The organism is Arthrobacter sp. APC 3897 (assembly GCF_030407495.1).
Taxonomy (GTDB): domain Bacteria; phylum Actinomycetota; class Actinomycetes; order Actinomycetales; family Micrococcaceae; genus Arthrobacter_B.
On the sequence record NZ_JASDDG010000012.1, the window covers coordinates 25,939 to 81,572 of the forward strand.

Below are 55,634 nucleotides of genomic sequence, written 5' to 3' on the forward strand. Positions count from 1 at the left end.
TGCGGGCTGGGCCTGAACGGCTACGGCCTGCTGCGCCTCAACGGCGGCGGCCTGCTCAGCCTTGGCGGCCTGGGCGGCCTGGGCAGCCTGCTCCTCAGCTACTGCAGCAGCAGCGGCTGCTGCTTCCTCTGCAGCAACCTGGGCGCGGTATTCAGCACCGGACACAGCGGAAACCGGCTCAATCGTTGCCAGTTCGAAAGGCGCCTGAGCGGAAACCGAAACGGCACCGGTGGTGGTTACGGCGCTGAGCGGAGTGGCTTCCAGTGCCTGACGCTCGGTGCTGCCGGCGGCCTGGGCGGGAAGACCGGCGGCCAGGACGAGGCCTGAAGCAGCGACGACAACGGCTGCCTGGCGGCCGATGGTTCCTACATTTGAGGTGACGGCCCGGGACAGAGCTGAAATTGGGCTCGACTGGACGGTGGCAGCGCGACGGCGGCCATGAGCTACTGATGACACAAGTTTGCCTCTCCCAATGCCTGCGAGGTGAGCTGTCGGATTCGGATGGGAGTCACCCGGTTGCCGGCTGTAAAGCCTGGCAACTTAACCCCTAGGGCTTCTTGCGAAGCCCGAATGTGGTTCCCCCGCCTCTGCCATGCGATTTTGCGAACGGACCTCGGACAGTGGCAGAGCTCGGCGATCTGTTAGAGGGTGCCCAATCTTTAGGTCGATCAGGCACGAGGACGACCTTACAACAACATTCCTGGAATGTCACATTCAGGTCACGGAATGGTTATCCTGCGGTCACAGCCAACCCAGCGGGTCAACGACTTCACCGTTCACCATGACCTCAAAGTGCAGGTGGCAGCCCGTGGAAGCGCCGGTGGTGCCGCTGGCCCCCACCAGGTCTCCGCGATCCACAACCGCCCCGACAGCCACAGCCAGGTTGGACATGTGGTTATAGGTCGTTTCGACACCGTTGCCGTGGTCTACGACCACACGGTTGCCGCCGCCGTAGGCATGCCAGCCGGAGAAGGTGACGGTTCCGGATGCCGCTGCTGTGACGTCCGTGCCGCACGCGGCTGCGAAGTCCTGGCCGCGGTGCATCTCGCCCGCAGTACCCGTGATCGGGCTGACGCGGTAGCCGAAGCCCGACGTCTCAACAAGGTCTGCAGCCAGGGGCCGCGCCAGCGTCCCCTTGGCTGCGCCGGCGGAAATCTCCGAACCTGCGGCAACAACCACGTGGCGGAGTTTGGCTTCGGGATCAAATGTGCTGCTGAGCGCCGAACGCTCAAAATTGACAGCGGCGTCGGGATCAGCCGATACCACCGGGGTTTCAACGGCAACAGCCTGCATTTCCTGCACCGGCTCGCTCACAGCGGCGGTCGTGGGAACGGCAATGGTAAGGATCAGACCGGAGGTTGCCGCTGTGATGGCCACCTTTTGTGCGGTGTCACCCAGGGTGTGGTTCTTGGTTTCTGCACATCGGCGGCCGGATGTCCGGCCGTTCCGGGGGCGCAGCGCCGGGGCCGGGGAAGACGCGCGGCGCCTGCCCGGGGCAGCATGCTTCGACAAGGTATACCTCTCTCATATGCCTGCGAAGTTAGCTGTCGGATTCGAGTAGAGAAACTCGGCCCCGCACTCACCACTGGCTGCACCTGTGGTGCGGCTGCTGTGCTGATGCTGGAGGCTTCACCCCGAGGCAGCCTTGGCTGCCGGTTGATGGGTCCTCCGCCCCTGCCGGAAGTCTGAAATTCCGGTGCCAGTGGCAGGGTTCGGCGTAAGGCCCGGATAACGGTGTTATTTCAACGTCAGTAAGCCACTATAGGCCAAGGGGGACAAAAGAGACCATTCCGTTATCCAGCGGTGGAGACAAACACGTGGTTCGCTACCTCTGGAGGAAGCTCGAGGGCGCCCTCAATCCCCGGCACACGCACGGAGATGTAGCCTCCCACAGTTTCCGCGGTAAGTTCCGCACCCGGCCGCAGTCCGGCCTCATCAAGCTGGACGAGCAGCTCGGGCTCCACCTGTACCGGCTCGGCAAGCCGAACCAGCTGCAGCTTGGTTCCAGGCTCCGCCGCAGCAACCGCCGCAACCAAGTTGATGACTCCGTGGTGGAACAGTTCGGCAGCTACCCCGCCAATCCCTTCCAGGCCCGGGATGGGGTTTCCGTACGGTGATTCCGTGGGCCGTCCCAGCAGCTCGTACAAGCGCCGCTCCACCCGCTCGCTCATGACGTGTTCCCAGCGGCAGGCTTCATCGTGTACATAGGCCCAGTCCAGGCCGATCACATCTGAGAGCAGCCGTTCAGCCAGGCGGTGCTTGCGCATCACTTCCGTGGCCCGGCGCCGGCCCAGTTCGGTCAGTTCGAGGTGCCTGTTGCCCGAGACCACCACCAGACCGTCCCGCTCCATCCGGCCGATTGTCTGGGAAACCGTGGGCCCGGAGTGGCGCAGGCGTTCTGCGATCCGCGCCCGGAGCGCAACAATGTTCTCCTCTTCAAGCTCCAGGATGGTCCGCAGATACATCTCAGTGGTATCGATGAGGTCCGTCATGGCAGAGCCGCTCCTATGTATTCGAGGGAAAGTCAGGAGAACAACGGCGGACGCCGCCGCCACAGGTGATTACTGCCAATACGTTAGCCCATTGGGCCACGGGGCAGATAATTCCACCGGCCTGCGGCACCCTGCAGGGCGTGTTCACAAATGGCCCGGACGCGGCCCCGTGGGGCAGAATAAAAGGGCACATCAGAGCACCCTGCCTACCGCTTGGAGCGATACCCCATGGGCGAAACCGCCGCGCTTAAGATTCCCGCCGAACTACTCCCCCGGGACGGGCGGTTCGGCGCCGGCCCCTCCAAAGTTCGCCCGGAGCAGCTGGAAGCGCTGTCCCGTGCCGGCACCAACCTGCTGGGCACCTCGCACCGCCAGGCACCCGTCCGCAATCTTGTCGGCAGCGTCCGTGAGGGACTCTCCAGCCTGTTTCGCGCGCCGGACGGCTATGAGGTGGTCCTTGGCGTAGGCGGGTCCACCGCATTCTGGGATGTGGCGTCCTTCGGCCTGGTCCGGGAAAAAGCACAGCACTTGTCCTTCGGCGAGTTTGGTTCCAAGTTCGCCGCGGCCACCAACAAAGCACCGTTCCTCGCAGAGTCCTCCATCATCAAGGCTGAGCCAGGAACGCGTCCCGAGGCTGTTGCCGAGGCCGGCGTGGATGTTTACGCCTGGCCCCAGAATGAAACATCCACGGGTGTTGCTGCGCCGGTCCGCCGGGTTCAGGGCGCCGACGCCGGTTCCCTGGTCCTCATTGATGCGACATCTGCCGCCGGCGGCCTGGATGTGGATCTGGCGGAGTCTGACGTGTACTACTTTGCTCCGCAGAAGAACTTCGCCTCCGACGGCGGGTTGTGGCTGGGCATGTTTTCCCCCGCTGCCCTGGAACGGGCCGCACAGATCAACGCAACGGACCGCTGGATCCCCGATTTCCTGAACCTGCAGACGGCCATCGACAACTCCAAGCTCAACCAGACGTACAACACGCCGTCGCTGTCCACCCTGGTCACACTGAACGCCCAAATTGAATGGTTGAACTCAAACGGCGGCCTCGACTTCGCCGCCGCGCGGACCGCGGACTCCGCCGCCCGGATCTACTCCTGGGCCGAGGCCTCACCCGTGGCCGCTCCCTTTGTGGCCCGCCCCGAGGACCGGTCCAACGTCATCACCACCATCGACTTTGACGACAGCATTGATGCCTCAGCCGTCGCAAAGACGCTGCGGACCAACGGCGTCGTGGACGTGGAACCGTACCGGAAGCTCGGCCGCAACCAGCTGCGGATCGCAACGTTCGTGGCCATTGAGCCGGAGGACGTCAGTGCGCTGCTGCAGTGCATCGACTACGTCATCGAACACACCCGGTAATTCCCCCGGACAACAGGACAGCCCGACGGCAGGACCCGGCCACTGGATCAGGCCGGGTCCTGTTCTGTTTCCCTGGTGGTCATGTGGAGCCGCCGGGGAAGAGTCCGGTCGTAATGAATCCGCAGGTGGTGCGCCCGCCATGCCCAGACAAAGCCAACCACGGCGGTGATAAGCCCTGACGCAGCCGCTACGCCCAGGCTCCAGCGGGGTCCAAAACTGTTGGATACCCAACCCACCAAGGGAGCGCCGACGGGGGTTCCGCCCATGAAGATGGCGAAGTACAGCGCCATCACCCGTCCGCGCATCACCGGTGTGGTGGTTGTTTGGACATAGGCATTGGCGCTGGTCATCAGGGTGAGTGCAAAGAGTCCCACCGGAATGAGGGATACGGCAAACCACAGCAGGGTGGGAGCTGAGGCTGCCACCAGGCAGGCTGCGCCGAAAGCACCGGCCGCGCCGAAGACAAACCGCAGCCGCGGCTTGTCCCGCCGTGCCGAGAGCAGCGCCCCGCACACCGATCCAATGGCCATGACCGAGTTCAGCAACCCAAAGATCCCGGCGTCCCGGCCGAACTCGGTGCGGGCCATCGCCGCAATGAAGACGGCGAAGTTAAGCCCGAAGGTCCCCACGATGAACACGGCCAGAAGCACCATCATCAGGTCGGGGCGAAGCCGGACGTACCTCAAACCTGCCCTGATTCGCCCCTTTCCCGGAGCAGCTTTGGGCAGCACCCTCAGTTCGCTGCTGCGCATCTTCAGCAGGGCGATGACCATTGCAGCGAAAGTGAGGGTGTTTATAAGGAAGACCCAGCCCGGGCCTACCGCAACCGTCAGCAGTCCTGCAGCGGCGGGGCCCACCATTCGGGCACCGTTGAAGGAGGCACTGTTCAGGGCAACGGCGTTGGGCAGATCGGATTCACCCACGACTTCCGAGACGAAGCTTTGGCGGGCCGGCGCATCCACGGCGGAGACCACACCCAGCGCAAGCGCAAAAGCGTAGACGTGCCACAGCTGGGCGGCACCCGAGAGGACCAGCGCCCCCAGCCCCAGCCCCAGTGCGGCCATGGCCACTTGGGTGAAGACCAGCACCTTGCGCCGGTTGTATGTGTCGGCAATCAGGCCGGCCCAGGGAGCCAGCACCAGCTGAGGCCCGAGCTGAAGGGCCATGACAATGCCCATCGCGGCAGCATCCTGGTCCGTGAGGATGTCGTATACCAGCCAGTCCTGCGCGGTCCGCTGCATCCAGGTGCCGATATTGGACACCAGCGCACCCAGGAACCAGATGCGGTAATTAAAGAACCTCAGCGATCGGAACACAGCTCACCGCCGGCCAAACAAGACTTGATCATTTCCCCCGGACCCACTGGCCTAACGATCCTCCTGCGCTGCCCCGTCCTGGCCGGTGCTTTCCCCGGCGCTGTCGGCGGAGCTGTCCTCGCCGGCGGACTCCTCTCGTTCCTGCGCCGCACGGGCGGCTTCCTCAGCGGCAACATCCTCCGGACGCAGCCGCTCCGACCAGGGCAGCCATTCCGGAGCCAGGACGGCATTCTCCGAGGGCAGCAGCCCCACCTCGCACACCGTGGCCGTTTTGCCACGCGGAACCCGCGCCACTGTGGCATACCAGTGCCAGCCGTTGTAGCCGGGGCGCAGGGACTCGAAACGGTGCGTTACGAGCCGCTCAGCGTCCGGAAATGCACCAATGTAGGACCCGATCTGCTCAGCCGGGACAACTTCCAGCAGCCCTGCCCGGGCAGCGTCGACGGCAGCTGCCAAAACCGCGTCCGGCTTTGATGGCCGGCGCACGCGGCGGGGAGCCTTGGCCGGTGGCGTGCCTGCGCCTTCAGCAGCAGCTGCGGAAACCGTTTCGGAAGATTCTGTTGCGCTTGTGCTCATGCAGCGACTCCGCCTTATACGTCCAGGTCATCGGCAACGGCACGAAGAACGGCCGCCACCTTGGTGGCATGCTTCTTGTCCGGATACCGGCCCTTGCGCAGGCCGTTCGAGACTGCATCCAACAGTTTAATGAGGTCTTCGGTAATGACTGCCATGTCATCCGCGCTCTTGCGCGTGGCCCGGGCCACCGACGGCGGGGCGTCCAGGATGCGGGCCGAGAGTGCCTGGGGACCGCGCCGCCCGTCAGCAACACCAAACTCCATGCGCGTACCGGGCTTTACCTCGGTGACGCCGGCCGGAAGTGCCGAGGCGTGGAGGAACACTTCCTGGCCCTCGTCTGTGGCCAGAAACCCAAAACCTTTACCAGTGTCGAACCACTTGACCTTGCCGATGGGCACTTCGGTTACCTCGTTCTTAGCTGTTGAGTGCAGCAGATTCCTGCTGCATTGTCCGCATCCGTAATTTCCGTCCGCGTGCAGCACTGTTGGGCTGCAGCCTGGGGTTGGTGCTCCCTGCTGCGCCTGCCAGATACTACGGGAGAGATACTACGGGGAAGTCTGTTCCCTTTAGAATATCCCGCCCGGGTAATCCGTCACCGTGCCCAACCTTTGGAGGGCACCGTTTCCGCTGTTAGCGTTAAAGCCCATGGACACCCGCACACCAACACCCGGCGAGACACCGCAGCGCACCGCCCTCCAGAGGTCCTTCCTGCGCCGCCTGCTTTCAGGCACGGCTGCGATGCTGGCTGTCCTCGGTCTGCTCTGTCTGGGAGCGGTTCTCCTTTCGGCTCTTCGCGGCGAGAGCGTCTGGCCGGGCTTCGCCGCGGGTGCCATCTACTTGCTCCCGGCAGCATTTCTCCTGATGGCAGGCCTAATAATTGACGGAATCCGTCGCAGGCGACGCGGCTAAGCCGTTTGTTTTGATGCCTGTTCGGGTAACGTGGAGACGATGTCCGCGATCCGAGCTTTAGCCGAAGATCTAGCTGCACGCAGTGACGACCAACTGCGTGAATTGCTTGCGGCCCGACCAGATCTGGTCCTGCCGCCGGTCCCTGATTTCCAGGCCCTTGCGGCCCGTGCGTCAACACGGATCAGCGTCCAGCGGGTACTGGAAAAGCTCACTTCGCCCGAGTTGCAGGTCCTGGAAGCCGTGGACCTGACCACCAATGAAAACTCACACCTCAGCACCACAGCGTCGTGGCTGAAAAGCGCCATCGCCGGCTCCACCATCAAGGCCCTGGACGGCATCCTTAACCACCTGCATGCACTCGCCCTGCTCCGCCGCGCCACCCCCCATCCCGGGGCGCCAAAGGCCGACGCCGGACGCCGCTTCTATTTGCCGGTTTCCGTCCTGGGGGAAGCACTGGGCGCCTACCCCGCCGGATTGGGACGGCCCTACTCCACGCTCGCCGTCCAGCAACCGGAATTCGGCCAGCGGCTCGTGGGCATTGTGGAAGGGCTGCGCCAAAGCGGCATCCCGATGGAAAGGGCAGACACCCCTGTCACCGCGGCCCACTCACTGCACCACCTGGTTTCCGACCCTGCCGGCTGGAGCCTGCTCATGGCCGACGCACCGCAGCAAACGCTCGATCTCCTACGCCGTTTCAAGTACTCCCCGGTGGGCACCATTCCCAAAAAAGCTGCCCTGGGCCGTGCCGTGCTTGATAACCCCTCGCCCACACCCGTGGAGTGGCTGGTGGCCCGCGGGCTTCTGGTTCCGCTCGATGCGCTGCATGTGGAGCTCCCCCGCCCCGTGGGGCAGGCGTCCCGCGGCCACGTCATTGTTTCCGATTTCAAGCTTTCACCTCCGGTTCCGGCAACCCGGCGAGTCTCCAACAACGTCCGGGACAATGCCGCTTTCGGCGCCGTGGCTGAGACGCTGCGGCTGGTTACCGAGCTGCTGACCCTTGCCGCGTCAACGCCGGTCAGCACACTGCGCTCGGGCGGAGTGGGGGTGCGGGAGGTGCGCCGTGTATCGGAAGCACTGCGCATTGATGTGCCTTCCACGGCCTGGCTGCTGGAGCTGGCCGCGCTGGCCGGCCTGCTGTCCCTGGACGTCACTACTTCCCGCTGGTGTGTCGCCGAGGAGACCTGGCTGACCCTGGACCGTCACGAACAGTGGAAGCAGCTCGTGACGGCGTGGCTGGAGGCAGACCGTGCCCCCTCCCTGGTGGGCAGCCCGCTGCCCGGGGGCGGATCCGTCAACGCCCTGGCAGCCGAGGCGTCCCGGCCCGATGCACCGCTGGTGCGCAAACGGTCGCTGGAGATGCTGGCAGCCATGCTGGAGGAGGATGCCGTGGAAGAAGGCTCCGTCGGAGCCCTGGACGCGGAAGCCCTCGTCAGCGCCCTGACCTGGCACCAGCCGCGGCTTCAGCGCCGCTTTGCGCGGCTGGTTCCGGGCATCCTCAAAGAGGCTGCACAGCTGGGGCTGCTCGGCTCGGGGGCCCTCACCGGCCTGGGTTCCGCTGTTGCGGCAGGCGACTGGGACACCGCTTTGGAACGCCTGCGCAATGCGCTTCCGGAACCCCTGAACTCCTTCCTGCTCCAGGCGGACCTGACGGCTGTTGCTCCCGGATACCTGGAGCCGGGCGTGGCCCGCAGGCTTGCCTCCATTGCTGTGGCCGAGGGGCAGGGCCCCGCCACCATCTACCGCTTCGGAGCTGACTCCATCCGCCGCGCCTTGGATGACGGGCAGAGCGCCGCGGACATCCTGGACTTCCTGCGCCGGCATTCCGCCACGGAAGTTCCCCAGCCGCTCAGGTACCTGGTGGAGGACACCGCGGCCCGCTACGGGCGGCTCCGGGTCGGTGCCATGGCCTCCTATCTGCGGAGCGACGACGAAGACGGGCTCTCGGGCCTGATGGCCGACCCGGGAACAGCAGCCCTGGGACTGGTTCGCCTGTCGCCCACTGTGATTGGCTCTGTAGCCAGCCCGCAGGAGCTCTCCCATACTCTGCGCGAACTCGGTTACACGCCCGCTCTGGAGGGCCGCGCCCGGCCGGTGGCCGGATCCCACGCGCATCCGCCCGTCACGGCCCCGGCGTCCTCACGCACCCGGATCAATCCCTGGGAACTGACGGACGAGGATATTTCCGACCAGCTGGCAGCCCTCCGCGGCTCGGGACCGCCCGTCGCCGGACACGGCGAAAGCCAGCCGCTGGTCGGGTTGGAAATCCTCCGCGAAGCCATCCGCACGCGCAGCTCGGTCCGAATGGGCGTCGTCGATGCCCAGGGGAATCAGCGGCAGGAAATATTCGTTCCTCTATCAGTCACCGATGGACGGGTGCGGGTCTTTGATCCGCGCAAGGACGTGGAGAGAGTGGTGTCGGTGCACCGAATCATGGATGTCGAAATAGTGGAGGATACCCCGGCGCATGGCTGACGGACCGTTGATTGTCCAGAGTGATAAGACCATTCTGCTGGAGGTGGATCATGCCCAGTCGACTGAGGCCCGGCACGCCATCGCCGCCTTTGCAGAGCTGGAAAGGGCCCCCGAGCACATCCACAGTTACCGGCTAACCCCGCTGGGCCTGTGGAATGCCCGGGCCGCAGGGCTCGACGCCGAGCAGGTCCTCAACACGCTGCTGACCTATTCCCGTTTCCCGGTGCCGCACTCGCTGCTGGTGGACATTGAGGAAACCATGTCCCGGTATGGGCGGCTGCGGCTGGAGAAGGACCCGCAGCACGGCCTGGTGCTGCGCACCAACGATTACCCGGTGCTGGAAGAAGTGATGCACGCCAAGAAGATCCAGCCGCTGCTGGGCCCCCGGATCGACGGCGAGACCGTGGTGGTGCAGTCCTCCATGCGCGGACAGCTTAAGCAGCTGCTGCTGAAGCTTGGCTGGCCCGCCGAGGACCTTGCCGGCTACGTGGACGGCACACCGCACCCCATCATGCTCAATGAGGACGGCTGGTCGCTGCGTCCGTACCAGAAGCTCGCCACGGAAAATTTCTGGGCCGGCGGTTCCGGCGTCGTCGTCCTGCCCTGCGGTGCGGGTAAGACGCTGGTGGGTGCCGCGGCCATGGCAACCAGCTCAACCACCACTCTGATCCTGGTCACCAATACGGTTTCTGCCCGGCAGTGGAAGGACGAGCTGCTCAAGCGGACGTCGCTGACCGAAGACGAAATTGGCGAGTATTCCGGTGCGGTAAAGGAAGTCCGGCCGGTCACCATCGCCACCTATCAGGTGCTCACGCTGAAACGCGGCGGGCTGTATCCGCATCTGGAGCTGCTGGATGCCAATGACTGGGGCCTGATTGTCTATGACGAAGTACATTTGCTGCCGGCGCCGATTTTCCGGATGACGGCGGACCTGCAGGCCCGCCGCCGCCTTGGACTGACTGCCACATTGGTGCGTGAGGACGGACGCGAAGGCGAGGTTTTCTCCCTGATTGGGCCCAAACGCTATGACGCGCCGTGGAAGGACATCGAGGCCCAGGGCTACATTGCCCCGGCCGAGTGCGTCGAGGTCCGGGTGGACCTGCCCAGGGACGAACGGGTGGCCTATGCCATGGCCGAGGAAGGCGACAAGTACCGCCTGTGCTCGACGTCGGAAACCAAGACCGGCGTCGTCGAACAGCTGGTCCGCCGGCATGCCGGCGAGCAGACCCTGGTGATCGGCCAGTACCTGGACCAGCTGGATGAGCTGGCGGAGCGTCTGGACGCCCCGGTCATCAAGGGTGACACTCCGGTGAAGGAACGCCAGCGGCTGTTCAACGAGTTTCGGGAGGGCACCCTGACCACACTGGTGGTTTCCAAAGTTGCCAACTTCTCCATTGATCTGCCGGAGGCATCGGTTGCCGTGCAGGTTTCCGGGTCCTTCGGTTCCCGCCAGGAAGAGGCCCAGCGGCTGGGCCGGCTGCTGCGGCCCAAGGCAGACGGCAAGGCCGCGCACTTCTACACGGTGGTGGCCCGGGACACCCTGGACCAGGACTTCGCGGCGAAACGTCAGCGTTTCCTCGCCGAACAGGGCTACGCGTACTCCATCCTCGACGCTGCCGACATCGAAAAGCCGGTGTAGCCGCCGGACACCAGCTCCTGTTCAGAAACTGTCAGGCTTACCTACAGACAATGCACAGCTAAATGTAAGAAACTGATCCAGTGAATAAATCATCCGGACCTGAAGCCCGTCTCCTGGTCGTTGACGACGAGCCCAACATTCGCGAACTCCTTTCCACCTCTCTCCGCTTTGCCGGCTTCGACGTCGTCGCCGCCGGAAACGGGCGGGAAGCCCTCGCCGCTGTGGAGGAGCATGCCCCGGACCTTGCGGTCCTGGATGTCATGCTGCCGGACATGGACGGTTTCACCCTTACCCGGCGCCTGCGGGCGGCCGGGCGGCATTTCCCCGTGGTCTTCCTGACCGCCCGGGACGATACCGAGGACAAGGTCACCGGACTGACCGTAGGCGGGGATGACTACGTCACCAAGCCCTTCAGCCTGGACGAAGTGGTGGCCCGCATCCGCGCCGTGCTGCGGCGCACCCAGCCGCTTGACGACGATGACGCCGTCCTGCGCGTCGATGACCTTGAGCTTGACGATGATGCGCATGAAGTCCGCCGCGGCGGGGTCACGATTGACCTGTCCCCCACCGAGTTCAAGCTGCTGCGGTACCTGATGCTCAATCCCAACCGGGTGTTGTCCAAAGCCCAGATCCTGGACCACGTGTGGGAGTACGACTTCAACGGCGACGCCTCCATTGTGGAGTCCTACATTTCGTATCTGCGCCGCAAGATTGACCGCAGCCCCGATGCACCCGCGCTGATCCAGACCAAGCGCGGTGTGGGTTATCTGCTGCGTACGTCGGAGAAGCGCTAAGCCTTGCTCCGCCGCTGGAAATCTGCCTCGCTGCGCACCCAGCTCGTAGCCATCATGGCGGTCCTGATGGTCATTACCGTGACCATCACCGGGTTGGCCACCATCTACGTACTGCGCCAAATCCTGGTGATGCGCCTGGATGACGAAATCGCTGAGAACGCCTCCGCCGTATCCCGCTATCTCGTGTCGGAGGGGCAAACGGGCGATGCGTCGCTGTTCCGGTTCTACGGCCTGTACCTGGCCGATGACGGCACCCACGGCCCTGAAACCGAATCCAACCCGCGCAAAGACACTCCTGTTGTGCCGCAGTACACCGCGCAGGATGTGCAGGACCTCGACCAGACCGGCCAGACCGTCCCGGGAACCGCGCCCGGCAGCAAGGGATGGCGCCTGCGGGTGTTCCCCCTGCAGAACGCTCCCGGATCCATTGTGGTGGCGCTGTCCCTGGATTCCGTCGCAACAACGGTGGATGAGGCCGCGTCGCTGGTGTTCTCGGTGGGACTGCTGGGCACCCTTGGTGCCACGGGCATTGCGTATTGGGCGGTCTCGCGTCAGTTCCGTCCGCTGAGCCAGGTCGAAAAAACGGCGGCGGCCATTGCCGCCGGCGATCTGTCCCGGCGTGTGGACGTCGGTAATCCGTCCACTGAGGTCGGCCGCCTGTCCCGGTCCCTGAACGCCATGCTGGCCCACATTGAAACGGCGTTTGCGGCGCGCACCAAGTCGGAGCAGAAGATGCGCCGCTTCGTCCAGGATGCGTCCCATGAACTGCGCACCCCGCTGGTAACGATTCGCGGATTCTCCGAGCTGTACCGCCACGGAGCCCTGCAGAAGCCCGAGGAGATTGGCGCCGCCATGGGCCGCATCGAGAGTGAGGCCAAGAGGATGGGCCAGCTGGTCGAAGACCTCCTCACCCTGGCCCGGATCGATGAGCAGCGCCCGCTGGAATACGCGCCGGTGGACCTGATGCTTCTTGGCAATGACGCAGCCATGGACGCGCGGGCCAGCGCGCCGGGACGCGACATCCGGGTGGTGGGCCTGGACGGTCAGCAGCCGCGGCCTGCCCCCACCATCGGCGACGAGGCCCGTCTGCGTCAGGTGGTGGCAAACCTGATGACCAATGCGCTGCGCTACACCCCTGACGGTTCCCCCATCGAAATTGCCGTGGGTGTGGCTCCGGTGATCCACAACCGTTCCGACGCCGTGCTTGAGGTCCGCGATCACGGGCCGGGCATCTCGGAAGAAGACGCGGCACGGGTCTTTGAACGGTTCTACCGGGCTGATTCCTCCCGGTACCGCGAAACCGGAGGTACCGGCCTTGGTTTGGCAATTGTGGCGGCGCTGGTGGCCCAGCATGACGGCACTGTCCGGCTGTCCGAAACCGAGGGCGGGGGTGCCACAATGTCCATCCGCCTGCCTTACCGTGCTCCGGAGGACCTTGAGGACGACCATGCAGACGAGCCGGACGTCGATCAGTAAGGCTTGTTCCCTGCCCTCCACAGGCACGGCCGGCGCACTGCCGGACCTCTAGCTGCCCACAGTCTCCGGCAGGTGACTGCCCGCATTCCCCGGCCGGCCTAGTGTCAAAGGCCCAATGACCGACGGAACAGCTTTTTGAACGGAGACAACCATGGCACTGGTATCAGTGGACAGCGAGATCCTGGACGCCAAGAGCGCCGAGGTGCGCGGAACCATCGACCGCCTCCAATCGGACATCAATCGGATGCAGTCCGGCCTGCAGGCCCTGAGCGAGTCGTGGCAGGGACAGGCCTCGGCGAACTTTCAGTCTCTGGTGGCCGATTGGCGGAGCACACAGGCAAAGGTCGAGGAGTCTCTGGCCGGCATCAACCTGGCGCTGGGGCATGCCTCGGCCCAGTATGCGGAAACTGAAGCGGCCAACGTTGCCCTGTTTCGGCACTGAGCGGACACCCTGAAAGACACCGGGCAAAGCCGAAATACACAGAAAAGGTGCGGCGCCCTCCCGGGTGCCGCACCTTTTCCAGACGCGCCGTGGTGATCCGGCAACGGACCACCGGGGGTGGGGCTAGAAGCCGCCCATACCGCCCATGCCGCCCATGTCATCGCCGCCGGCCATTGCCGGAGCAGCCTTCTCGGGCTTGTCGGCAACAACAGCTTCGGTGGTGAGGAACAGGCCGGCGATGGAAGCCGCGTTCTGCAGGGCAGAGCGGGTTACCTTCACCGGGTCATTGACGCCGGCAGCCAGCAGGTCTTCGTACTCGCCCGTGGCGGCGTTAAGGCCGAAGCCTTCCGGCAGGCTGCGGACCTTATCCACGACAACGCCCGGCTCCATGCCGGCGTTGAAGGCAATCTGCTTCAGCGGGGCGTCGATGGCAACGCGGACAATGTTGGCGCCTGTTGCTTCGTCACCTTCGAGGTGCAGGTTGGCGAAGGCCTTGAGGCCGGCCTGGATGAGGGCCACGCCGCCGCCGGCGACGATGCCTTCTTCAACAGCAGCCTTTGCGTTGCGGACAGCGTCCTCAATGCGGTGCTTGCGTTCCTTCAGCTCAACCTCGGTTGCGGCACCGGCCTTGATGACTGCAACGCCGCCGGCCAGCTTGGCCAGGCGTTCCTGCAGCTTCTCACGGTCGTAGTCGGAATCGGAGTTCTCGATTTCCGCACGGATCTGGTTGACGCGGCCCGCGATTTCCTCGGGGTCACCGGCGCCTTCCACGATGGTGGTCTCGTCCTTGGTGACTACTACCTTGCGGGCCTTGCCCAGCAGGTCCAGCGTGGCGTTTTCCAACTTCAGGCCGACTTCCTCGGCGATGACCTGGCCACCGGTGAGGATGGCGATGTCTGCCAGCTGGGCCTTGCGGCGGTCGCCGAAGCCCGGAGCCTTGACGGCAACGGACTTGAAGGTGCCGCGGATCTTGTTGACAACCAGGGTTGCCAGGGCTTCGCCCTCGACGTCTTCAGCGATGATCAGCAGCGGCTTGCCGGACTGCATGACCTTTTCGAGAACCGCAACGAGGTCCTTCACGTTGGAGATCTTGGAGTTCACGATCAGGATGTACGGGTCCTCAAGGACCGTTTCCTGGCGCTCGGCGTCGGTGACGAAGTAGCCGGAGATGTAACCCTTGTCGAAGCGCATGCCTTCGGTGAGCTCAAGCTCCAGGCCGAAGGTGTTGGACTCCTCAACAGTGATAACGCCTTCCTTGCCGACCTTATCCAGAGCTTCGGCGATCAGATCACCGATCTGCTGGTCACCGGCGGAGATGGAAGCCGTGGCAGCAATCTGCTCCTTGGTCTCGATCTCCTTGGCGGAGGACAGCAGCTCAGCAGTGACGGCTTCAACAGCCTTCTCGATGCCGCGCTTCAGGCTCAGCGGGTCGGCGCCGGCAGCAACGTTGCGCAGGCCTTCCTTGACCAGTGCCTGGGCGAGGACGGTTGCCGTGGTGGTGCCGTCGCCGGCAACATCGTCAGTCTTCTTGGCAACTTCCTTGACCAGCTCGGCGCCGATCTTTTCATACGGATCGTCGAGCTCGATCTCCTTGGCGATGGAAACGCCGTCGTTGGTGATCGTGGGAGCGCCCCACTTCTTTTCGAGGACAACGTTGCGGCCACGCGGGCCGAGGGTTACCTTCACGGCGTCGGCGAGGATGTTCAGTCCGCGCTCGAGGCCGCGGCGTGCCTCTTCGTCAAATGCAATGATCTTGGCCATAACGGCTTTCGTCCTTCCGGAACAGTCATGCTGGGTGCTTAGATGTTGCATTCCAGACTGCGGTGCCCGCGACGGACGGACCAACAGAAGCGATCTCTTTACGCTCCCGCAGGCCCTCACCTCAGTGGCTTGCTCTTTCACTCAACGCCAACCGCTTTTAGCAGTCATACGGCAAGAGTGCTAACTCAATAATTAGCACTCCCACACACTGAGTGCAAGCGATCACGGCTCGGTGCCTGGCCCATCACAGGCAACGGCATCCACGGTTCCGTGTCCGTGTCCCCGGGGCAGCCGGAGGTTTGGCTTCCCGACGCCTTCAGCTACACGGTGCGGACGTCCTCGGCCTGCGGCCCCTTCTGGCCCTCGCCGATATCAAACTCCACGCGCTGACCCTCTTCGAGGGTGCGGTATCCGGACGCCTGGATTGCTGACCAGTGCACAAAAACATCCGTCTGCGCTTCGTCCACGGTAATGAATCCGTAGCCTTTTTCCCCGTTGAACCATTTGACGATCCCCTGCGCCATGTTGTTCTCCCACTTCGTTGCGAGTAAAAGTTCAGCCACGGTGATCATGGCGGAACCCGCTGCGGCGCGCAGGGAAATCCGGAGCACGGAGCTGTTCTGCCGGCTCCGGATCCTGGGCGGCACGGCTGGCACTCACTTTAGCCATGGCGGGCCGGACCTCCCGCTGCGCAGCAGGATCGTTATGGAGTATTTACGCGGCAGCAGGCAGTACGGCCTTTACTGGAATCCCGGGCCGGCCACCACGGTGACCAGGGTGAACTCCGGCGACTGGACGACGGCTGGAATCCCCAGCAGCTGCGACAGCTCCTGTGCGTTGGGCAGCTGGTCCTCAGCGCCGTAGTAAATGATCGATTCCTGCAGCGGCTGCCCGCCCCAGTTGGCCACCTGGGCTGTGATCCAGCCGTCGGCTCCCAGCCGGTCAGACACACTGGATCCCAAACCGCCCACGCCGCTTCCGTTCAGGACCACGACGGGCTGGCTCCGGTCCGCTGCGTCCTGCGTCGGAGTAGGCGTGGGCGTAGGCGTGGGCTCGGCACTCGATGCGGCAGCGGGGGACGCGCTGGGATCCGCACCCTTCCCGGATTCTGAGGCCTGCGGTTCCGGGGATTGCACAGTGGCAGAGGAATCGGCGGCAGGTGCCCTGCCGCCGTCGTCTGCGCCGATGCCCAGCCGGGGAAGGACAAAATATGCTGCTACCCCAAGCACCAGGGCGAGTATGCCGACCGTGATGATCAGACCAAGTCCGCTCGAGCGCGAAGGAATCAGCCGTTCCCGGTGAACGCCCTGGCGTGACGACGTTTCGGGAACCTTGTCAAACTCATCCCGGGGGTAATTGCTCATGGTCAGGTATCAGTCCTTGGTCTCAGGTGGCGCCGGTTTAGACGTCAGAGCCTGAACGACGGGCAGTACGCGCGCGCTGACGGGTGGTTCGTAGTCTACGCAGTCTCTTGACCAGCATGGGGTCATGGGCAAGGGCGTCCTCGGTGTCAATCAGCGCATTGAGGACCTGGTAGTAGCGTGTGGCGGACATGCCGAACAGCTCACGGATGGCCTGTTCTTTGGCACCCGCATATTTCCACCAGGCACGTTCCAGGGCCAGCATCTGCTGTTCCTGTTCCCCCAACGGACTGTCGGGGTCAACCGTGCCGTCCAGCGAGAAGGCTTCGGTTGTTTCGGCCACAGAACACTCCCGGATAGTTGACGGTTTCACCACCCATGGTAGTTGGTGAATAACAGCATTGTCATTCGGACGTTTCCCTCCGCCCGGACCCGGGCGGCCCGCAGCTTCCCCGTGACGTCCGGCCCATGCGGGCTGCGGCGGCAGCGCTGTTTGGACTATGGTCTAACGCTATGTTCGCGAAACTCCGAACCCGGACGGCGGCAGGTCTGGTGCTGGTTGCCTGCATCTTTGCCGGGACGTCGTGTTCAAACTTCCCGGCAGATCCGGAGGGAACTCTGGACCGTGTCACCGGCGGCACCCTCCGTGTGGGTGTGTCCCACTCCCCGCCCTTCACCGATGTCAGCGGTGCTGAACCCGCGGGACCGGAAACTGATCTGGCCCGCGACTTTGCCGCTTCCCTCGACGCCGGCATCGAATGGGCCGAAGGCGGCGAGGAACACCTCATGGAAGCCCTGAAACAAGGCGATCTCGACCTGGTCATCGGCGGGCTGACCGAATCAACACCCTGGACAGACAAGGCGGCAGTGACCCGCCCCTATGCCGAGAGCACCGATGACTGGGGGAAACCCCGGAAGCATGTGCTGGCGGCGCCCCTCGGTGAAAATGCCTTCCTCTCCGCGTTGGAAGAGTTTCTTGCAGACCGGGAGCCGGGCCGGTGAACAGGCAGCAGGGCAGGACCGAACTTCCCCCGGAGCAGTCCGACGCACTTCGCCGGGCCGTGCGGTTGGAATGGATCACGATCGGCTTCCTTACGGTCACCGTAACGGCTGTTTTCCTGGTCATGGGCAATTCACAGGCCATGCGCGCGGCCTGGATCGAAGACATGCTGTCCTTCATCCCGCCGCTGGCCTTCCTCCTCGCCGTACGTCTTGTGGCCCGCCCGCCCAGCTCCCGCTATCCGTACGGTTATCACCGGTCCATCGGCGTCGCCCATCTGGTGGCGGCCGTGGCGCTGACGACCATGGGATCTTTCCTCATATATGAGTCCATAACGGGCCTGCTGAAAGGTGAACATCCTCCCATCGGGACCGTGGAGATCCTCGGAAACCGGGTTTGGCTGGGCTGGCTCATGATGGCGGTGATGGCAGTGACCACCATTCCTCCGGTGATCGCGGGCCGGATCAAGATTCGCCTGGCACGGCAGCTGCACAACAAGGTCCTCTATGCCGATGCCGATATGAACAAGGCCGACTGGATGACCGCTGTCGGGTCCATTATCGGCGTCGCCGGAATCGGGCTTGGTTTCTGGTGGGCCGATGCAGCCGCTGCCCTCTTCATCGCCGTCAGCATCCTTCGCGACGGTCTGCGAAACATGCGGGGTGCGATTACTGATCTGGTGGATACGACCGCCACGACCTTTGATGACTCGGATCCGGATCCGCTCGCCGCACAAGTGAAGGATTATCTGCACTCGCTGCCGTGGGTGGAAGCCGCGGGAGTGCGAATGCGAGACGAAGGTCAGGTTTTTCATGTGGAGGCCTTCGTGGTGCCCGTCAATGCCGCCGGCCTTTCACTGCCCCGGCTTGCGGCCGCGCGGGAAGGCTGCGCCGGCCTCGACTGGAAACTCGCGGACACAGTCGTAATCCCCGTGCAGGCACTTCCTGATGAACTCGGCGGGCACCGCGGCGTTCATCAGTCAGGCGGGGAAGAGTGACTCCGGATTGGCGCCGTTCTAGGCTGGACAGGTGAACTCCAATGATCCGACCCTCTTTTCGCTGCCGCCCGCCCACGGCGGATCCGGACGCGGCACGCCGGACGACATGCAGTTTCCGTTCGCTGCCCCCACAGCACTGACCGATGCCATGGCCCCGGACTGGGCCCGCGCGCTGGCTCCGGCCGCTCCGGCACTGCACCGGATTGCCGCCGGGCTCCAGGAAGAACGCGCTGCCGGTCACACTGTCCTGCCCGCGCCGGAGAACATCCTCCGGGCGTTCTCCCGTCCGCTGTCGGACGTCAAAGTCCTGCTGATCGGCCAGGACCCCTATCCCACTCCCGGCCATGCGGTGGGGCTGTCCTTTTCGGTGGACCCGGCAGTGCGTCCGCTGCCGCGCAGCCTGAACAACATCTACAAGGAACTGCATGCGGATCTGGGCATAGAGCCCTGCACCCACGGCGACCTCAGCGGCTGGTCGGACCAGGGCGTGCTGCTGCTGAACCGTGTGCTGACAGTTCGTGCCGGCAGTGCGGGATCCCACCGTAAGCGCGGCTGGGAGCAGATCACGGAACTGGCGGTCCGGGCCGTCGTCGGCCGGCGCCTGGCCGACGGGAGCCGCGCGCCGCTCGTGGCCGTGCTGTGGGGCAACGACGCCCGCTCGATCGTGCCGCTGCTCGGCGACGTCCCGAGGATTGAATCTGCCCACCCCAGCCCGCTTTCAGCCTCGCGCGGCTTTTTCGGGTCGCGTCCCTTCAGCCGGGTTAATGAACTGCTGCAGCAGCAGGGCGCCGGGCCAATCGACTGGCAGCCGGCGCGGTACGGTAAGGGAAACGCCTTTTGATCTAGGAGAACCGCATGCCTGATTCCTCCGCGCCCGCCGCAAAGCCAGCGCAGGATCCTCCCCGCAGAGCCCGTCCGCTGCTGGCCCTTGAGGTTCTAAGGAAGGAACAGCTGACACCGCACATGGTGCGGATTATTGCCGGCGGCCCCAATTTCCAGCGGTTTGCGGACAATGGCTTTGCCGATTCGTACTGCAAGATCTGGTTTGGTCCGGACGGCACACCCCTGGACGGAACAGCGGAGCTCGAAGCGCTCCGGGAGCAGTTCCCCCGGGAAGAGTGGCCGGTATCGCGCACCTACACGATCCGCCGGGTGGACACAGATGCCGCAGAGATCGCGATTGATTTTGTGGTCCACGGTGATGAGGGGCTGGCCGGTCCCTGGGCTGCACGGGCCGCTGCCGGCGAGATGTTCGCCTTCACCGGTCCCGGCGGTGCATTCAACCCGGACCCGGGCGCCGGGTGGTACCTCTTTGCCGCCGACGAATCCGCCTTCCCCGCCACGGCTGCCGTGCTGGAAGCCCTTCCGGCAACCGCCGTCGGCCAGGCCTTCCTGGAAGTGGGCGGGCCGGAAGACCGCCAGCCGCTGGAGACGCCGGAAGGCATCACAGTGACCTGGCTGTACCGCGGCGACCGCCCGGCCGGAAACACCGGCCTGCTGGCCGCTGCCGTGGCGGACGCCCCCTGGTCCGGCAATGACGTGCAGGTTTTTGCCCACGGTGAGCGCGAAGCAATGAAGGCCCTCAGGGATGTCTTTTTCGGTCTCCGCGGCTTGGAACGGCGGCAGGTATCACTGTCCGGCTACTGGGCGGCCGGGCGGACCGAAGACGCGTTCCAGGCAGAAAAAAGGACCCCGGTCGGCAAGATCCTGTAGATCCTGCGTTCCGGGGCCCCGTGGCGGTATGCCGTCAGCCGGCGCCTAGCGCCGCCTGTTCCGGCGGTCATTACCGGAAAGATTTCGGGTCAGCGGCCGGGCCAGATTGTCTCCAAACACCACGCCGCCGGCGATCGCAAGGATCACCGTGAGCGCGTTGAAGATACCCACCGCGCCTACGGTGATGTCATCCGAGCCGATGCTCAGTCCGTACATGGCCCGGAAGATGGACAGCCCCGGGAACAGGAAGAGCACGGCCGGCACAGCTACGATCAGCTGCGGGGCACCCATCCGCAGGGCGGTCATCCGCGCCACCATGCCAATAAAGATGGCGGCAACAGCCGGGGTCAGCCGGGGACCCACGCCCACCAGCTCAGAAAGCTGGAAGATGAGGAAACCGGCGAGCCCGGTCAGGACCGTGGGCAGCACCAGGTTCATGGGCGACTGCTCCACCACGCAGATGGTTCCGAGCGCCACGGCCAGCAGTACCAGCGTCACGGCGAACGGATACTGTGAGCCCTGCACCTGCGTCACGTCCAGACGAGGCACGCCCAGCAGCGCCCCCACCACCAGTGCGACGGCGATGCCCGCCACCAGGGCTCCGAACGTCAGGAACGCGGACAGGAAACGTCCCGATGCAGTCACCGGGAATCCGTTGATCGCATCCTGTACGGCAGAGACGAGGCGGCCGGTGGGCAGGAGCAGGAGGATGCCTCCGGCCACCACGATGCCAGGAGAAATGGGCACGTCCATGGACCAGCAGAGCATGGCAAGCGCCGTGACCAGGAAGCCGCTCGCGGCTGTGGTGAAAAAGTCGGGAACACGCCAGCGGCCCAGCACCCGCTGCAGCAGGCTGACCAGGAAGGTACTGACGAAAGCCACCAGGGAGGCCAGCGGCCCGCCGCCAATAAAGCCCACAATTGCAGCGGCAAAGGCGCCGGTGGAGAAAGTCACCGCCCAGCGCGGAAACGGCTTTGGCCGGTGTGTGATTTCGTTCAGCCGGTTGGAGGCCTCGGCGCGGGAGACACCGCCGTCGATAATGTCGGTAACCAGCTGGTGGACCAGTCCCAGGCCTGCGTAGTTGTTGGTCCAGGAGCGCACCACCCGCATGACGGTAATGGGAGTCTGGTCCTTGGGCGAGTAATTCAGCAGGACGGACTGGTTGGTGATGTCCACTTCGATGCTGTCCAGCCCAAAGGCAGCGGTCACCGCGATGATGGCGGTCTCCACTTCCAGAGCACCGGCTCCGTACCGGAACATGGTTTCGGCAAGCCCCAGCGCCAGATCAAGCGTTTTCCGGGCGGAGGCATCCGGTCCGGCGGTGCGCACCAGCGGGTTCGCGTACGGCGAGCCGGCCAGCCGCTCCACAATGGACATCGCCTGGGTGGGCGGCGTCTCGCCCTGGACCAGGCGGCGAAGCATCCTTTTGGCAGCAGCCGACGAGCGGTCCTGCCGCTGGGCACCGGCGCTGCCGGGGTGGTGGTTGCCGGGAACGGTTTTGCGGGCACGGGGCTTCCGCTGAGGCTGGCTTGCCGGTGCGGTCTGCCCGGAGCCCAGTCCGCCGGAAGTCCCCTTTGCAGGCGTCTGGATGACAGACGTGGTGGGAGGCGGCGGTTTGGGCCTGGTACTGCGCAAACCAACACCGGCGGGGCCCGTGGGCAGGCCCGGGACACCTTTCGGGCTCTTGGGTGCCTTGGATGCCTTGGGTGCCTTGCCGGGTACCGCCTCCCGTTCCGGCTGGCTTTTGCCTTCCGGCTGGCTCCTGCCTTCCAGCTGGCTCCTGCGTTCCGGCTGGCTCTTGCGTTCCGATGCGGCAGGTCCGCCTGGCCGGATAACCGGGATCAGCCCCACCTTGGGATCGGGATTCTGCGCAGGCTCTCGGCGGTCTGCATCGGACGTGTTCTCCAAAGGACTCACCCTTTCGCCTCTGTTGGCCTGATTCCGTTCAGGCGCGCTTTCTTTTAGTAGAACGGCTGCTGGTGCCGGCGCCAGTAGATCTGCCGGGCCACACGTTCACCGATGGTGTTCCATACCTTGTACCGCAGCGGATCCAGGATCAGGTCATAGCAGCCCACGAAGTCCGTGACGGTTTTCGAGAAGCTGGTTTTGAAGAGGCCCAGGCCGTGATGGGGATGTTCCTTGTTCTTCAGCTGGTCACTGGGCGGGGTGCCGCAGAAGTCATACTCTTCAATGCCGAAGTCTTCCTTCAGTTCGTTGATCGCGGTCCACTGCACCAGGTGGGAGTCTCCGTACTGGTTGCGGCGGGGTTTGGATCCGCCGTCCTTATACGTCCCCTTCCTGCCGTAGGCGATGACAAACGCACCAACTGTGGGTTCGCCCTCTTCAAAGGCGAAGTAGAACCGGCCCTGGCCCGCGGCCACGAAGTTGGACCAGAAGCGGTGGTAATACTCGTAGGAGCGCATCCTGGCCGATGAACGGTCCTCGATGTGGCTCATGAGCCGGTACATGGTGCGCATGTTCTCTTCGGTCGGCTCGACACGCCGGACATCGGCGCCCTCACGGATGGCACGGCGGACCGCATTGCGTCCGCGCGATGAAAGGTTCTTCAGCAGCTGCTCGGTGTCCGGTGTGGTGTCCAGCAGGGCCGTGGAGTCATTGGGCTGCAGGTTGAACGTCTTCACCAGGCCTGCACCTTCGAACAGGGCACGCACCTCGGGGCTGTCCACAATGTCAGGTTCCACCTTGACGGCGAAGACGTTCCGCTTGGTTTCCCTGATGAACCGGCGCAGCGCCTCAAGCACTTCGGGCACGTGGGCCGGCTCCGCGACGTCGGGCCCCTTAATGAGGTACCAGAGGCTGCCCAGCCCGGGGACTTTCTTCTCTATGGCCAGGTTGTACGTCGTGTAACCGCGGCCCGTGAAGACAAGATAGATGGGATTCCAGCCATGGCGGGACTTGACCTCCGCGTAGGACGCGGACTGCAGCACGTTCCCGCCGCACGGGTTGGACTGCACGTGGCTGTCCCACTTTTCCATCTCGTCGGCAGTGGCCAGGCGTGCACTAAAGTCTCGCAAAATACCTCAACTAATCGCTTGATCGCTTGATCGTTTGCACCATTGCGGGTGATCCGGAGCGGCCCCGGCAAAACCCCGGGGAACCGTCCTTCAGTCTATCTGCTGGTGTCACGGCTGAATGAAATCCGCGGGCTGCGGGATTGTGAGTTCAGCTCCCCAAAAGCGCCCGGTTTCCCCAGGACTCCGCCCTCCCTGCTCAGGATGGCGTGCGCGGAGGGCGAGTGCCGCTAGACTAGATGCAAACACATGGACTTTTACGGAATGGCGGGCTTCACATGGGACGGCAACTGGAACTCGGACTGGATACTTTTGGTGACGTCACCTCTGATCCGGACGGCGAACGGCTGGCGCAGCCTCAGGTCCTGCGCAACGTAGTGGCCGAGGCCGTTCTGGCGGATTCGGTGGGCATTGACTTCATCGGAATCGGCGAACACCACCGCGACGACTTTGCGGTGTCGGCCCCGGACGTTGTCCTGGCAGCCATTGCCGGGCAAACCAGCCGCATCCGGTTGGGCTCGGCAGTCACAGTCCTGAGTTCCGATGATCCAATCCGTGTCTTCCAGCGCTTCTCCACTCTGGATGCAGTCTCCAACGGCCGTGCCGAGGTGGTGCTGGGCCGCGGCTCCTTCACGGAATCCTTCCCGCTCTTTGGCCTGGAACTGTCCCAGTACGAGGAGCTTTTTGAAGAAAAGCTGGAGCTCTTCACCCGGCTGCGCAGCGAGAATCCGGTGACATGGAACGGCAGCACCCGGGCACCCCTGCAGAACCAGCGTGTCTACCCGCCCACCGCTTCAGGGGAACTGCCGACGTGGATCGCCGTCGGCGGCACCCCTCAGTCCGTGGTGCGTGCCGCCCATTACGGTTTGCCTCTCATGCTGGCGATCATTGGCGGTGAACCGGCCCGCTTTGCCCCCTTCGTGGATCTGTACAAGCGCGCTCTGGCCCAGTTCGGCCGTCCGATGCTCCCGGTGGGCGCCCACTCCCCCGGTTACGTCGCTGCAACCGATGAGCAGGCACTCGAGGAAGCATGGCCGCATTTCGAGCGCATGCAGAACAGAATTGGCCGCGAGCGCGGCTGGAGCCCCACCACGTACAGCGACTACCTGGCCTCCGCCGGCCCCGACGGTGCGCTGTTCATCGGTTCCCCGGAAACTGTCGCCGCCAAAATTGTCCGGGTCGCCACGGAACTGGAGCTGAGCCGCTTCGACATGAAGTACAGCCTGGGGACGCTTCCGCACGAGAATATGATGAACTGCATCCGCCTGTACGGCACTGAAGTGGCTCCGCTGGTCCGTGAACAGCTCGCCGGAATGGATCCGCTGGACTGACCCGGCACACTATGCCGACGCCGGGAGGAACCAGCGGGTGCGCGGCTGCACTTCGGCCAGGGCTGCTGCCTCGTCCATGACCCGCCGGTCCTCCCCGGTGATCCGTTCCTGTTCCTGACGCAGGTATTCCCGCCAGGTGGCAACGTCGTAGATCTCCCGGAACTGGCGGGCATCCGTCACTGAATGCACCAGTTCCCAGTCCCGGGCACCGGTACGCATCCTGGACAGGCGCACCTCATGCATCAGCCGCACAAACTCGGCGGCCTTATCGGGGGCCAGCTCGTAGGCCGTGAGGATGGTGACCGGCCCGTCGTTGGGTGCCGGCTCCTGGGTGGCTTCGATACCCAGGTCCGCTTCGGCAACGCTCCGGTCCAACCTGCCGGTGCGCGGCAGCAACGGCAGTACAGGGACACTCAATCCTGCCGCCACCAGCAGTGCTCCCGCTGCGGCCAGCACCGGAGCATAGCCGAATGCGGTGGCGAAGGATCCCCAGACGACGGCGCCGATGGCCTGGGATCCAGTGGTCACCATCAGGTACACCGACAGCCCCCGTGCCCGAACCCATTCAGGCAGTGTGAGCTGCATGGCGCTGTTGAGGATCGAGAACGTCGCGATCCAGGAAATTCCGGCCAGGACCAGCAGGATGGCCAGCAGCCAGGCCGGCAGGAAGCCGGCGCCGATAATTGCCGCGCCAAAAACGGCGGCGGACATGCCCAGCATCAAGTTGTCGTGGACCCTGTCCTTGACTCTCGGCAGCAGAATCACGCCCAGGACCGCGCCCGCCCCCAGCGCCCCCAGCAGGAGGCCGTAGCCCGTTGATCCGAGCCCGAGGTGCCCGTTCACGGCCACCGGCAGCAGCGCGTACAGGGCACTGGCGGGCGTCATGAAGAGAGCAGTCCGGAGCAGGATGCGCCGGATGCGCGGAGCTGCCCGGATGTAACGCATGCCGGCCGCGAGCGCTTCCCCCATCCGCTCGGGGTCTTCGGGTTCCGGGGGTGCCCGCCACACATAGACAGCCACCGCGGTGCCCAGGAAGGACACTGCATTTAGCCCGAACACAAAAGCGGGGCCGAGCAGGGAGACGAGCACACCGCCCAGCGCCGGACCCACGGCGCGTGCTCCGTTGACCGCCATACTGCTCAGCGCCGACGCCGCACGGATTTCCTCCCACGGCACCAGATCCGGGTTGATGGCCTGCCACGCCGGCTGGCTGAGGGCCACTCCGCAGCCGATCAGGAAGGTGTACAGCAACAGGGAGTCAGGATCCAGCAGCCCCAGGGCCGCCACCAGGGTCAACAGGCTGGCAGCCCCGGCGGCAAACAGATTTGCACCGAGGATCAGCCGCCGCCGATTAAAGGCATCGGCAAGGAACCCGGCAATGAGGCCAAGCAGCAGGGAGGGCGCCAGGTTCGCCGTCTGCACCAGGGATACCAGCGCGGGGTTCGAGCTGTTTTCCACCAGGTACCACTGCGCACCGACCGTCTGCATCCACGTACCGATGCTGGACCCGATGTTCGCCAGCCAGAGAATCAGGAACGCCCGGCGCCGCAGGGGTGCCCACGGTGATTCCGAAGCCATCAGAGCGCCTCCGTCCGAAGGGTCAAGGGTACGTGTTCCGTGTCAGACCGCCTTGGGAAACCCCGGCCATGCTTTGCGGAACCGTTTCCGTGCCCGCTCTCCGCGTTGCTCCTCCATCGCATGCAGCAGCCCGTATGTGAACCCGTTCTGTCCCGCACCTGAGCTCCCCGCGCCCCACCGGCTCAGGTATTGCCGGCTGACCACGCTGTCCTGGTGTTCGCCGAGAATCTTCTGCAGATGTTCGGCGCCGGTGATCAGTTCGGCGGCGCCGGCGGTATGAACCGGCTGAGCCACTTCAGCGGCGTAGCGCAGGCGTTTGGCTTCCTTGCGTGCTTCATGCAGGGATTCCGACAGATGTTCCCCGTGGCCGGCCCGGCGGGCTGCCCGAACCTGCCGGTGCAGGCGCTTACGATCGCGTTTGAGCATGTCCGCGGCGCTTCGGGCAGCGGGTGCATCCGCCTTGGGTGTGAAACCGGGTGCTGTCACCACGGTTTCCAGCTGCCGGAGCAAAGCCAGATACCGCTCACCGTCCAACACGTCCCCAGCGATGCCTCGGGCGGAGGAGTACTCGCTCAGCAGTTCCTCATCAATGTGCTGCTGCACCGGCCCCATCACCAGTTCTGCAGGTTGCTCCGCCACGAGGTCCTGCAGCCGCACCCGCAGCACCTGTGCATCCCTTGCGGCCCCCAGGATCCCGGCCAGCCATTTCAGTTCGTCCCGTACTTCACGCGCAGGTTCCGGGGGCAGGAAAGTGCGGTAACTGGCCAACGCCGACCTCATCCTGCGGGTGCTGACCCGCATTTTGTGGACGGCATCCGTCTCGTTGGTCCGTATCCGGGCATCCTCCCCCAGCAGGGTAAGGAACTGCCTGTGCAGGTAGGCCTGCAATAACCGCCCGACCGGACCGTCGGGTTCGGGCGGGGCCGGCTGCTCAGCAGCCACGCGCACCGCCATCTGCGCGGCCGTTTGCGCCGGAGGCGAGTGGCCGGATCCCGCCTTAACGTTTCGGATGTTTTTCCTGGTGCCGGATCGGGGCTCACGCTCCTGGATGTCGGGCTCCTGAGCGGTAGGCATGGCTCAGTATAGGACCGGAAAAGCGGTCCAAGGCAGGGGGTTGGGCCCGCGCGGCGGTCCGGAGGGCAAGTCCCCTGTTATTCGGCTGCGGCCCACCGGTAGCATCGCCGATACGAACGGAACAGGGCGGCTGTCCGCACACTTTCATCCTGAAACATCGTCAACCATGAGGGCCGGGCATGCGATACACGAAACTGGGCAACTCGGGGGCCGTGGTGTCCGCAGTGGGACTGGGATGCATGGCCTTTGGCAATCCCCAGCGCGGGATGCACGGCTGGACGCTTCACGAACCTGAGTCCCGGGCGATTCTGCACCGGGCAGTGGAGCTGGGAATCAATTTCTTCGACACCGCCAATGTCTACTCTTCCGGGGACAGCGAGCGCACCCTCAGCGCCACCGTCCTGAAGGACGTACCGCGGGAAGAAGTGGTGATTGCCACCAAGGTGCATGGTGAAATGTCGCCCGGCCCCAACGGATGGGGGCTCTCCCGCAAGCACATCCTCTGGCAGGTGGACGCAAGCCTGAAACGCCTTGGCACGGATTACATCGATCTTTACCAGGTGCACCGCTGGGACTCCACCACTCCGCTGGAGGAGACTCTGGAGACACTGGATGGTTTAGTGCGGGCAGGAAAAGTCCGGTACTTAGGCGCGTCCACCATGCACGCCTGGCAGTTTGCCCGGGCGCTGACCCTGCAGCAGGCGCATGGATGGTCACCGTTCATCACCATGCAGGCCCACTACAACCTGGTGTACCGCGAGGAGGAGCGGGAAATGCTTCCCCTGTGCCAGGCCACAGGGACCGGAATGCTGGCTTACTCGCCGTTGGCGCGGGGCAGGCTGGCACGCCCGTGGGATGAGGTCACCCGGCGGCAGCAGCAGGATGAACTGGGCCACTTACTCTATGCCGGCTCCGAGGAAGCTAATCGTGCCGTCGCCGATGCCGTCCTCAGCGTTGCGCTGCGACACGGCGTTCCGCGCGCGCGGGTGGCCCTGGCCTGGGTGATGGCCCACCCCGTGGTGAGTGCTCCGCTGGTGGGAGCCTCCGACGTCGGGCACGTGGATGATGCCGTAGCCGCCCTGGACCTCCGGCTTTCGCCGGAGGACCTGGAAGAGCTGGAGCGGAGCTACACGCCCCGCCCCGTGGCAGGTTTCTAGCCCTTCACCGCTCCGGAAGTGAGGCCGGAGGAAATGAAGCGCTGCAGGAACAGGAACAGCGCCATGACGGGCAGCGCCGCAAGGACCGCGCCGGCGGAGAACACGCCCCAGGAGCGGGACTGGCTGTCCCCCACGAAGGAGTACAGGCCCACGGCGAGGGTCTGGGCGTCCGGATCATTCAGGACAATGGAGGCGATCAGGAATTCCCCGGTGGCCGTAATGAATGACAGCAGTCCCACGATGGCCAGAATGGGAGTGACCAGGCGCAGGATGATGGTGAAGAAGATCTGTACATGGCTGGCGCCGTCGATGCGGGCCGCCTCATCCAGGGACTTCGGCACCGTATTGAAGAACCCGTACATCAGGTAGGTGTTCACACCCAGCGCCCCGCCGAGGTAGACCATGATCAGGCCGGTCTGGCTGCCCAGGCCAAGCCACGGCACGACGTCGGAGATGCCGCTGAGCAGCAGGAAGATGGCAACGACGCCGAGCATCTGCGGAAACATCTGCAGAAGCATCAGGCTCATCAGTCCGAACCGGCGGCCGGTGAACCGCATCCGGGAGAAGGAGTAGGCTGCCAGGGCGCCGAGGAACACGGTCCCCGCGCTGGTAATCAGCCCGACAATGAGCGTGTTCATGAACCACTTGGCAAAAGGCTTCTGCGGATCCGAGAACAGGTCGATGAAGTTGTCGAGCGCAACGGTGGTGAACAGTCCGTTGGCTGAGACCAGCGTTCCGGTGGGACTGAGTGCTGCGGAGAGTACGTAGGCCAGCGGGAAGAGGGCAAAAACGCCCATGACCACGCCCACGAGGTGGCGCCATCCCTTGTCCCGGAACCAGTGGCCAAAGCTCTTGCGCGGCTGTGCAGCGACGGTGCCTGCGGTGCTTTCCGCGGTGCCCTTGCCTGCCGGGGTCAGAGTCGAATTGCTCATGAGTTCACTTCCTCCAGCGCCTTGGTCTGCCGGAAGCTGACCGCGGAGATGACTGCAACGATGATGAAGATGATGACTGCCAGCGCACTGGCCAGGCCGTAGTCACGTCCTGACCCCTGGCCGAACGCCACCTTGTAGACCAGCGTGATCAGCAGGTCCGTGGCGCCGATGTCCATGTTGGTGTCGGAGAACCGCGGGCCGCCGCCGGTGAGCATGAAGATCACGTTGAAGTTGTTGAAGTTGAAGGCAAATGTGGAGATCAGCAGCGGAGCGGTGGAGACCAGCAGCAGCGGCAGCTTGATGGAGCGGAAGATCCGCCAGGCCGAGGCGCCGTCCATGCGTGCTGCTTCGTTGACGTCATCCGGCAGCGACTGCAGGGCTCCGGTGCAGACCAGGAACATATAGGGGAAGCCCAGCCAGGTGTTCACCAGCAGCACGCTGAACTTGGCCAGCCAGGGATCGGTTAGCCAGGGGATGTCCGCTCCGCCGAAGAGTGTTTCGTTGATAAAGCCGAATTCCTGGTTGAGCATTCCGGACCACACCAGTCCGGCCAGGAACGCCGGGAACGCGTAGGGCAGAATCATGATGGTGCGGTAGATCTTCTTGCCGCGCAGGTTCGGGTGGTTGAACGTCAGTGCCAGGAACAGGCCCAGTCCGAAACAGAGCAGAACCGATCCCAGGGCGAAGGTGAAGGTCCAGAGAATGACACTGACCAGGGGGCCGCGCAGATCAGGATCGGTGAAGGCACGCTCGAAGTTCTCGAAGCCCACGCCCACCTTCCAACCGGTCGGCAGCCGCTCGCCGCTGTCCGAGACATAGGAGCCCTCGCCGCCGTCGGCGTAGACCACGCCGGTCTCCGTGTCAGTGAAAGTGTCAGCCGCCTCGTCATACACCAGGACCGGTTTGAAGACGTAGGCGTTGGAACCGTCGGCGGTCTGCAGGATGCCGTCGTCGAGGTCTTCCGAAAGCGGAACCTTGATGGCGGTGATTTCCTGCTGGACGGACAACAGTTCGTTGAAGTTCAGGGTCCGGTAGCCGTCCGCGCCAACGGCTTTGCCGGTTCCGCCGATTTCGGCGTCTTCAACGTCCTCCAGCGGTTCGCCGGTGGTGCCGATGCGGACGCCGCCGTCGGGATCCGTGACCAGCAGCGACAGGACGTCATCCTTTTCCACCACCGACACCTGGTACGCCGGCGAATCCGGAACGCGCTTCTGCGCACTCATGGAAATGGAGGAAATGGCATCCTCCTTGGTGCTGTTGTGTCCGTCGCCGTAGTTGGTGAAGGCCACGTAGCCGCTGTACACCACCACAAAAACCTGAAAGACGAGCAGGAACAGGACGCCGGGAGCCAGGTATTTGGCCGGCAGCCCGCCGCGGCGCAGGTAGATCCAGTTGATGAGGACCGTCACGGCGGTGGCAACGGCGAGAATCAGCCATTTCTCATTCATGAACAGGGCCATGAGGACGTATACGGCAAACGCATCCGTCAGGCCCAGGAGCAGGATCTTCGCGAGCAGTCCCGCTGTTGAATCCGGGCTGCGGCGGGTTTTCTTCTGCGGTGCGGAAGTACGGGAGCGGACAGGGGTGTCCAGCTGGTCAACCATCGGGGTTCTCCTTGAACCGGTTCGGGCCGGGACGCCGCTCAGAAACTGGGCGGCGTCCCGGCCCGGATACCTTGCCCGCCGGCGTATGCACCGGCGGGCGTGTCTATCTCAGGTGCGGCTGATGCCGGACTACTTGGCGATCTTGGCTTCGACGTTGCTGACCATCTTTGCCCAGGACTCTGCGGGATCGCCCTGGCCCTTGATCAGGGCAAGCTCGGTGCCGCCCCAGTCAGCCCAAACGGCACCCATTTCCGGGATGGCCGGCATGGGGACGCCGTCGGCACCGATCTTGCCGAAGGCTTCAACGATCGGATCTTCGGCAGCCTTCTCAAAGGATGCGGTCAGGGCCGGCGGACGTCCGCCGCCTTCGAACATGGCGTCCTGGACGGCCTCGGTGGTCAGGTAGTTCAGGGCAAACTCAGTGGCGGCCAGGGAGTTCTGGCTCTTGGAGCTGATGAAGAAGCCGTTCACACCGATGAAGGGCTGCGCGGGCTGGTCACCGGCGGTGGGAAGCGGGTCGACGACGACGTTGATCCCGGCTTCCTGGGCCAGCGGCACGTTCCACGGACCGGTCAGGAAGTACGGGGACGCTCCGGCGTTGAACTTCTCCTTGGCGATGTCCGCGGTGATGTTGGAGTTCAGGATGCCTGCGCCGCCTTCGCCCCATTCCTTCACCTTGGCTGCGAAGGCAGCACCGTTTTCGTTGCCCAGCTCCAGCTTGGAGGCGTCGTAGCCGCCGTTCTCGTCAGTTCCGAAGACGGGGACACCCATGGAGGTCTGGAACGGGTACAGGTGGTACGGATCGCCCTGCTTGGGGTCCATGCCCACCAGGAACGGGAACTCGGCACCGTTTTCGACGGCAGCCTTGCCGTTGGCGATGACTTCGTCCATGGTGGTTGCCGGCTCGGGAACCAGGTCCGCGTTGCGCAGCAGGCCAATGTTTTCGATGGAGTAGGGAACACCGTAGGTGCTGCCCTCATACGTCATGGCAGCAACGGAGGATTCCTGGAATTCTGCGGCCTTGTCGCCCAGCTCGATCGGTGCGATCACGCCGTTCTGGACGAACTTGCCCAGCCAGTCGTGCGGGCCGACGATGAGGTCCGGACCCTTGCCGGTGGGAACCTGGGTGATGAAGTCATCGGAAACCTGCTCGAAGTCCTTGGTCACCAGCTTGATTTCAATGCCGGTGTCTTCCTTGAACCGGGCAGTGACATCGGTGAGGGCCGGCGAACGCTCCGCGTCAACCCACATGGTGAGGGTGGTGGCGCCGGCGCTGGCAAGATCGGTGGAGTCCGAGCTTTCGGCAGCGTCGCCGCCGCCGCAGGCGCTGAGGACAAGGGCAGCGGTGACCGAAACGGCCCCGAGAGCGAAGGAACGGCGGCCAAACGCCGTCGTACCCGTGGTGTGCACCTTCATTGGTGTACCTCTCCTAGATTTTCAATGGTGTCAGGCTGTCTCAGGCAGCGCCCGGTTCTCCGCTGTGCTGTTGAAGCGCAGGGAACAGGAGCAAACGGAGAGTCTCCGCCGGGACCTAAGTATGGAGAAAGTGTAAGCGCGTACACCCTGTGCGTCCAATCACAGATCGGCATCACACTAGGTAGTGGGCTGCGACACCGTCTCAGTGTGGGCCTTAGCGCGAAACGGGCGGATTCGTCAGCAATCTTAGCGTTGGATGACCTTGTGGAAGCGTTTTCATTTATCGCCCTCAGTGCCTCTAGGATGGCTCCCATGCTCAGCGACGTTATCTCCACCCCTGGCCCTGATGCCTCCTCCGCCCTTGTCCCCCTTCACGCTGCCTCCAGCGAGCATGAACGCCAGTGGTGGCGCTCATCAGTCATCTATCAGGTGTATCCGCGCTCTTTCCGCGATCTGAGCGGCGACGGCATCGGCGACCTGCCGGGCATCACCGCCGAGATGGCCTCGCTGGCGGAGCTGGACATTGATGCACTGTGGCTTTCACCGTTCTACCGGTCGCCGCAGAATGACGCCGGATACGACGTGGCTGACTACTGCTCCGTCGATCCCCTGTTCGGAACGCTGGACGATTTCGATGCCCTCGTTAACGCGGCGTCCGGCCACGGAATCCGGATCATCGTGGATCTGGTGCCCAACCACTGTTCCAGCGAACACGCACTTTTCCAGGCAGCGCTGGCCGCTCCGGAGAATTCACCCGAGCGTGACATGTTCATTTTCCGTGACGGAACCGGTGAAAACGGTGACGCTCCGCCCAACAACTGGCAGTCCCATTTCGGCGGATCGGCCTGGACCCGAACCATCAATACTGACGGCACTCCCGGCCAGTGGTACCTGCACCTGTTTGACTCCAGCCAGCCCGACTTTAACTGGGACAACCCCGCCGTTCGTTCGGAGTTCGAGCGCGTGCTGCGCTTCTGGCTGGACCGCGGTGTCGGCGGCTTCCGGGTGGACGTTGCCCATGCCCTGATCAAGAAGTCCGGCCTCCCGGACTGGGGCGGACGTGCCGACGGCTGCTCCTCCGAGGGTTTCCCGGGACACGAGGCACCGATGTTTGGCCAGCCGGAGGTCCACGACATCTTCCGTTCGTGGCGCAAGCTGCTGGAGGAGTACGACGGCGAACGCGTCCTGTGTGCCGAAGCCACCATTGATCCGCTGGACCGGCTCTCCGACTGGGTACGCTCCGATGAGATGCATCAGACGTTCAACTTCGCTTACCTGAACCACAGCTGGAACGCCGGCGCCGTGCGCCACGTCGTCGGCTCCTCGCTGGAGGCCTTCGACAAGGTGGGAGCGCCCACCACCTGGGTTCTGTCCAACCATGACGTCGTCCGCCATGCCTCCCGGTTCGGCATCGAGGGCCATCAGGAGCGTCCGGGTGACGGGCTGGGCCCGGAAGACCCGCAGCCCAATTACGAACTCGGGCTGTCCCGGGCCCGCGCTGCAACTCTGCTGATGCTGGCGCTGCCCGGCGGCGTTTATCTGTACCAGGGTGAAGAACTGGGCCTGCCGGACCACACCACCATGCCGCATGACTTCCGCCAGGACCCCAGCTATCACCGCACGGGTGGGGCACGGCTGGGCCGTGACGGCTGCCGCGTTCCGCTGCCGTGGCACGCGGCCGCTGACAGCTTCGGCTTCAGCAGCACCGGCTCCGCGTGGCTCCCCCAGCCTGCCGACTGGGCCGCACTGGCCCGGGATGCCCAGCGCGAGGATCCGGCGTCAACACTGAACCTGTACCGCAGCGCGCTGGCGGTCCGCCGGGAGTATGCCCTGGGCGCCGGTTCCCTGGCATGGTGGCCCGACGTCGACGGTGAATCTGTTGTTGCCTTCGTGAACGGCAACGTTCTGGTGGTGCTCAACATGGGCAGCGAGCCGGTGGACCTTCCTTCGGGCGAGGTGCTGGTCGCCAGTGAAGCGGGAGCTGCCGCCGAAGGAATCCTGGCGCCCAACCACGGCGTCTGGCTCCGGCTAAGCTAATTCCTGCGGCACCGGGCTTCGGCCCGGTGCCGTACACCCGATTCACTGCCGGCTGCCGGCCGGTTCCGTGTACCGCGGCCGGCCAAGCCGTCATCCGCCGCTGCAAAAGCCGATCCGAGGAGAACCGAACCGTGGCAGGCATCAAAGATGTGGCCGCACGTGCCGGAGTTTCATCGGCAACGGTTTCGCGTACCCTCAGCGGCAACGGGAAGGTGTCCGAGTCAACGCGCCGAAAGGTTCAGGAGGCCGCGGATGAGCTGGGCTACGTGCTGTCCTACAACGCGTCGTCGCTGGCGTCGGGGCGGAGCCGGAACATCGGAATTGTCATGCCCACCGTGGGCCGCTGGTATTTCTCCCAGGTTCTCGAAGGTGCTGCGGCAGCGCTCATCGATGCCGGCTATGATCTGACGCTCTACAACACCAGTGACGGTCCAGGTCACCGCGAGAGCGTGTTGACGGAGATGCTGCGCCGCAAGAGGCTCGACGCGGTAATAGCGGTGGCCCTAAAACTCACGGACGAGGAACTCTCCCAGCTGCACGCTGTGGGGAAGCCCATTGTCGCCATCGGCGGGCCGCTGCCCGGGACCCCCACCATCCGTGTGGACGAGGCCGGCATATCCATGCTGGCCACCGATCATCTGATCTCGCTGGGCCACACCCGGATTGCCCATATTGGCGGCGGTGAAGAGCTCGAACGCGATTTCCGAATGGGGAGCACCCGCCGTGACGGCTATGAGCGGGCCATGGCACGGGCAGGCTTGGAATGCCTGCACATCAACAGTCCGAACTTCTCCGTGGCCAGCGGCATGGAGGCTGCCAAGAGCCTTCTGGCGGCACCCCACAACCGTCCCACCGGCATCTTCTGCGCCTCCGATGAACTCGCTATCGGGACCATCCTCGCGTCCAGGAGCCTGGGACTGCGGGTTCCTGAAGACTTGTCCGTCATCGGCATTGACGGGCACGAGCTCGGGGAAGTTTTCGGCTTGACCACCGTCAGCCAGGATCCGAAGGGGCAGGGGGCCGCCGCCGTCGAAGCGGTGTTGTCGCTGCTGGCGAAGAAACCGCTGGAAGCCGATTGGATCCAGCGGTTCTACCCCACCGGCTTCGTTGTCCGCTCCAGCACCTCGGTCCCCTCAGAGCTGCGCCGCTGAGCCCTTCCCGTGCCCGGCTGGCAGCTGGGGCTGCACCCTCGTTATGCCGCGAAAAGCGTGCTTGACTTGAACCTCAGCCAACCAGTTCTGCTGCCCGAGGGATACCGCCGCGCCCATGACCCCTTTTCTCTGGATCCCGCAGATAGTCCTGGCCCTCATGTTCGTGGGAATCGGAGGGCTGCGCCTGACCCGCCCCGCACCCTCCCTGAGGAGACTGCCTTGGACTGACGGTTATTCTCCCGGAACAATCCGAACCTTGGGCGCGGTGGAACTTATTGCCGGTATTTGTATCCTGGCCCCGGGAATACTGGGGTGGCCGTCCCTCGTGACAGCCGCAGCTGCAGCCTGTTTGGCCGCGCTGATGTCCCTGGCAGTCCTCTTGCACGTGCGGCAGGGCCAGCAGCAGGCCGCGGTGCTTCCGGCTATCCTGCTGGTGATGGCCGGAATTGTGTTGTGGGGCCGGCTGGATCAAATGATGTGACGAACTGACCAACCGATGTAGGTGGAATGGCATGCCGGACCTGGCTCAGGCCGTAGCGGAACTGTACGCGCTGATGCCCGACACGTTCACCGCTGCCAGAAACAATCTGGCCGCACAGGCCACAAAGTCCGGAGACAAGGAGCTGGGCAGGGCGGTGCGGGCCTTGCCCAAGCCCTCTGCCGGAGCGTGGCTGGTGAACATGTTGGCCCTGCACCGGCCTGAGCTCATCTCTGAAGTTTTGGAGCTTGGGGCTGTGCTGCGCGAAGCCCAGGACGACATGGACCAGCAGCAGCTGCGGCGGCTCAGCGGAGAGCGTCAGCGCCTGCTGCGTTCTGCCGCCCGGGATGCGCGCAGCCTCGCGGAAGAACTGGGCCGACCCGTCAGTGCGGCGGTAGGTGCCGAAGTGGAACAAACGTTGTGGGCAGCCATGACCGACGCCGATGCTGCCGCCGCTGCAGCCAGCGGCCAGCTGGTACACGGGCTGGAAGCCAATGGCTGGGACCCCGTGAACGTCGAGGGGTCCGTAGCCGATCCGGCATCGGTCCGGCCGCTCTCTGCCAGCGGCGGCCGGCAGCGCAAATCTGCGTCCAAGTCCGATACTGGGTCCGGTACGGGGTCCAGCCCAGGGTCCAGCTCCGGCGGAACACCGGTCGCCAAGAAGAAATCTGCAGGTAGCGCCGCGGCTGCACGAGCACTCCGAGCGGCCAAAACCTCCTTGGATGATGCCCGGCGGGAGGCTGGGAAAGCCGAAGAATCGCTGCGGGCTGCACAGGAAGAAGTCGATGCTGTCGCCGCCCGCCGCGATGAGCTGACTGATGAAATTGACGATCTACGGGACAGGATCCGCGAACTGGAACACGAAGTGGCAGCAACCGACCGGCGCGCCGGCACACTGGAACGGGCCCGTGACGGTGCCCGCCGAACAGCCCGAGCGGCACGCCGAGCAGTTGAGAAAGCACAAACCAAACTTGACGATCTGGGCTGACAGATAGCGGGCTGGAAGGGCGCCAGACTAGAAGAGTTACAGCTAGAAGGGTGGCGGGTCGTCGCCGTCGTCAGGGAGCTCGTCGGCAGGGATCCAGCCCGACATCGGGATAAGTGCGGGCTTCGCGGCGTCTTTGTCCGGTTCCCGGCATGGTCCGGTGTCCCCTTTCGTGGTTGATCGCGTGGCTGGTCGCGTGGTCGTTCCGGCGGCGGCCAGGGTGAGGTGCGGATCGGTCCGGTAGGTCCGCCCGCCGGGCGACGTCCACTCAATAATCCCCGGGACACTCTGATTAGCTTTCCAGAAACCCCGGGACTTGAACATGTGATGCCGCCGGCACAGATACTCCAAATTGTCGTGGTCGGTGGCCCCGCCGCGGGACCACGGTGTGGTGTGGTCAATCCCGGAGATCACGGCATTGGTCCGGCATCCCGGGAACCGGCACGTCCCGTCCCGGGCCCGGAGCCAGCGCTGCAGCCCGGGAGGAACTTTCCGCCGCCGTCCGACCCGCAGAACCTCATGGGTGTCCGGGTGCCGTTCCACCGGCGTCCAGCGGGCTGCCTCCCGGGCCAGCCGGCGGGCGGTTTCCGGACTGATCGGCCCGTACCCGTGCAGCTCCGCAGGCTGCTCATCAGCCCCGAACAGGGTTTCAGCGGTGATCAGCACCAGAATCTCAGCCCGCGCCCGCGCCCGGGCCTTGGTCTTCCTGCCCGCAGCTTTGCCGCCGGCACGGCTGCCTTCGCCTCCGTTGTTCTCAGTACCGCTGTCTTCGTCTCCGTTGTTCTCAGTACCGCTGTCTCCGTTACCGCTGGCATCCTCATCCCTGTCGCCGTCGAGCAGGTCAGCCAGAATGTCAGCCCGCAACTGATCCACACCCCGCGGGTCCCCGGCCGACTGCTCACCCCGCGCCGCAGTACTCAACTGCGTGAAAATCAGCTGGGCGCGGGCTGCCGGCAACAACGCCGAAAGCCAGGACATGCCGTCCTCATCCGGCGCCAAACACACCCGGCGCGCCTCGAAAGCGGTCCTGTGCCGGACCGGAATGGTCTCCGGATAGGTTTTCTCCCGCAACCGCCTGGCCTTCACCCGGAACTGCGGACAAGTCTGCCCCGCCGCTGCCAGCTCCAGCAGATCCGCCTCAAAACCGGCCAGCTCCGCCGCCGGAACATTCAGGGACTGGTCCAACACGGTCTGGACCTGCCCGTACCCCAGCATCCCCTCCTCCAACCGGCCCAGGGTGGCGGTGTGGGTGGTGCACAGCCGTCCGGCGTCACTCATCAACATTTTCGCGGTGTTCGTGGGCAGGTGCAGGATGGCTGCGGCTTCTTCCGCTGCCAGACTGAAGGTCAGGGCCGGGTCTTCCCGGCCCACTTCCTGAAGCAGGTCGTCGCGGAAGAGGGTTTCCATCCGGTGCAGGACTTTAGCCTGCTGGGCCTGCGCCCACCGGGCCAGGGAATCCAACCGGGACAACACCGCCCCGGCCTCATCCTGGGTTAGGAACTGAACACCCTGCACCGCCAGCGAACCCGTGAACCCGTCACGCCCCGGGGCAACATCAGCAGCGGCTTCAAAGACCGACCGGCTGGCCACAACGCCCGGCCCGGCACCGGCTAAATCGCCAGTGCCGCTGCTTCGGAAAGATCCGTCCTGATCCATGTCCTTAGGCTTTCACCCGGCACCGACACTTCCGTCCCGAAAACGGCTCTCGACGTCCCAAAACGGGCACTTTTGACACTCTCAAAATACCCGACTTTTACACCCGAACTACCTGCACCTAGAGCCGGTTTACCTGCCCGCTCCAATCCTTTCCACACCCTGCGGGCTGAAGCACGACCGTTCAGGGCCCGGAAATACGTCCAACAAATTCGCCCTAATTATTGGCCCGCTGCGGTGGTACGTTCGGAATCCGACAGGCATCACCCCTTCTTTGGAGGAACCATGACTGATCACGTAGCCCCCGTCAGCGACTGCTCCGTTCACAGCTGCGACTACAACCACGACGGCTGCACCGCTTATGCCATTACCGTGGGCGGAACTCCCGACCACGCCAGCTGCTCCACCTTCATCGACACCACGGCAACCGGCGGCCTGCCCAAGGTTCTGGCCTCCGTCGGCGCGTGTCTGCGCAGCGAATGCCGACACAATGACCACCTCATGTGCACGGCCCATGACGTTAAAGTCGGCCCGGGAGCCGAGGCGGCGGATTGCTTGACGTATCAGTCCCGCTGACGAGCCGGCGGCGGGCCTCCAGCGGACCCGGCCGAGCTCCGGCCGGGCAGGCGGGCCCCTGATTCGCGCCGAACCCTCTGCAGGGTGCTTAAATCCCTGAGCGCTGCACTCAATGTGACCCAAGCCTCACAAACCCTGTAGCGTTGGTGGGCATCAACCTGCCCTAAAGGAGAATAATGCCCGGCTTGGACACTGCTTTGACACCTCTGCGTTTCCTCGAACGCGCAGCCCAGGTACACCCGGGGAAGACGGCCGTCATCGACGGTGACCGGACCCTGACCTACCGGGAACTCGCGGCGGCTGTCACCCGCACCGCACACGCTCTTCGCGCCTCCGGTCTGGAAAAGGGCGGCCGGGCGGCATTCCTTGGCACCAACTCAGCTGAGCTGCTGATCGCACACTACGCCGTACCTCTGGCCGGCGGCGTCATCGTGCCGCTTAACACCCGGTTGTCCCCGCCCGAGGTGGCGTACATCTGCAACCATTCCGGAGCCACCCTGCTCTTCGGCGACCCGGACCTGCTGCGCGGACTAGGATCGCCGGAGCTCGAAACGGTCAACGAAGCCTTTTCCTTTCCGCTCCAGGACGGAACCTTCGACACAGTGGAGGGAACGACGTCGTACTCCGATTTCCTGTCCCGCGGAACCGACACTCCGCTTCCCTGGGAAGTCGACGACGAGAACAGTGTCATCAGCCTGAACTACACCTCCGGCACCACCGGCCGGCCCAAGGGCGTGAAGTACACGCACCGCGGGGCCTACCTCAACTCCCTCGGCGAAGTGCACCACCAGGGCTTCGGCGCAGAAACCACTTACTTGTGGACGCTGCCTATGTTCCACTGCAACGGCTGGTGCACCACCTGGGCACTGACCGCCGCGTCCGGCACCCATGTGTGCCTGCGGGCCGTACGCGGCCCGGAGATTTGGCGGCTGATCGACACCCACGGCATCGACCACCTCGCAGGTGCTCCGACTGTCCTGAGCGCCATTGCCACCGCGGAGGAAGCCCACGCGCTGGAACACCCGTTGACCATCGTCACCGCCGGTGCTCCCCCAAGCCCCACCGTCATCAACAAGATCCACCAGCTGCAGGCTACCGTTGTGCACGTCTACGGGCTCACCGAGTCATACGGTCCGTACTCGGTGTGCGAGCCGCAGGCCGCGTGGGCGGACCTGGACGCGGACGCGCTGGCCAAGAATATGGCCCGCCAGGGCGTGGGCATGCTGACGTCTGAACGCCTGCGTGTGGTCCGCGATCTGCCGGACGACGACGGCGGGCTGGCTGATGTGGCGGCCGACGGCGTCGAAATGGGCGAGATAGTGATGCGCGGCAACTCGGTGATGAGCGGTTACTACCGCGATGACGAGGGGACGGCAACAGCTTTCCACGGCGGCTGGTTCCACACCGGAGACCTGGGCGTGATGCACCCGGACGGCTACGTCCAGCTGCTGGACCGTTCCAAGGACGTGGTGGTGTCCGGCGGTGAGAACATTTCCACCATCGAGGTGGAACAGGCACTGGCCAGCCATCCGGCAGTCGCCGACGTCGCCGTGATCGGCGTTCCCGATGAACGCTGGGGTGAGCGGCCCAAGGCTTTCGTGGTGCTGGCTCCGGGCCAGGACGTGACCGAGGCGGACCTGCTGAAGCACGTCAAATCACAGATTGCTTCCTACAAAGCTCCGGGCAGCGTGGAGTTCATTATCGATCTGCCCAAGACATCCACCGGCAAAATCCGCAAGAATGAACTGCGGTCCCCGGAGTGGGAAGGCCGCGAAGCGCGCATTAACTAGGAACCGGGACTCAATCCCGCAACAGGCGAGGAGAACACATGGCGGCCGTCGTGCTGGGCTGGAATCCGGCAACTGCGTTTGGTGCGGGACCCGGCCGCTCTGACTATGCGATGGCCGCCGCGACGGTGGATAAAACGGGCTTGTTTGGAATCCGCTGGCGGGTGGGACGCAGCCAGCAGATGGACCGCGGCACCGATGTGTGGTTGTTCGCCCAGGGCCGGCACGGCCGCGGACTGCTGGGACACGCGGTGGTGGCCTCAGCACCCCAGCCGGGCCCGGCACTGCCGGCCAGGCTGGGACTGCTCGCCGGAATCGTTTTTGACCTGCTGCTGCCGCCGGGTGACGCCCTCCCGGCCGAGTTGCTGCAGGAGAATGTTCCGGACCTGAACTGGAACGCCGTGCGCAGCACGGGAACCCTTGTTCCGTCCGCCGCAGAGGGCCAGCTGCGTGCCGTCTGGACGTCATATCTGAGGTCCCGCCCGGTTCCCGCGGATTGGCTGGGAGCGGTTGACCCCAGCATTCCGCTGCCGGGAAGCCTTCCCCAGAACATCCTGCGCGAAGTGGCAGTGAACCGCTGCGAGCACGACCCCGACGCGGTGCGGCGGTGCGTCGCCTTCCACGGAACATCGTGTGCTGCCTGCGGCCTGTCGATGGAGCAGATGTACGGACCGGCGGGAGCATCCTTCATCCAGGTGCACCACATCGTGCCGCCGTCAGCCATCAGTCCGGATTATGTGCTCGATCCGGTGTCAGATCTGGTGCCTCTGTGTCCCAACTGCCACGCCGTTGCCCACCGGGGGTCCCCCGACCCGTACACACCCGCAGAACTGCGGCAGATGCTGGCCGCGAAAAGGGGCACACAGCCTGTCCGCAATTCCATTCCCGGTACGGTCCCCACACCTGAACAGCTGGCTGCCCAGGATGACGCTGCCCGGCTCAGGGACACGTCACCGCAGCCCAAGGACACCCAGTAGAATCGGTAGCCCCATGAGCATTCCCGCCAGCACCTCCAAATCAGTCCGCGTAGACGCCTGGCTGTGGGCCATCAGGGCCTTCAAGACCAGATCCGCAGCCACCGCTGCCTGCCGTGCCGGCCATGTGCGGCTGAACGGCAACCCGGCAAAGGCCGCTCAGCCGGTCCAGCCCGGAGACACCATCAGGGTCCGCCAGCCGGGCTATGAACGGATCCTCGAAGTCCGCCAGCTCATTGCCAAGCGGGTGGGCGCAGAGGCCGCTTCACACTGCTTCACCGACCACACCCCTCCCCGTCCGGTGGGACCAGCACTGGGTGTTCCGCTGCGGGACCGCGGCGCCGGGCGTCCCACCAAGAAAGACCGCCGGGAGATCGACCGGCTGCGCGGCGGCCGCTGAACCGGGAAGCACCGCCTGCTGGAATTAACCGGCACCTGACCGGGCTCAGGCCGGGCTCAGGCCGGACGCCGCTGCAATTCATCGTCCACAAAGCGCGGAGCTGCAGCAATGATTCCGGCTACGGCCATGACGGCGGCTGAGGCAATAAGGATGAGCAGCGGAACTGTCCAGCTGCCTGTGGCCTCGTGCAGGGAACCGATGGCAAAGGGACCTGCCGCGGCCAGCAGATAGCCCACCGGCTGGCAGAACCCCGACAGTTCCGCCGTCACCCGGGGATCCCGTGAACGGGCCGTGATCAGGGCCAGGGCCGTGGGGAACGCAAATCCGCCGATGCCAAGCAGGAGCGCCCACAGCCAGGGCAGCGTTGCGGGGGCCAGCAACAAACCCAGGTACCCGGCCATCACAGCTGCCGCCAGGCCGGCGATGTAGAAGTGCAGCCCCGGAGCCCGTGCCACCAGCGCCGGCATGATCAGGCCCCCGGCTATGCCCAGGGATGCGAGGATGGCAGCCATCAGCCCGGCTTGAGCCTGTTCCAGCCCTGCATCCCGATATATCTGGGCCACCCAGCCAAACTGGACGTAGGCATGCATGGACTGCACACCGAAATACACGCACAGCGCCACTGCGGTCCGGGAAGACGTGATCCTCAGCCGGTCCGTTGGCCTTGACGTGCCTTCCAGATGCACCGCTGTTCTGCGGTTGCGCACGGAGACCAGGATCCACGGAACAAACGCCGCCAGCGCTGCCAGGCCCCACACCCCGAGACTGAGCTGCCAGCCCCCGGAAGCCGAGGCGGTGAGCGGCGCCGCCACCAGCAGGGGAAGCGTAGCTCCCACCGCAAGGGTTGTGCCGTAGACCGAATTCAACAGGGCTGTCCGGGTCCCGCCGTGGCTCTTGATAAAGGCCGGCACCAGGATGTTGCCCATCGCCATGCCGGCGAAGGCCAGCACTGTCAGAGCCATGAACAGCACGGGCGAAACCGCTGCAGATCGAAGCAGCAGTCCGGCGGCGACCATTCCCAGTCCAAGGGTGATGGTCCACGCCGCCCCGGCCCTGCGGGAGACGGCCACGGCAAGGGCCCCCACCACCGCGAAGGTAAGTCCCGGCAACGCGGTCAGGATACCGGCCTGGACCGATCCCATGCCGAGACCCGACTGGATCTCGGCTAGGACCGGCCCAACCGACGTTGCACCGGGCCGCAGGTTTACTGCCACCAGGATGACTGCGACGGCGGCCAGCCACAGGGGCAGCGGCGCGGTGCCTTCGCGTTGAAGTGCAGACCGGCTGCCGAATTGGCTCATCTGAGCGTTTCTAGCATGTCTGCCGGAAACCAGCACGCCGGCTGTGTGACGCGGATGCTCCTACACATGGGCGGGGACTGCCGGCCGGCTGTCCCCGGTTTCCACAAACCGGTGGTGCCAGGACAGGGACTCGTCCAGCAGGTGCGGTGTGTGCTTGCCGAAGCTTTCGCGGCTGGCCCGGTCGAAGTAGTCCTGCAGCAGGGGCTGGAAGTCCGGGTGCGCGCACTTTTCGATGATCGTGCGGGCACGCTGCTTGGGCGACAGCCCCCGGAGATCCGCCAGTCCACGCTCGGTCACGATCAGCATGGTGTCATGCTCCGTGTGGTCCACATGGCTGACCATGGGCACAATGCCGGAAATTTTGCCGCCCTTGGCCGTGCTCGGAGAGAGGAACGCGGAGAGGAAACCGTTGCGGGCAAAATCCCCGGAGCCGCCGATGCCGTTCATCATGGCCGTTCCCGCCACGTGCGTGGAGTTCACGTTGCCGTAGATGTCCGCCTCGATCATGCCGTTCATGGCAATGCATCCGAGCCGGCGGATGAGTTCGGGGTGGTTGGAAATCTCCTGCGTGCGCAGGATGATGCGCTTGCGGTAGAACTCGATGTTCGAGTTGAACTCTTCGATTCCCGCCGGGCTCAGCGAGAAGGAGGTTGCCGAGGCCACGCGGATTACGCCGTCGCGGATCAGTTCCAGCATCCCGTCCTGGATCACTTCGGTGTACGCGGTGAGCCCGGTGTACCCCGAGGTGGCCAGCCCGCCCAGGACGGCATTGGCGATGTTGCCGACGCCGGACTGCAGCGGCAGGAGCTTGTCGGTCAGCCGGCCGGCCTTGATTTCGTCCCCGAAGAAGTCGATCAGGTGACCGGCGATCTGGGTGGACGTTTCATCCGGTGCGGCGAAGGGTGTCATCCGGTCCGGAGCGTCGGTTTCAACCACGGCGATGACTTTGTCCGGATCCAGCCGCAGGTAGGGCTCACCGATCCGGTCGTCGGGGTTGACCAGCATGATGGGCTTGCGGTGCGGCGGCAGTGCCGTGCCGTAGTAAACGTCATGCATCCCGTCCATGGCCGCGGCCTGCTGGACATTGACTTCCAGGATGATCTTGTCAGCCTGCTCGATCCAGGTCTTGTTGTTGCCGACTGACGACGAAGGAATCAGGGAGCCGTCTTCGTTGATGCCCACCACTTCGATCACCGCCAGGTCGATGTGGCCGTAGAAGCCAAACCAGGTGTACTGGGCCACGTGCCCGAGGTGGATGTCGATGTACTCGAGTTCGCCGTCGTTGATCCGCTTCCGCAGGGTGGGATCGGACTGGTACGGCAGGCGCAGTTCCATGCCGCCTGCCTTCGCGAGCACGCCGTCGAGCTCGGGAGCGGTAGAGGCACCGGTGAGTACTTTGATCTGGAAATCTTTGCCGCGGGCGTGGGCTTCTTCCATGTGGACGGCAAGCGCCTGGGGCACGGCTTTGGGATAACCGGCGCCGGTAAACCCGCTCATCGCCACGGTCATCCCCGGCTTGATGAGCGCCGCGGCCTGCTCTGCGGACATTCTGCGCTCAAGCAGTCCTTCATGATGAATGCGGTCGTGCATGGTGGCCTTTCTTAGATGGGACCAACCAACACTATCGGTTGTGAGGCGTGCGTCATATTTACGGGTTGGTTGCGCCACACCTGCCGCCTCCCTCATGCCATTGGCGGCAGGGGACGACGACGGCGGGGGTCCCGCTTAGCCGGCCTGCCTCGCCTACCTCGTTTGGCCCTCGTGCTGCTGGATCTGTTCCAGAACGGTTTCCAGCTCCGCGCTCAGCGCGGCCAGGGAATGGGCGCTGGTTTCGACGGACAGGGCAGTCACCAGCTCGGTCTGGCGGTGGCGCAGCTCGTCGAGCGAAGGCAGTGATCCATTGGTTTCCATGGACTCATCCTTACAAACCGCGCAGTTAGACTTCCCTGAAGAGACGAATACTGTTTGGCGGACATTCAGGAGGAACCATGAGTACATCCACGCCCGAAATACTGAAGGACTGGCGCCGGTTCCGCAGTGCGCGGGATGCCGAGTTGGCGCAGGAGCACGGCTGGCTGACCCTGACCTCCCTGCAGTGGCTGCCGGTAGAGCCTGCGGCGGTGGAGCACCTTCCCGGTCTTTGGTCTGCTGACGGCACATCGGCAACCCTGTCCGCAGCTGCCGATGACGGCCTGACCCTGGCCGAAACCGGCGCCCCGGCGGAGGGTACCGTCACCGCGTCCCTGGCGGACGAGGAGTCGCTTCTGTGGGTGTATTTCGGCGGTTCCGACGGCCGGCGGATAGCCGTGGAGCTGGCTAGGCGCGGGGGCCGCTATGCCATCCGGACCCGCGACGCGGGCTCGTCCGTGTTTACCGGTTTCGACGGCGTGCCCACTTTCGATTACCGTCCCGATCTGGTTATCCAGGGACGCTTTGAGGCCTATCCCGAGCCGGTGGAAGTTCCGATCCGCACGACGCATCCCGCCGTCGACGGCGTGCACCTCACCGTGGGCGAACTCGTGCTGCAGCTGCCCGGCGAGGATCATGAGTACCGGCTGCAGGTCAGCGCTGAGGGAACCGGCCGGCTGGCCCTCACCTTCCACGATGCCACCAACAACCACAGCACTGCCGGATGGCGCAAAGTCGTCTTCGATTCGCCGGCGCAGGGAACCTCTGCCGTCACTGTGGATTTCAACCGGACGGTGAACTATCCCAGCGCCTTTACGGCTTTCGGCACCTGCCCCATGCCGGTGGCCGGCAACATCATCGGCATACCGGTGGAGGCCGGCGAAAAATCCCCGGAACGCTGACCCAGAGATACCGCTGACCCAACAGCTCGGAAGGCTCCGCCCATGCCTTGGCCCTGCACATGACCACAGAACCGGTCAGGCCCCTGCCCAACCGGGCACCGATGGGCAGCGGCCTGCAGCAAACCCGGATTGCGGCGGTGCTGGCAGTCAGCTCCGCAGCGGAGCAGCACCTCCCGTGCATCCCGGCAGTTGCGGCCGCTGCGGACACCCTCGTGGAGAACGGAGTCCGCTGCCTGGCGCTTGCCCCGGCCGGGAACACTCTCAGGATTCTTGAGCATCTGGCCGGCAGGCTGCCCGACGGCGTTGATCTGGGGCTCGCTTCACTGCCGGCGCCGGAGGATGTTGTCCGGGCAGCCAACGCCGGCGCACGCTTTGTCATGTCCCCGCATGTGGCTCCGGACGTGGTCCATGCCGCCCGCGGCTGCGGACTGGCCAGTTACCCCGGAGCGATGACCCCCGGCGAGGTCCATCTTGGCTGGCGGACGGGTGCCACTGCCGTCCAGCTTTTCCCTGCCGGCACGCTGGGACCGTCCTACCTCGCAACCCTTCGGCAGGCACTGCCGGACATTCCGTTGATACCCGGAGGAGGAATCTCAGTGGATAACGTGGCCGGCTGGCTGGCCGCGGGGGCAGCCGCCGTCGTCGTGGGACGGTCTCTCCTGGGCGATGCCCTTTTGCCCGGCGGGGATCTGCAGTCCCTCGGCCTACGGGCCCGCCTGGCCTGTGACGCAGCGGGGAACGCGCCCTGCTGAGCGTGCATTGCTGAGATCATGGGAAGAACACACGTCTACAATCTTCACCGGGAATGAGTCCGCATGACACTCAAAGAGCAGCTCCAGTCCGATATGAAAACCCATATGAAAGCCGGTGACCGCACGGCCCTTATGACGGTCCGCAACGTCCTCGGCGAAATCGAGACCCGGGAAAAGTCCGGTAAGACGCCGGTGGATTTGGACGATGCGCAGGTGATTGCACTGCTGCAGAAGGAAGCCGCCAAGCGCCGCGACACCGCCGGCATCTACCTGGAGGCCGGGGAAACCGAACGCGCAGCGGCTGAAATCGCTGAAGCCGGGATCATCGAGGCCTATCTTCCGGCCCCGCTGACCGCCGCTGATGTTGAAGCCATTGTGGACGAAACCGTGGCCGAGCTGACGGCGGACGGCACGGAACTGACCATGCGCCAGATGGGTGCCGTCATGAAGCCGGTCACGGCAAAGGTTGCCGGCCGCTTCGACGGCAAGGCTGTCAGCGAGATTGTCCGCAGCCGCCTCGCCTAAACCCTGACGCCGCGGCCGTCGTTTCCATCGGCGGCCGCGACAAACGCAGTGGCCGTATTGGGAGCAATCTCCGTCATCCCGGCATCCACAATCAGCGGTCCGGCTCCCGGCGCCTTCGCGAGCGCCTCAAACTCGGCGCCCGCGGCAAGCCGGACGCCGGCCCGGCCGGCGCCGTCGTCATACCAGGCAGTGCGTTCCTCCGCGGACAGCGCCAGGTACCAGGCCATCAGGGCATGCGCCGCCTGGGCGCCTGCCTTGCCGGTGGACATTTCCAGGTCCGCGTTCACAATGATGAGCGGCGTTCCCGGGCTGCAGGCTACCGGATCACCGTCCGGCAGGTGCGTGCCCGAAACCTGCAGCGCACGCAGCTTCTTGGGCATCTCCTCATAGCTCACCGGTTCAAAGGCCACAGCCTTCGCCCGGCCGACGGCTACGGTTCCGGACGGTGCGGAAGCCGCCATCTTCTCGAACACCTTTGGTCCCGCGCGGCGGACCGACTTGGTGAACCGCCCGTATACCCAGTTGTCCCAGGCGTCATCCTCCGTCCGCCGGGCATAAGCGCTCACGCTCGCCACGGCTGCTGCGGCAACTGCATCGAGGTGGGCCGCGGGCTCTTCCTTATCCACGAGCAGAACGATTGGCTGGACGGTGTCGCTGGGTTGCATGCCTCTAGTTTTTCACGCGGCGGGTCAGGTTTTTTTACGGTCCGACGTCCGGTGCACAAACCTGAGGGTGACGATTTCGAACGGGCGGAGCAGCAGCGCTGCCGGTTGCCCTGCTCCGGGAGGCGTTAGAGGCTGACGGCGGCCGTCATCTCGTTGACGAAGGCTTCGGTTTCAGCGGCGTTCCGAAATCCGTAGGACACCTCGCGCACAGCTTCCTCGCGGGATGCAGGAACGCTGTAATATTTGAGGGCTTCGAAGCTGCCCGGCTCCGTTACCGGCTCCACCAGCGAACGGTGCGCCAGATGGGTGAACTGGCGCATCGTCGGATCAATCCGCCACTGCGCCGTCTCAATCCAGAAGTGGTCCCCCATGCCTGAGCTTCCGCTGGCCACACGGATATCTTCAATGCCCGCGCCTGCCATCAGCCAGGCCAGGGTGAACGATGCCGGGGCGCCCAATCCGGAGCCGTAGGGGATGTGGGCCTCAGCCACGGCCGCTGTTTGCTCGGCAAGTCGGGTGGCTTCCTGGTGGCTGAGTGTTCGCATGTCTCCATAATCCCAGCCGGAGGCGGACAGAACCTATTTGGCCCTCCGTCCGGGCTCATGAAAGAGCTTTCCCCCTGCCGGACCTGCGGGAGCTGTCAGCCCTGCCGCCGTCGCGCGCGGCGGTTGTACCGTTGAATTATGAGCGACCGAGACACTCCCCGGCAGCAGAATCCGCAACCGGCCAGCCCCCTTTCTGCGACTCCCTCCGGGCAGAAAGCCGAAGCTCTCTGGCGTGCCATGGAGCAGGAACACGGCCTGTACTCCATCTCCGAAGCCGCTCAGCGGCTGGGGTTCGGTGCCGGCCCCAACCTTCGGGCCGGGCAGCTGACGGGCAGGGGCCGGGTCCTGGCCGTGCAGCGCGGCGGAACGTTCCTGTATCCGGGTTTCCAGTTCGACGAACCCGCCGGCCGCACTGTCCCTGCGGTCAAGGACGTTGTCCGCAGGGGGCGCTGGGCCGGGTGGAAAGATGAGCAGATTGCCCTGTGGTTTTATAGCCCCAACACTTCCCTGCAGGGAAGGCGCCCGGTTGATGTCCGGGATGATGAGGAAAAACTGATCACCACCGCCGAAAAGGACATGGGCGGCGCACCCGGCGCGAGCTCACCGTCCGGTTCTTAGCCCGGCCAGCGGCCGGTCTCAAACAGTTCCGCCAGCGCGGCCGCGGCCGGCGCCGGATCCAGTCCCCGCGACGCGAGCCAGCCGTCGTCGCCGTAGGAAGCGGCGTAACGGTCCCCGGAATCGCACATCAGGGACACAATGCTGCCTGCCCGGCCTTCGGCTTCCATCTGCGCCCCCAGCTGCCACACGCCCCAGAGGTTGGTTCCGGTGGAAGGCCCGGCATGGAGGCCTGCGGACTGGTACAGGTGCCGCGCGGCCGCCACCGAGGCGGCGTCGGGGACCTGGATCATGTGGTCGATGACGGCGGGCACGAAGCTGGGTTCCAGCCGGGGCCTGCCGATGCCTTCGATCCGGGAGGGACCGCCGACGGCGGGAGCCCCCGGATTGCGCCAGGCCGGGAAGAACGCCGAGTTTTCCGGGTCCACGACGGCCAGCCGGGTGGCGTGGCGGTGGTAGCGGATATAACGGCCGATCGTTGCGCTGGTGCCGCCGGTTCCGGCGCCCACCACAATCCACTCCGGCACCGGATAGTCCTCGAGTTTCAGCTGGCCAAACATGGACTCGGCAATGTTGTTGTTGCCGCGCCAGTCGGTGGCACGTTCCGCATACGTGAACTGGTCCATGTAGTGGCCGCCGGTACTGCGGGCAATCTCTTCAGCCGCCGAGTACACCTCTGACGGATCGTCCACGAAGTGGCAGCGGCCGTTGTACTGCTCGATCAGCGCGATCTTCTCCGCGCTGGTGCTGCGCGGCATGACAGCCACAAACGGCAGGTCCAGCAGCTGGGCGAAGTAGGCCTCCGACACGGCGGTGGACCCGCTGGACGCTTCCACGATGGTCATGCCGCGGGTTATCCAGCCGTTGACCAGGCCAAAGAGGAAGAGCGACCTCGCGAGCCGGTGCTTGAGGCTGCCGGTACGGTGGGTGGACTCGTCCTTGAGGTACACCTTCACCGACCAGCCCGAGGGAACGGGGATTTCAAACAGGTGGGTGTCGGCCGAGCGGTTGCTGTCGGCTTCGATGCGCCGGATGGCGTCTACGGACCAGCGGCGGCTCTGGGTTGGGGGAATAATCACCCGATTCAGCCTACAGCCGGGCACTGCAGGTGAACGAGCTTGTCCGGGTTACGCATTGCAAACACCCCGTTGATCCGCCCGCCGCCAAGACTCACTTGGAACACCGTGGTGATGACGCCGTCTTCACGGAAGGCCACCGCAGGCAATCCGTTCAGTTCCACGAACCCAGGAACCGCGCCGGCCGCGTATTTCGAGGCCAGCCCAAGCATCAGCCGGGCCACCTTCTCCGGCCCGAACACGGGCCGCACCGCGGCGCTGGCCTTGCCGCCTCCGTCGGAGTGCAGCACCACACTGGGTGCGAGCACGTCCAGAAGTGACTGGAGCCGGCCGGTGAGGGTAGCTTCAAGGAACCTTTCGACGGCGGCCCTGTGCTCAGCGGGATCCGGAGTGGACCGGGGCACCCCGGCCCCTACGCGGCCCCGGGCACGGTGCACCAGCTGGCGCACCGCCGGCTGTCCTGACTCCAGTGCCCCGGCGATTTCCGGATAGCCGAAGCCAAACACGTCGTGCAGGATGAACGCAGCCCGTTCCGGGCCGCTCAGGGTCTGCAGGACCACCAGCATGGCCGTTGAGACTTCAGCTGACGTCAGTGCGGCGGCTTCGGGATCTGTCCCGGCCACTGGTTCACCGCCGGTGGGGAGCGGCTCCGGAAGCCACTCCCCGGGATAGTCTTCGCGCCGCCGGGCCGCGGAACGGACGGCGTTCAGTGCCAGCCTGGCGGCAATCCGCGCCAGGTAGGCCCGCGGGTTGGCCACCGCCCTGTCTACCGCACGCCACCGCAGATAGGTTTCCTGGACGATGTCCTCGGCTTCAGCCACTACTCCGGTCACGTCGTAGGCGATGGTGAAAACCATGCCGCGATGGGCCAGGAAAGCGGCGTCACGGTTCAACTCAGGGCCGGTGCCTCCCCCTGAGCCGCCGCCGCTGTCCTCATGCGCGGACCTTTGGGCCATGTGTATGCTCCGCTCCGTTTAGCCTCGCCGCGGATCCACCGCAGCGTCATCCGGCAGATAATTTCCTTCTGGGCAGCCGCCAGCCTGCCGTGCAGGTGGAAGCGGACCGGGGTGTCATCCGCACGGACAAACTGGACCATCCCGTCGCTGCGGCCAAGGCTAACGCACTGGCCGCCGAATCCGCTGTTGTGCCGGACAGGGGGCAGCCCGTCCAATCCGCGAAGGATGTTGGCTGCCGCTTCAGCGCCCATCGGCATTGCTGACGCACAGCTCATCCGCAGATACGCGTAGTCCGGGCCGGCAATCACTGCGGCGTCTCCCGCACCGTAAATCCGCGGTTGCCCGCGCCCCTGAAGGTTCGGCTCCACCAGCAGACGGCCGGCATGGTCGGTGGGCAGTCCGCTGACCCGGGCGAGGTCCGGAACGCTGAAGCCCGTGCACCACAGCACAAGATCGGCGTCCGCTGCCGCACGCGGATTGCCCGACGGCGAAACCGGTGTTCCGGTTCGCTGTTCCACGCCGGCACGGCGAAGGCTGCGGGCCAAGCCTCGGCGGGCCCCGGCGGAGACCCGGGGCGCCGGGACATCTGCAGCGTGCAGGCTGACACGCAGCCCGGGGTGCCGGTATGCGGTTTCTGCTGCGGTTTCGATGGCGGTCAAGCCGCCGCCCACCACCGCAACCCGGCTTCCCGGAGCCAACGCCGCCAGGGCACCGCGGGCTTGTTCTGCACCTGCCCGCGTGCTGATAGCGAGGGCTCCGTCCGGGACTTTCGTCTGTCCGGAGCCCACCGCGTACACGAGATGGTCGTAATCCGCCGTGCTTCCGCCCGCCAGCTGCACAGTCCGCGCCGCGGCATCGATCCCGACGGCTGCGTCTGTTAGCCGGAAGACACCGGGATGCAGGAGCGATTCAAAGGCCACCGTGGGATCCTTACGTGTCCCGGCCGTGTATTCGTGGAGCCGGATCCGTTCCACGAAGCGTTCCTCCGGGCTGATCAAGACAACATTGAGCTCCGGGCGCTTCGATGCGGCAAGCCGGTTAGCTGCCATCACGCCGGCGTATCCTCCGCCCAGGACTACTGCAGTGGTTTCCATGTCCTTCTCCTCTTGTGCTTCTCCGGCTAACTGCCGGCTCACACATGGGACACCGGCCAAGGCGGATTTGTGACAGGAAGGGAAAGAGGGCGTCTTCTCAGCAGGCCGCGGCGACGGTCTTATTTGCCCTGCAGCACGCCGGCCAGCCGGTGCAGCTCGGCGGACGTATCAAGTACCGACCTTTCCGCGCTGGCCAGCAGGCCCAGGATATTCTTCGTCCGGGCGTCATTGGAGGCATGGTTGGTGCCCGGCAGCAGCCGGGCCTGGATCCGCACGTAGTTTGTGTCCAGGATCCGGCGCAGCCCTTCACGCATCAGCTGCCCCGGGCCGCCAAAAACCATGGCGAAATCCTCTTCCAGCGCTTGGAGGTCAGAGGTGTTGCGGGTTTGTTCTGCATTGAGCAGCAGCCCGATCGAAGTGCCGGAGGTGCCGGTGCCCAGCGAGACCAGCAGTACGCCGTCGTCGTCATCGCCGCCGTTGTCCCGGGGAAGCGAAAGGCCCAAGGTGTAGGCCACCAGGGCCGGATCATCGGCGGCCAGCCCGCCGTCCACCAGCTCGCGTGTCTGCCCGCCTGGGTCGGTGTAGGTCACGGCAGGAAAAAACCTCGGCAGGGATCCCGTAGCCCGGGCCGCGAGCGCCATGGGTGCATCACCGAGCCGGGACTGGTCCAGTCCCCCGCCGGCGAAGTGCAGTGCCTGCGTGCTGGAAAGATCGCAGGTAGTCACGGCCACGGGGACGGTGGCCTCGGACAGTTTCGCATCACCGAGGACTTCTTCGAGGAAGCGCTGCAGGGGCCGGGCCGGATACATTGATGCGCCGGGCGGGAGCGCAGACAAATCCTGCGCGGAGTGGCCCCGCGGAAAGATTGATTTGGCGTTGGAAAAGTTCAGGTTCCGCAATTCCTTCGCACTGTACGGCACACCGCCGCCGCGGGGGCAGGTCAGGGCAAGGGCAATCATGCCGCCCACTGACGTTCCGACAATGAGATCGAAAAGGTCCGCGGTCCGTCGGCCGGCCCGCTTCTCCAGGTGGGCGAGCCAAATGATCGGAATGATTCCGCGGACCCCGCCGCCGTCGATGGAGAGGATGCGCAGCATGGCGGCTCCTATGAGTGCGGTGTGGTGCCAACGTCCGATTAACCCTGCCCGTACGGCTGACGGGGGTCAAGGTCCGGGACGGAGATCGGTCAGCTGCGGGTGCCGGTTCCCGGCCCGGGCCGGGCAGGCAGGAGCCGGGCCAGGGCCAGCAAGATGGCCGTGCCGGCAGCGGCGCCACACAGGATCATCACGACGCCGACTGCGGCGAGTCCCGAGTCGTCCGCCCTGGCACTGAACGCAAATCCGCCGGCGAGACCCAGAGCAGCCGCGGGGACAAGGGCCGCGGCCGGGAGAAAGCGTCTCGCGGTAAGCACCAGTCCCCCGGCCGACAGGACTAATCCCGCCACCTGCCACCACTCGTACGGTCCGCTGAGATTCCCGGTCTCGGGATCAACGTCGTAGGCGGTGTCCCAGCCCAGCCATGCGAACCAGAGCGCACCGGCGGCCGCGAGCACCGCAACGGCCCCGGGCCACGGTCTGCCGGTCGCCCTGGTCTTCGCTGCGACGGGGGTGGAAGTCATGGCCCCATCCTGCCATGACGTTCTTCCTAGCCCGGTGTGCCGTCCCTGTGGCAGGGTGTCGGCATGGGCGAAATGATCGAAACAGGCACAGGGGCCTCCGCTGTTCACTCCTACGTTTCCCGGCCGGAGGGAGACATCAAGGGCGGGGTGGTTGTCATCCACGAAGCGTGGGGACTGGTTGGCCAGATCCGCAGCGTGGCGGATCGGTTTGCCGCCCAGGGATATCTTGCGGTGGCACCGGATCTGCTGGGTGAAAACGGCATCACAGATGACGTTGCCACGGAATTGGGAGAGCAGCTCTTCAACCCGGACCCGGAGCAGCGCCACGCAGCCCAGCCAAAGCTGAGGGCCCTCATGTCCCCGTTCCGCAGCCCGGACTTTTCGGCCGCCGCGTCGGCACGCGTTCAGTCCTGTTTCGACTATCTGGCGTCCTCGCCCGGCGTGAGCGGAAGAATCGGTGTCGTTGGCTTCTGCATGGGCGGCACCTTTGCGCTCTCCCTCGCCGTCCGGGAGCCGAGGCTGAAGGCCTGCGTGTCCTTCTACGGACGTGCAGATTATTCAGTTGCGGAGCTGGCAGCCATCAGGTGTCCGGTCCTGGCGTTTTACGGCGATCAGGACACCGACCTTGTGGAAACTCTTCCCGATCTGGAAGCCGCCATGACCGAGGCGGGCGTCGACTTCACAGCGGATGTCTATCCCGGCACCGGTCACGCCTTCTTCAACGACGCCAACCGCTTTGCTTATGGCAAGGATGCCGCAGACGACGCGTGGGCCCGCACGCTTGAGTTCCTCGCCCAGTCGCTGAGCCGGGACGGGCACGCCTGACGTCAGCGCCAATAATTATTGGCGGCCGCAACGGTGGCAAATTCAATGGCCACCACATGACCGGCGGCGATGAGGCCCTCCGGGTTGTTCGTGTAGGCGTCGCGGACGATTTGCTGCACGTGGTCATCGGGCTGGATGGCGAAGGACGTCTGCATTGCCAGACCGAGGGCGAGCCGCCGCCCCTCTTCGGGGCTGGCACAGATAAGGGTGTTGTTGGGAACGAGTTCCATGGGATGTGTCCTGTCGAGTTAGACAGTGGCCTGCCCCGCACCACTGGTGCTTTCGGGTTATATGCCGCTACCAGACCCATTGTCCGCAGTCGGCACCGGGACGGACAAGGGCAGCGTACTCATGCAGGGGCGTCTCTGCCCAAGTAGAAG

General features: G+C 64.9%; 54 protein-coding genes, 1 pseudogene and 2 riboswitches. Of the genes and pseudogenes, 26 read left to right on the forward strand and 29 right to left on the reverse strand.

Annotated elements, in window-relative coordinates:
* The 3 genes and pseudogenes from QMA10_RS07535 to QMA10_RS07545 all read right to left on the reverse strand — a co-directional run.
* Positions 1-456, reverse strand: a pseudogene (locus QMA10_RS07535) (hypothetical protein); the annotation flags it as partial.
* A 3-nt stretch (positions 457-459) separates the two neighbouring features.
* A riboswitch (cyclic di-AMP (ydaO/yuaA leader) is annotated at positions 460-646 on the reverse strand.
* A 95-nt stretch (positions 647-741) separates the two neighbouring features.
* Entirely contained in the window at positions 742-1,512 is a 771-nt protein-coding gene (locus tag QMA10_RS07540; RefSeq protein WP_290167218.1) for a M23 family metallopeptidase, read from the reverse strand.
* 2 nt (positions 1,513-1,514) lie between these two features.
* A riboswitch (cyclic di-AMP (ydaO/yuaA leader) is annotated at positions 1,515-1,728 on the reverse strand.
* Positions 1,729-1,793: 65 nt separating this feature from the next.
* Positions 1,794-2,492 (reverse strand): metal-dependent transcriptional regulator, encoded by a 699-nt coding sequence (locus QMA10_RS07545; RefSeq protein WP_290167219.1) that lies wholly within the window; start codon positions 2,490-2,492, stop codon positions 1,794-1,796.
* A gap of 228 nt (positions 2,493-2,720) precedes the next feature.
* Here QMA10_RS07545 and serC point away from each other — a divergent pair, with 228 nt between their 5' ends.
* Complete coding sequence (serC, locus tag QMA10_RS07550; protein WP_290167220.1) at positions 2,721-3,851, forward strand: phosphoserine transaminase; 1,131 nt, start codon at positions 2,721-2,723, stop codon at positions 3,849-3,851.
* A 47-nt stretch (positions 3,852-3,898) separates the two neighbouring features.
* Here serC and QMA10_RS07555 read toward each other — a convergent pair whose 3' ends face one another.
* The 3 genes from QMA10_RS07555 to QMA10_RS07565 are packed head-to-tail and all read right to left on the reverse strand — an operon-like array spanning position 3,899 to position 6,141.
* The gene (locus QMA10_RS07555; RefSeq protein ID WP_290167221.1) at positions 3,899-5,167 is read right to left on the reverse strand and encodes an MFS transporter; all 1,269 of its coding nucleotides are present in this window, start codon (positions 5,165-5,167) and stop codon (positions 3,899-3,901) included.
* A 51-nt stretch (positions 5,168-5,218) separates the two neighbouring features.
* Positions 5,219-5,743 carry a DUF3027 domain-containing protein gene (locus tag QMA10_RS07560; RefSeq protein ID WP_290167222.1) on the reverse strand — a complete coding sequence of 175 codons (525 nt, stop codon included), beginning with the start codon at positions 5,741-5,743 and terminating at the stop codon, positions 5,219-5,221.
* Positions 5,744-5,757: 14 nt separating this feature from the next.
* Positions 5,758-6,141, reverse strand: a complete 384-nt coding sequence (locus QMA10_RS07565; protein WP_290167223.1) for a cold shock domain-containing protein — start codon at positions 6,139-6,141, stop codon at positions 5,758-5,760.
* Between the two features lie 247 nt (positions 6,142-6,388).
* Between QMA10_RS07565 and QMA10_RS07570 the strand changes: the two genes are divergently transcribed.
* The 6 genes from QMA10_RS07570 to QMA10_RS07595 all read left to right on the forward strand — a co-directional run bounded on the left by QMA10_RS07570 (position 6,389) and on the right by QMA10_RS07595 (position 13,475).
* Entirely contained in the window at positions 6,389-6,652 is a 264-nt protein-coding gene (locus QMA10_RS07570; protein ID WP_290167224.1) for a hypothetical protein, read from the forward strand.
* 39 nt (positions 6,653-6,691) lie between these two features.
* Complete coding sequence (locus tag QMA10_RS07575) at positions 6,692-9,124, forward strand: helicase-associated domain-containing protein (RefSeq protein WP_290167225.1); 2,433 nt, start codon at positions 6,692-6,694, stop codon at positions 9,122-9,124.
* Positions 9,117-10,763 carry a DNA repair helicase XPB gene (locus tag QMA10_RS07580; RefSeq protein WP_290167227.1) on the forward strand — a complete coding sequence of 549 codons (1,647 nt, stop codon included), beginning with the start codon at positions 9,117-9,119 and terminating at the stop codon, positions 10,761-10,763. Before QMA10_RS07575 ends, QMA10_RS07580 begins: the two co-directional genes overlap by 8 nt.
* Before the next feature lie 80 nt (positions 10,764-10,843).
* Positions 10,844-11,557 carry a response regulator transcription factor gene (locus QMA10_RS07585; protein ID WP_104056083.1) on the forward strand — a complete coding sequence of 238 codons (714 nt, stop codon included), beginning with the start codon at positions 10,844-10,846 and terminating at the stop codon, positions 11,555-11,557.
* Positions 11,558-11,560: 3 nt separating this feature from the next.
* Positions 11,561-13,033 carry a HAMP domain-containing sensor histidine kinase gene (locus tag QMA10_RS07590; RefSeq protein ID WP_356834169.1) on the forward strand — a complete coding sequence of 491 codons (1,473 nt, stop codon included), beginning with the start codon at positions 11,561-11,563 and terminating at the stop codon, positions 13,031-13,033.
* A gap of 151 nt (positions 13,034-13,184) precedes the next feature.
* Positions 13,185-13,475, forward strand: a complete 291-nt coding sequence (locus tag QMA10_RS07595; RefSeq protein ID WP_290167231.1) for a WXG100 family type VII secretion target — start codon at positions 13,185-13,187, stop codon at positions 13,473-13,475.
* A 123-nt stretch (positions 13,476-13,598) separates the two neighbouring features.
* Here QMA10_RS07595 and groL read toward each other — a convergent pair whose 3' ends face one another.
* The 4 genes from groL to QMA10_RS07615 all read right to left on the reverse strand — a co-directional run bounded on the left by groL (position 13,599) and on the right by QMA10_RS07615 (position 16,940).
* Positions 13,599-15,236 (reverse strand): chaperonin GroEL, encoded by a 1,638-nt coding sequence (groL, locus tag QMA10_RS07600; protein WP_290167232.1) that lies wholly within the window; start codon positions 15,234-15,236, stop codon positions 13,599-13,601.
* A gap of 320 nt (positions 15,237-15,556) precedes the next feature.
* Positions 15,557-15,760: a cold-shock protein gene (locus QMA10_RS07605; protein ID WP_104056226.1), complete on the reverse strand. Its 204-nt coding sequence runs from the start codon at positions 15,758-15,760 to the stop codon at positions 15,557-15,559.
* A gap of 216 nt (positions 15,761-15,976) precedes the next feature.
* Positions 15,977-16,600, reverse strand: a complete 624-nt coding sequence (locus QMA10_RS07610; RefSeq protein WP_290167233.1) for a LytR C-terminal domain-containing protein — start codon at positions 16,598-16,600, stop codon at positions 15,977-15,979.
* A gap of 37 nt (positions 16,601-16,637) precedes the next feature.
* Entirely contained in the window at positions 16,638-16,940 is a 303-nt protein-coding gene (locus QMA10_RS07615; RefSeq protein WP_290167235.1) for a DUF3263 domain-containing protein, read from the reverse strand.
* A 170-nt stretch (positions 16,941-17,110) separates the two neighbouring features.
* On the opposite strand from QMA10_RS07615, the gene QMA10_RS07620 reads away from it, so the two are divergent.
* From QMA10_RS07620 to QMA10_RS07635, 4 genes are all read left to right on the forward strand, one after another.
* Positions 17,111-17,599 (forward strand): transporter substrate-binding domain-containing protein, encoded by a 489-nt coding sequence (locus QMA10_RS07620; protein ID WP_290167237.1) that lies wholly within the window; start codon positions 17,111-17,113, stop codon positions 17,597-17,599.
* Positions 17,596-18,594, forward strand: coding sequence for a cation diffusion facilitator family transporter (locus QMA10_RS07625; protein WP_290167239.1), 999 nt, complete (start codon positions 17,596-17,598; stop codon positions 18,592-18,594). The genes QMA10_RS07620 and QMA10_RS07625 overlap by 4 nt, the downstream gene beginning before the upstream one ends.
* A 106-nt stretch (positions 18,595-18,700) precedes the next feature.
* Entirely contained in the window at positions 18,701-19,435 is a 735-nt protein-coding gene (locus QMA10_RS07630; protein ID WP_290167322.1) for a uracil-DNA glycosylase, read from the forward strand.
* Between the two features lie 14 nt (positions 19,436-19,449).
* Complete coding sequence (locus QMA10_RS07635) at positions 19,450-20,307, forward strand: siderophore-interacting protein (RefSeq protein ID WP_290167240.1); 858 nt, start codon at positions 19,450-19,452, stop codon at positions 20,305-20,307.
* Between the two features lie 45 nt (positions 20,308-20,352).
* Here the strand turns inward: QMA10_RS07635 and QMA10_RS07640 are convergent, their stop codons facing one another.
* Entirely contained in the window at positions 20,353-22,224 is a 1,872-nt protein-coding gene (locus QMA10_RS07640; protein ID WP_356834177.1) for a threonine/serine exporter family protein, read from the reverse strand.
* Between the two features lie 44 nt (positions 22,225-22,268).
* Positions 22,269-23,342, reverse strand: a complete 1,074-nt coding sequence (locus QMA10_RS07645; RefSeq protein ID WP_290167242.1) for a peptidoglycan bridge formation glycyltransferase FemA/FemB family protein — start codon at positions 23,340-23,342, stop codon at positions 22,269-22,271.
* A 275-nt stretch (positions 23,343-23,617) separates the two neighbouring features.
* Between QMA10_RS07645 and QMA10_RS07650 the strand changes: the two genes are divergently transcribed.
* Positions 23,618-24,670 (forward strand): LLM class flavin-dependent oxidoreductase, encoded by a 1,053-nt coding sequence (locus tag QMA10_RS07650; RefSeq protein WP_290167244.1) that lies wholly within the window; start codon positions 23,618-23,620, stop codon positions 24,668-24,670.
* A gap of 9 nt (positions 24,671-24,679) precedes the next feature.
* Here the strand turns inward: QMA10_RS07650 and QMA10_RS07655 are convergent, their stop codons facing one another.
* Together QMA10_RS07655 and QMA10_RS07660 are read right to left on the reverse strand one after the other, a co-directional pair.
* Entirely contained in the window at positions 24,680-26,248 is a 1,569-nt protein-coding gene (locus tag QMA10_RS07655) for an MFS transporter (RefSeq protein ID WP_290167245.1), read from the reverse strand.
* 42 nt (positions 26,249-26,290) lie between these two features.
* On the reverse strand, positions 26,291-27,322 hold the full coding sequence (locus tag QMA10_RS07660; protein WP_290167247.1) for a CHAD domain-containing protein: 1,032 nt from the start codon (positions 27,320-27,322) through the stop codon (positions 26,291-26,293).
* A 179-nt stretch (positions 27,323-27,501) separates the two neighbouring features.
* Here QMA10_RS07660 and QMA10_RS07665 point away from each other — a divergent pair, with 179 nt between their 5' ends.
* The gene (locus QMA10_RS07665) at positions 27,502-28,479 is read left to right on the forward strand and encodes an aldo/keto reductase (RefSeq protein WP_290167249.1); all 978 of its coding nucleotides are present in this window, start codon (positions 27,502-27,504) and stop codon (positions 28,477-28,479) included.
* Here the strand turns inward: QMA10_RS07665 and QMA10_RS07670 are convergent.
* The 3 genes from QMA10_RS07670 to QMA10_RS07680 form a co-directional block, all read right to left on the reverse strand.
* Positions 28,476-29,411 (reverse strand): sugar ABC transporter permease, encoded by a 936-nt coding sequence (locus QMA10_RS07670; protein WP_290167251.1) that lies wholly within the window; start codon positions 29,409-29,411, stop codon positions 28,476-28,478. The genes QMA10_RS07665 and QMA10_RS07670 overlap by 4 nt on opposite strands.
* Positions 29,408-31,015 (reverse strand): ABC transporter permease subunit, encoded by a 1,608-nt coding sequence (locus tag QMA10_RS07675; protein ID WP_290167254.1) that lies wholly within the window; start codon positions 31,013-31,015, stop codon positions 29,408-29,410. Before QMA10_RS07675 ends, QMA10_RS07670 begins: the two co-directional genes overlap by 4 nt.
* A 129-nt stretch (positions 31,016-31,144) precedes the next feature.
* Positions 31,145-32,431, reverse strand: a complete 1,287-nt coding sequence (locus QMA10_RS07680; RefSeq protein WP_290167256.1) for a maltose ABC transporter substrate-binding protein — start codon at positions 32,429-32,431, stop codon at positions 31,145-31,147.
* 312 nt (positions 32,432-32,743) lie between these two features.
* Between QMA10_RS07680 and QMA10_RS07685 the strand changes: the two genes are divergently transcribed.
* The 4 genes from QMA10_RS07685 (at position 32,744) to QMA10_RS07700 (ending at position 37,085) form a co-directional block, all read left to right on the forward strand.
* A complete protein-coding gene (locus QMA10_RS07685) occupies positions 32,744-34,468 on the forward strand; it encodes a glycoside hydrolase family 13 protein (protein ID WP_290167257.1) in 1,725 nt (574 codons plus the stop codon).
* 131 nt (positions 34,469-34,599) lie between these two features.
* Entirely contained in the window at positions 34,600-35,619 is a 1,020-nt protein-coding gene (locus QMA10_RS07690) for a LacI family DNA-binding transcriptional regulator (RefSeq protein WP_290167258.1), read from the forward strand.
* Between the two features lie 115 nt (positions 35,620-35,734).
* Entirely contained in the window at positions 35,735-36,100 is a 366-nt protein-coding gene (locus QMA10_RS07695) for a DoxX family protein (RefSeq protein ID WP_290167259.1), read from the forward strand.
* 31 nt (positions 36,101-36,131) lie between these two features.
* Positions 36,132-37,085 carry a hypothetical protein gene (locus QMA10_RS07700; RefSeq protein WP_290167260.1) on the forward strand — a complete coding sequence of 318 codons (954 nt, stop codon included), beginning with the start codon at positions 36,132-36,134 and terminating at the stop codon, positions 37,083-37,085.
* Positions 37,086-37,127: 42 nt separating this feature from the next.
* Here the strand turns inward: QMA10_RS07700 and QMA10_RS07705 are convergent, their stop codons facing one another.
* The gene (locus QMA10_RS07705; RefSeq protein WP_290167261.1) at positions 37,128-38,738 is read right to left on the reverse strand and encodes an HNH endonuclease signature motif containing protein; all 1,611 of its coding nucleotides are present in this window, start codon (positions 38,736-38,738) and stop codon (positions 37,128-37,130) included.
* A 282-nt stretch (positions 38,739-39,020) separates the two neighbouring features.
* Between QMA10_RS07705 and QMA10_RS07710 the strand changes: the two genes are divergently transcribed.
* The 4 genes from QMA10_RS07710 to QMA10_RS07725 all read left to right on the forward strand — a co-directional run bounded on the left by QMA10_RS07710 (position 39,021) and on the right by QMA10_RS07725 (position 42,472).
* Entirely contained in the window at positions 39,021-39,311 is a 291-nt protein-coding gene (locus QMA10_RS07710; RefSeq protein WP_290167263.1) for a DUF1540 domain-containing protein, read from the forward strand.
* Positions 39,312-39,487: 176 nt separating this feature from the next.
* Positions 39,488-41,101 carry an AMP-binding protein gene (locus QMA10_RS07715; protein WP_290167265.1) on the forward strand — a complete coding sequence of 538 codons (1,614 nt, stop codon included), beginning with the start codon at positions 39,488-39,490 and terminating at the stop codon, positions 41,099-41,101.
* Positions 41,102-41,139: 38 nt separating this feature from the next.
* A complete protein-coding gene (locus tag QMA10_RS07720; RefSeq protein ID WP_290167266.1) occupies positions 41,140-42,075 on the forward strand; it encodes an HNH endonuclease in 936 nt (311 codons plus the stop codon).
* Positions 42,076-42,088: 13 nt separating this feature from the next.
* Entirely contained in the window at positions 42,089-42,472 is a 384-nt protein-coding gene (locus QMA10_RS07725) for an RNA-binding S4 domain-containing protein (RefSeq protein ID WP_290167267.1), read from the forward strand.
* Between the two features lie 56 nt (positions 42,473-42,528).
* Here the strand turns inward: QMA10_RS07725 and QMA10_RS07730 are convergent, their stop codons facing one another.
* The 3 genes from QMA10_RS07730 to QMA10_RS07740 form a co-directional block, all read right to left on the reverse strand.
* Positions 42,529-43,773: an MFS transporter gene (locus QMA10_RS07730; RefSeq protein ID WP_290167268.1), complete on the reverse strand. Its 1,245-nt coding sequence runs from the start codon at positions 43,771-43,773 to the stop codon at positions 42,529-42,531.
* 60 nt (positions 43,774-43,833) lie between these two features.
* On the reverse strand, positions 43,834-45,363 hold the full coding sequence (locus QMA10_RS07735) for an acetyl-CoA hydrolase/transferase family protein (protein WP_290167269.1): 1,530 nt from the start codon (positions 45,361-45,363) through the stop codon (positions 43,834-43,836).
* Between the two features lie 153 nt (positions 45,364-45,516).
* On the reverse strand, positions 45,517-45,684 hold the full coding sequence (locus QMA10_RS07740) for a hypothetical protein (RefSeq protein WP_290167271.1): 168 nt from the start codon (positions 45,682-45,684) through the stop codon (positions 45,517-45,519).
* A gap of 77 nt (positions 45,685-45,761) precedes the next feature.
* Here QMA10_RS07740 and QMA10_RS07745 point away from each other — a divergent pair, with 77 nt between their 5' ends.
* The 3 genes from QMA10_RS07745 (at position 45,762) to QMA10_RS07755 (ending at position 47,860) form a co-directional block, all read left to right on the forward strand.
* A complete protein-coding gene (locus tag QMA10_RS07745) occupies positions 45,762-46,583 on the forward strand; it encodes a DUF1684 domain-containing protein (RefSeq protein WP_290167273.1) in 822 nt (273 codons plus the stop codon).
* Between the two features lie 59 nt (positions 46,584-46,642).
* On the forward strand, positions 46,643-47,335 hold the full coding sequence (locus QMA10_RS07750; RefSeq protein WP_290167275.1) for a bifunctional 4-hydroxy-2-oxoglutarate aldolase/2-dehydro-3-deoxy-phosphogluconate aldolase: 693 nt from the start codon (positions 46,643-46,645) through the stop codon (positions 47,333-47,335).
* A 63-nt stretch (positions 47,336-47,398) separates the two neighbouring features.
* Complete coding sequence (locus QMA10_RS07755; RefSeq protein WP_290167276.1) at positions 47,399-47,860, forward strand: GatB/YqeY domain-containing protein; 462 nt, start codon at positions 47,399-47,401, stop codon at positions 47,858-47,860.
* Here QMA10_RS07755 and QMA10_RS07760 read toward each other — a convergent pair.
* Positions 47,857-48,525 (reverse strand): peptidyl-tRNA hydrolase, encoded by a 669-nt coding sequence (locus QMA10_RS07760; RefSeq protein WP_290167277.1) that lies wholly within the window; start codon positions 48,523-48,525, stop codon positions 47,857-47,859. The genes QMA10_RS07755 and QMA10_RS07760 overlap by 4 nt on opposite strands.
* 125 nt (positions 48,526-48,650) lie before the next feature.
* Positions 48,651-49,070, reverse strand: coding sequence for a hypothetical protein (locus QMA10_RS07765; RefSeq protein WP_290167279.1), 420 nt, complete (start codon positions 49,068-49,070; stop codon positions 48,651-48,653).
* Positions 49,071-49,208: 138 nt separating this feature from the next.
* Here QMA10_RS07765 and QMA10_RS07770 point away from each other — a divergent pair, with 138 nt between their 5' ends.
* Positions 49,209-49,688, forward strand: coding sequence for a hypothetical protein (locus QMA10_RS07770; RefSeq protein WP_290167281.1), 480 nt, complete (start codon positions 49,209-49,211; stop codon positions 49,686-49,688).
* Here the strand turns inward: QMA10_RS07770 and QMA10_RS07775 are convergent.
* The 5 genes from QMA10_RS07775 to QMA10_RS07795 form a co-directional block, all read right to left on the reverse strand.
* Positions 49,685-50,773, reverse strand: a complete 1,089-nt coding sequence (locus tag QMA10_RS07775) for a PLP-dependent cysteine synthase family protein (protein WP_290167326.1) — start codon at positions 50,771-50,773, stop codon at positions 49,685-49,687. The genes QMA10_RS07770 and QMA10_RS07775 overlap by 4 nt on opposite strands.
* Entirely contained in the window at positions 50,770-51,717 is a 948-nt protein-coding gene (gene sigJ / locus QMA10_RS07780) for an RNA polymerase sigma factor SigJ (RefSeq protein ID WP_290167283.1), read from the reverse strand. Before sigJ ends, QMA10_RS07775 begins: the two co-directional genes overlap by 4 nt.
* Positions 51,651-52,811, reverse strand: coding sequence for an FAD-dependent oxidoreductase (locus tag QMA10_RS07785; RefSeq protein WP_290167284.1), 1,161 nt, complete (start codon positions 52,809-52,811; stop codon positions 51,651-51,653). The genes sigJ and QMA10_RS07785 overlap by 67 nt, the downstream gene beginning before the upstream one ends.
* A 119-nt stretch (positions 52,812-52,930) precedes the next feature.
* Positions 52,931-53,908, reverse strand: coding sequence for a patatin-like phospholipase family protein (locus QMA10_RS07790; RefSeq protein ID WP_290167285.1), 978 nt, complete (start codon positions 53,906-53,908; stop codon positions 52,931-52,933).
* Positions 53,909-53,997: 89 nt separating this feature from the next.
* Positions 53,998-54,429, reverse strand: coding sequence for a hypothetical protein (locus QMA10_RS07795; protein WP_290167287.1), 432 nt, complete (start codon positions 54,427-54,429; stop codon positions 53,998-54,000).
* Positions 54,430-54,492: 63 nt separating this feature from the next.
* Here QMA10_RS07795 and QMA10_RS07800 point away from each other — a divergent pair, with 63 nt between their 5' ends.
* Positions 54,493-55,254: a dienelactone hydrolase family protein gene (locus QMA10_RS07800; RefSeq protein WP_290167289.1), complete on the forward strand. Its 762-nt coding sequence runs from the start codon at positions 54,493-54,495 to the stop codon at positions 55,252-55,254.
* Positions 55,255-55,256: 2 nt separating this feature from the next.
* Here the strand turns inward: QMA10_RS07800 and QMA10_RS07805 are convergent, their stop codons facing one another.
* A complete protein-coding gene (locus QMA10_RS07805; RefSeq protein ID WP_290167291.1) occupies positions 55,257-55,484 on the reverse strand; it encodes a hexameric tyrosine-coordinated heme protein in 228 nt (75 codons plus the stop codon).
* Between the last annotated feature and the right edge of the window lie 150 nt (positions 55,485-55,634).

What these genes read in the sequence shown, in the direction of transcription:
- QMA10_RS07715 (WP_290167265.1), top strand. Translation starts at nt 39,488, where the DNA reads ATGCCCGGCTTGGACACTGCTTTGACACCTCTGCGTTTCCTCGAACGC.
- QMA10_RS07610 (WP_290167233.1), bottom strand. Translation starts at nt 16,600, where the DNA reads ATGAGCAATTACCCCCGGGATGAGTTTGACAAGGTTCCCGAAACGTCG.
- QMA10_RS07670 (WP_290167251.1), bottom strand. Translation starts at nt 29,411, where the DNA reads ATGAGCAATTCGACTCTGACCCCGGCAGGCAAGGGCACCGCGGAAAGC.
- QMA10_RS07685 (WP_290167257.1), top strand. Translation starts at nt 32,744, where the DNA reads ATGCTCAGCGACGTTATCTCCACCCCTGGCCCTGATGCCTCCTCCGCC.
- QMA10_RS07785 (WP_290167284.1), bottom strand. Translation starts at nt 52,811, where the DNA reads ATGGAAACCACTGCAGTAGTCCTGGGCGGAGGATACGCCGGCGTGATG.
- sigJ (WP_290167283.1), bottom strand. Translation starts at nt 51,717, where the DNA reads ATGGCCCAAAGGTCCGCGCATGAGGACAGCGGCGGCGGCTCAGGGGGA.
- QMA10_RS07560 (WP_290167222.1), bottom strand. Translation starts at nt 5,743, where the DNA reads ATGAGCACAAGCGCAACAGAATCTTCCGAAACGGTTTCCGCAGCTGCT.
- QMA10_RS07790 (WP_290167285.1), bottom strand. Translation starts at nt 53,908, where the DNA reads ATGCTGCGCATCCTCTCCATCGACGGCGGCGGGGTCCGCGGAATCATT.
- QMA10_RS07630 (WP_290167322.1), top strand. Translation starts at nt 18,701, where the DNA reads ATGCAGTTTCCGTTCGCTGCCCCCACAGCACTGACCGATGCCATGGCC.
- QMA10_RS07595 (WP_290167231.1), top strand. Translation starts at nt 13,185, where the DNA reads ATGGCACTGGTATCAGTGGACAGCGAGATCCTGGACGCCAAGAGCGCC.
- QMA10_RS07635 (WP_290167240.1), top strand. Translation starts at nt 19,450, where the DNA reads ATGCCTGATTCCTCCGCGCCCGCCGCAAAGCCAGCGCAGGATCCTCCC.
- QMA10_RS07800 (WP_290167289.1), top strand. Translation starts at nt 54,493, where the DNA reads ATGGGCGAAATGATCGAAACAGGCACAGGGGCCTCCGCTGTTCACTCC.
- QMA10_RS07545 (WP_290167219.1), bottom strand. Translation starts at nt 2,492, where the DNA reads ATGACGGACCTCATCGATACCACTGAGATGTATCTGCGGACCATCCTG.
- QMA10_RS07805 (WP_290167291.1), bottom strand. Translation starts at nt 55,484, where the DNA reads ATGGAACTCGTTCCCAACAACACCCTTATCTGTGCCAGCCCCGAAGAG.
- QMA10_RS07660 (WP_290167247.1), bottom strand. Translation starts at nt 27,322, where the DNA reads ATGCCTACCGCTCAGGAGCCCGACATCCAGGAGCGTGAGCCCCGATCC.
- QMA10_RS07765 (WP_290167279.1), bottom strand. Translation starts at nt 49,070, where the DNA reads ATGCGAACACTCAGCCACCAGGAAGCCACCCGACTTGCCGAGCAAACA.
- QMA10_RS07710 (WP_290167263.1), top strand. Translation starts at nt 39,021, where the DNA reads ATGACTGATCACGTAGCCCCCGTCAGCGACTGCTCCGTTCACAGCTGC.
- QMA10_RS07695 (WP_290167259.1), top strand. Translation starts at nt 35,735, where the DNA reads ATGACCCCTTTTCTCTGGATCCCGCAGATAGTCCTGGCCCTCATGTTC.
- QMA10_RS07605 (WP_104056226.1), bottom strand. Translation starts at nt 15,760, where the DNA reads ATGGCGCAGGGGATCGTCAAATGGTTCAACGGGGAAAAAGGCTACGGA.
- QMA10_RS07770 (WP_290167281.1), top strand. Translation starts at nt 49,209, where the DNA reads ATGAGCGACCGAGACACTCCCCGGCAGCAGAATCCGCAACCGGCCAGC.
- QMA10_RS07570 (WP_290167224.1), top strand. Translation starts at nt 6,389, where the DNA reads ATGGACACCCGCACACCAACACCCGGCGAGACACCGCAGCGCACCGCC.
- QMA10_RS07735 (WP_290167269.1), bottom strand. Translation starts at nt 45,363, where the DNA reads ATGCACGACCGCATTCATCATGAAGGACTGCTTGAGCGCAGAATGTCC.
- QMA10_RS07580 (WP_290167227.1), top strand. Translation starts at nt 9,117, where the DNA reads ATGGCTGACGGACCGTTGATTGTCCAGAGTGATAAGACCATTCTGCTG.
- QMA10_RS07725 (WP_290167267.1), top strand. Translation starts at nt 42,089, where the DNA reads ATGAGCATTCCCGCCAGCACCTCCAAATCAGTCCGCGTAGACGCCTGG.
- QMA10_RS07740 (WP_290167271.1), bottom strand. Translation starts at nt 45,684, where the DNA reads ATGGAAACCAATGGATCACTGCCTTCGCTCGACGAGCTGCGCCACCGC.
- QMA10_RS07680 (WP_290167256.1), bottom strand. Translation starts at nt 32,431, where the DNA reads ATGAAGGTGCACACCACGGGTACGACGGCGTTTGGCCGCCGTTCCTTC.
- QMA10_RS07655 (WP_290167245.1), bottom strand. Translation starts at nt 26,248, where the DNA reads ATGGCTTCGGAATCACCGTGGGCACCCCTGCGGCGCCGGGCGTTCCTG.
- QMA10_RS07650 (WP_290167244.1), top strand. Translation starts at nt 23,618, where the DNA reads ATGGGACGGCAACTGGAACTCGGACTGGATACTTTTGGTGACGTCACC.
- QMA10_RS07795 (WP_290167287.1), bottom strand. Translation starts at nt 54,429, where the DNA reads ATGACTTCCACCCCCGTCGCAGCGAAGACCAGGGCGACCGGCAGACCG.
- QMA10_RS07730 (WP_290167268.1), bottom strand. Translation starts at nt 43,773, where the DNA reads ATGAGCCAATTCGGCAGCCGGTCTGCACTTCAACGCGAAGGCACCGCG.
- QMA10_RS07675 (WP_290167254.1), bottom strand. Translation starts at nt 31,015, where the DNA reads ATGGTTGACCAGCTGGACACCCCTGTCCGCTCCCGTACTTCCGCACCG.
- serC (WP_290167220.1), top strand. Translation starts at nt 2,721, where the DNA reads ATGGGCGAAACCGCCGCGCTTAAGATTCCCGCCGAACTACTCCCCCGG.
- QMA10_RS07755 (WP_290167276.1), top strand. Translation starts at nt 47,399, where the DNA reads ATGACACTCAAAGAGCAGCTCCAGTCCGATATGAAAACCCATATGAAA.
- QMA10_RS07745 (WP_290167273.1), top strand. Translation starts at nt 45,762, where the DNA reads ATGAGTACATCCACGCCCGAAATACTGAAGGACTGGCGCCGGTTCCGC.
- QMA10_RS07705 (WP_290167261.1), bottom strand. Translation starts at nt 38,738, where the DNA reads ATGGATCAGGACGGATCTTTCCGAAGCAGCGGCACTGGCGATTTAGCC.
- groL (WP_290167232.1), bottom strand. Translation starts at nt 15,236, where the DNA reads ATGGCCAAGATCATTGCATTTGACGAAGAGGCACGCCGCGGCCTCGAG.
- QMA10_RS07720 (WP_290167266.1), top strand. Translation starts at nt 41,140, where the DNA reads ATGGCGGCCGTCGTGCTGGGCTGGAATCCGGCAACTGCGTTTGGTGCG.
- QMA10_RS07665 (WP_290167249.1), top strand. Translation starts at nt 27,502, where the DNA reads ATGCGATACACGAAACTGGGCAACTCGGGGGCCGTGGTGTCCGCAGTG.
- QMA10_RS07700 (WP_290167260.1), top strand. Translation starts at nt 36,132, where the DNA reads ATGCCGGACCTGGCTCAGGCCGTAGCGGAACTGTACGCGCTGATGCCC.
- QMA10_RS07760 (WP_290167277.1), bottom strand. Translation starts at nt 48,525, where the DNA reads ATGCAACCCAGCGACACCGTCCAGCCAATCGTTCTGCTCGTGGATAAG.
- QMA10_RS07575 (WP_290167225.1), top strand. Translation starts at nt 6,692, where the DNA reads ATGTCCGCGATCCGAGCTTTAGCCGAAGATCTAGCTGCACGCAGTGAC.
- QMA10_RS07620 (WP_290167237.1), top strand. Translation starts at nt 17,111, where the DNA reads ATGTTCGCGAAACTCCGAACCCGGACGGCGGCAGGTCTGGTGCTGGTT.
- QMA10_RS07750 (WP_290167275.1), top strand. Translation starts at nt 46,643, where the DNA reads ATGACCACAGAACCGGTCAGGCCCCTGCCCAACCGGGCACCGATGGGC.